At 66.7% G+C, this 56,270-nt stretch carries 57 protein-coding genes (2 of these 57 running past the window's edge); 16 read left to right on the forward strand and 41 right to left on the reverse strand.

What is annotated here, in order from left to right:
- The 7 genes from FBZ90_RS28285 to FBZ90_RS06855 form a co-directional block, all read right to left on the reverse strand.
- Positions 1-252 carry the 5' end (the start) of a MerR family transcriptional regulator gene (locus tag FBZ90_RS28285; protein WP_246130190.1) on the reverse strand. 540 nt of this gene lie to the left of the window's left edge, so 252 of the gene's 792 nt are visible here — the first part of the coding sequence; its start codon is at positions 250-252; its stop codon lies off the left edge, out of view.
- 3 nt (positions 253-255) lie between these two features.
- Positions 256-567, reverse strand: a complete 312-nt coding sequence (locus FBZ90_RS06830) for an integration host factor subunit alpha (protein WP_145730278.1) — start codon at positions 565-567, stop codon at positions 256-258.
- Between the two features lie 245 nt (positions 568-812).
- Positions 813-1,787 carry a beta-ketoacyl-ACP synthase III gene (locus FBZ90_RS06835; protein WP_145730280.1) on the reverse strand — a complete coding sequence of 325 codons (975 nt, stop codon included), beginning with the start codon at positions 1,785-1,787 and terminating at the stop codon, positions 813-815.
- A gap of 29 nt (positions 1,788-1,816) precedes the next feature.
- Positions 1,817-2,887 carry a phosphate acyltransferase PlsX gene (gene plsX, locus FBZ90_RS06840; protein ID WP_145730282.1) on the reverse strand — a complete coding sequence of 357 codons (1,071 nt, stop codon included), beginning with the start codon at positions 2,885-2,887 and terminating at the stop codon, positions 1,817-1,819.
- A gap of 37 nt (positions 2,888-2,924) precedes the next feature.
- Positions 2,925-3,116: a 50S ribosomal protein L32 gene (gene rpmF, locus FBZ90_RS06845; protein WP_145730284.1), complete on the reverse strand. Its 192-nt coding sequence runs from the start codon at positions 3,114-3,116 to the stop codon at positions 2,925-2,927.
- A gap of 238 nt (positions 3,117-3,354) precedes the next feature.
- A complete protein-coding gene (locus FBZ90_RS06850) occupies positions 3,355-4,026 on the reverse strand; it encodes a YceD family protein (protein ID WP_145730286.1) in 672 nt (223 codons plus the stop codon).
- A 66-nt stretch (positions 4,027-4,092) separates the two neighbouring features.
- Positions 4,093-4,728 carry a ubiquinol-cytochrome C chaperone family protein gene (locus FBZ90_RS06855; RefSeq protein ID WP_145730288.1) on the reverse strand — a complete coding sequence of 212 codons (636 nt, stop codon included), beginning with the start codon at positions 4,726-4,728 and terminating at the stop codon, positions 4,093-4,095.
- A 172-nt stretch (positions 4,729-4,900) separates the two neighbouring features.
- Here FBZ90_RS06855 and FBZ90_RS06860 point away from each other — a divergent pair, with 172 nt between their 5' ends.
- Positions 4,901-5,383 (forward strand): outer membrane protein assembly factor BamE, encoded by a 483-nt coding sequence (locus FBZ90_RS06860; protein ID WP_145730290.1) that lies wholly within the window; start codon positions 4,901-4,903, stop codon positions 5,381-5,383.
- A 96-nt stretch (positions 5,384-5,479) separates the two neighbouring features.
- Here the strand turns inward: FBZ90_RS06860 and FBZ90_RS06865 are convergent, their stop codons facing one another.
- The 12 genes from FBZ90_RS06865 to rpiB all read right to left on the reverse strand — a co-directional run bounded on the left by FBZ90_RS06865 (position 5,480) and on the right by rpiB (position 16,719).
- Positions 5,480-7,603: a sodium-translocating pyrophosphatase gene (locus FBZ90_RS06865; RefSeq protein ID WP_145730292.1), complete on the reverse strand. Its 2,124-nt coding sequence runs from the start codon at positions 7,601-7,603 to the stop codon at positions 5,480-5,482.
- Between the two features lie 133 nt (positions 7,604-7,736).
- Positions 7,737-8,216 carry a GNAT family N-acetyltransferase gene (locus FBZ90_RS06870; RefSeq protein ID WP_145730294.1) on the reverse strand — a complete coding sequence of 160 codons (480 nt, stop codon included), beginning with the start codon at positions 8,214-8,216 and terminating at the stop codon, positions 7,737-7,739.
- Positions 8,217-8,235: 19 nt separating this feature from the next.
- Positions 8,236-8,688 (reverse strand): flagellar basal body-associated FliL family protein, encoded by a 453-nt coding sequence (locus FBZ90_RS06875; protein WP_145730296.1) that lies wholly within the window; start codon positions 8,686-8,688, stop codon positions 8,236-8,238.
- A 124-nt stretch (positions 8,689-8,812) separates the two neighbouring features.
- Complete coding sequence (thiL, locus tag FBZ90_RS06880; protein ID WP_145730297.1) at positions 8,813-9,886, reverse strand: thiamine-phosphate kinase; 1,074 nt, start codon at positions 9,884-9,886, stop codon at positions 8,813-8,815.
- A 69-nt stretch (positions 9,887-9,955) separates the two neighbouring features.
- A complete protein-coding gene (gene nusB, locus FBZ90_RS06885) occupies positions 9,956-10,507 on the reverse strand; it encodes a transcription antitermination factor NusB (RefSeq protein ID WP_246130191.1) in 552 nt (183 codons plus the stop codon).
- Between the two features lie 271 nt (positions 10,508-10,778).
- Positions 10,779-11,243, reverse strand: a complete 465-nt coding sequence (ribH, locus tag FBZ90_RS06890) for a 6,7-dimethyl-8-ribityllumazine synthase (protein ID WP_145730302.1) — start codon at positions 11,241-11,243, stop codon at positions 10,779-10,781.
- An 11-nt stretch (positions 11,244-11,254) separates the two neighbouring features.
- Positions 11,255-12,388 carry a 3,4-dihydroxy-2-butanone-4-phosphate synthase gene (gene ribB, locus FBZ90_RS06895; RefSeq protein WP_186455644.1) on the reverse strand — a complete coding sequence of 378 codons (1,134 nt, stop codon included), beginning with the start codon at positions 12,386-12,388 and terminating at the stop codon, positions 11,255-11,257.
- A complete protein-coding gene (locus tag FBZ90_RS06900) occupies positions 12,388-12,999 on the reverse strand; it encodes a riboflavin synthase (protein WP_145730304.1) in 612 nt (203 codons plus the stop codon). The genes ribB and FBZ90_RS06900 overlap by 1 nt, the downstream gene beginning before the upstream one ends.
- A gap of 76 nt (positions 13,000-13,075) precedes the next feature.
- Positions 13,076-14,194 carry a bifunctional diaminohydroxyphosphoribosylaminopyrimidine deaminase/5-amino-6-(5-phosphoribosylamino)uracil reductase RibD gene (gene ribD, locus FBZ90_RS06905; protein WP_246130192.1) on the reverse strand — a complete coding sequence of 373 codons (1,119 nt, stop codon included), beginning with the start codon at positions 14,192-14,194 and terminating at the stop codon, positions 13,076-13,078.
- Positions 14,195-14,406: 212 nt separating this feature from the next.
- A complete protein-coding gene (gene nrdR / locus FBZ90_RS06910) occupies positions 14,407-14,868 on the reverse strand; it encodes a transcriptional regulator NrdR (RefSeq protein ID WP_145730306.1) in 462 nt (153 codons plus the stop codon).
- 60 nt (positions 14,869-14,928) lie between these two features.
- Positions 14,929-16,209, reverse strand: coding sequence for a serine hydroxymethyltransferase (gene glyA / locus FBZ90_RS06915; RefSeq protein ID WP_145730308.1), 1,281 nt, complete (start codon positions 16,207-16,209; stop codon positions 14,929-14,931).
- 75 nt (positions 16,210-16,284) lie between these two features.
- Positions 16,285-16,719, reverse strand: coding sequence for a ribose 5-phosphate isomerase B (gene rpiB, locus FBZ90_RS06920; protein ID WP_145730310.1), 435 nt, complete (start codon positions 16,717-16,719; stop codon positions 16,285-16,287).
- 552 nt (positions 16,720-17,271) lie between these two features.
- Here rpiB and FBZ90_RS06925 point away from each other — a divergent pair.
- On the forward strand, positions 17,272-17,715 hold the full coding sequence (locus FBZ90_RS06925; protein WP_145730312.1) for a Ros/MucR family transcriptional regulator: 444 nt from the start codon (positions 17,272-17,274) through the stop codon (positions 17,713-17,715).
- A gap of 96 nt (positions 17,716-17,811) precedes the next feature.
- Here FBZ90_RS06925 and FBZ90_RS06930 read toward each other — a convergent pair whose 3' ends face one another.
- From FBZ90_RS06930 to FBZ90_RS06940, 3 genes are all read right to left on the reverse strand, one after another.
- Positions 17,812-18,018 carry a DUF6898 family protein gene (locus FBZ90_RS06930; protein WP_145730314.1) on the reverse strand — a complete coding sequence of 69 codons (207 nt, stop codon included), beginning with the start codon at positions 18,016-18,018 and terminating at the stop codon, positions 17,812-17,814.
- Between the two features lie 34 nt (positions 18,019-18,052).
- Positions 18,053-18,526, reverse strand: a complete 474-nt coding sequence (locus FBZ90_RS06935) for a MarR family winged helix-turn-helix transcriptional regulator (RefSeq protein WP_145730316.1) — start codon at positions 18,524-18,526, stop codon at positions 18,053-18,055.
- A 277-nt stretch (positions 18,527-18,803) separates the two neighbouring features.
- Positions 18,804-19,907: an enoyl-CoA hydratase/isomerase family protein gene (locus FBZ90_RS06940; RefSeq protein ID WP_145730318.1), complete on the reverse strand. Its 1,104-nt coding sequence runs from the start codon at positions 19,905-19,907 to the stop codon at positions 18,804-18,806.
- A 310-nt stretch (positions 19,908-20,217) separates the two neighbouring features.
- On the opposite strand from FBZ90_RS06940, the gene hemB reads away from it, so the two are divergent.
- Complete coding sequence (hemB, locus tag FBZ90_RS06945) at positions 20,218-21,240, forward strand: porphobilinogen synthase (RefSeq protein ID WP_145730320.1); 1,023 nt, start codon at positions 20,218-20,220, stop codon at positions 21,238-21,240.
- Positions 21,241-21,300: 60 nt separating this feature from the next.
- Here hemB and FBZ90_RS06950 read toward each other — a convergent pair whose 3' ends face one another.
- From FBZ90_RS06950 to FBZ90_RS06960, 3 genes are all read right to left on the reverse strand, one after another.
- A complete protein-coding gene (locus FBZ90_RS06950) occupies positions 21,301-21,690 on the reverse strand; it encodes a VOC family protein (protein ID WP_145730322.1) in 390 nt (129 codons plus the stop codon).
- 38 nt (positions 21,691-21,728) lie between these two features.
- Positions 21,729-22,679, reverse strand: coding sequence for a YheT family hydrolase (locus FBZ90_RS06955; RefSeq protein WP_145730324.1), 951 nt, complete (start codon positions 22,677-22,679; stop codon positions 21,729-21,731).
- Between the two features lie 79 nt (positions 22,680-22,758).
- On the reverse strand, positions 22,759-23,613 hold the full coding sequence (locus FBZ90_RS06960) for an alpha/beta fold hydrolase (RefSeq protein ID WP_246130193.1): 855 nt from the start codon (positions 23,611-23,613) through the stop codon (positions 22,759-22,761).
- 251 nt (positions 23,614-23,864) lie between these two features.
- On the opposite strand from FBZ90_RS06960, the gene FBZ90_RS06965 reads away from it, so the two are divergent.
- From FBZ90_RS06965 to FBZ90_RS06980, 4 genes are all read left to right on the forward strand, one after another.
- Positions 23,865-25,007 (forward strand): flagellar motor protein MotB, encoded by a 1,143-nt coding sequence (locus FBZ90_RS06965; RefSeq protein ID WP_145730328.1) that lies wholly within the window; start codon positions 23,865-23,867, stop codon positions 25,005-25,007.
- 162 nt (positions 25,008-25,169) lie between these two features.
- Complete coding sequence (locus tag FBZ90_RS06970; protein ID WP_145730330.1) at positions 25,170-25,904, forward strand: arginyltransferase; 735 nt, start codon at positions 25,170-25,172, stop codon at positions 25,902-25,904.
- A gap of 222 nt (positions 25,905-26,126) precedes the next feature.
- On the forward strand, positions 26,127-26,591 hold the full coding sequence (locus FBZ90_RS06975) for a hypothetical protein (protein WP_145730332.1): 465 nt from the start codon (positions 26,127-26,129) through the stop codon (positions 26,589-26,591).
- Between the two features lie 158 nt (positions 26,592-26,749).
- A complete protein-coding gene (locus FBZ90_RS06980) occupies positions 26,750-29,272 on the forward strand; it encodes a glycoside hydrolase family 9 protein (RefSeq protein ID WP_145730334.1) in 2,523 nt (840 codons plus the stop codon).
- 34 nt (positions 29,273-29,306) lie between these two features.
- Here FBZ90_RS06980 and FBZ90_RS06985 read toward each other — a convergent pair whose 3' ends face one another.
- From FBZ90_RS06985 to recO, 3 genes are all read right to left on the reverse strand, one after another.
- Positions 29,307-30,041 (reverse strand): CPBP family intramembrane glutamic endopeptidase, encoded by a 735-nt coding sequence (locus FBZ90_RS06985; RefSeq protein WP_186455645.1) that lies wholly within the window; start codon positions 30,039-30,041, stop codon positions 29,307-29,309.
- A 119-nt stretch (positions 30,042-30,160) separates the two neighbouring features.
- Positions 30,161-32,410 (reverse strand): DNA topoisomerase IV subunit A, encoded by a 2,250-nt coding sequence (gene parC, locus FBZ90_RS06990; RefSeq protein ID WP_145730338.1) that lies wholly within the window; start codon positions 32,408-32,410, stop codon positions 30,161-30,163.
- Positions 32,411-32,473: 63 nt separating this feature from the next.
- Positions 32,474-33,259, reverse strand: a complete 786-nt coding sequence (gene recO / locus FBZ90_RS06995) for a DNA repair protein RecO (protein ID WP_145730339.1) — start codon at positions 33,257-33,259, stop codon at positions 32,474-32,476.
- A gap of 273 nt (positions 33,260-33,532) precedes the next feature.
- On the opposite strand from recO, the gene FBZ90_RS07000 reads away from it, so the two are divergent.
- Positions 33,533-35,698, forward strand: coding sequence for a putative bifunctional diguanylate cyclase/phosphodiesterase (locus tag FBZ90_RS07000; RefSeq protein WP_246130194.1), 2,166 nt, complete (start codon positions 33,533-33,535; stop codon positions 35,696-35,698).
- A gap of 21 nt (positions 35,699-35,719) precedes the next feature.
- Here the strand turns inward: FBZ90_RS07000 and FBZ90_RS07005 are convergent, their stop codons facing one another.
- Positions 35,720-36,184 (reverse strand): DUF1801 domain-containing protein, encoded by a 465-nt coding sequence (locus tag FBZ90_RS07005; RefSeq protein WP_246130195.1) that lies wholly within the window; start codon positions 36,182-36,184, stop codon positions 35,720-35,722.
- Between the two features lie 57 nt (positions 36,185-36,241).
- Here FBZ90_RS07005 and FBZ90_RS07010 point away from each other — a divergent pair, with 57 nt between their 5' ends.
- On the forward strand, positions 36,242-36,808 hold the full coding sequence (locus FBZ90_RS07010) for a DUF3237 domain-containing protein (RefSeq protein ID WP_246130196.1): 567 nt from the start codon (positions 36,242-36,244) through the stop codon (positions 36,806-36,808).
- Here FBZ90_RS07010 and cueR read toward each other — a convergent pair.
- Positions 36,793-37,239: a Cu(I)-responsive transcriptional regulator gene (cueR, locus tag FBZ90_RS07015; protein ID WP_145730346.1), complete on the reverse strand. Its 447-nt coding sequence runs from the start codon at positions 37,237-37,239 to the stop codon at positions 36,793-36,795. The genes FBZ90_RS07010 and cueR overlap by 16 nt on opposite strands.
- A gap of 11 nt (positions 37,240-37,250) precedes the next feature.
- Positions 37,251-39,743, reverse strand: coding sequence for a heavy metal translocating P-type ATPase (locus FBZ90_RS07020; RefSeq protein ID WP_145730348.1), 2,493 nt, complete (start codon positions 39,741-39,743; stop codon positions 37,251-37,253).
- Positions 39,744-40,190: 447 nt separating this feature from the next.
- Between FBZ90_RS07020 and FBZ90_RS07025 the strand changes: the two genes are divergently transcribed.
- A complete protein-coding gene (locus FBZ90_RS07025) occupies positions 40,191-41,846 on the forward strand; it encodes an EAL domain-containing protein (RefSeq protein WP_145730350.1) in 1,656 nt (551 codons plus the stop codon).
- Between the two features lie 38 nt (positions 41,847-41,884).
- Here the strand turns inward: FBZ90_RS07025 and era are convergent, their stop codons facing one another.
- On the reverse strand, positions 41,885-42,772 hold the full coding sequence (gene era / locus FBZ90_RS07030; protein WP_246130203.1) for a GTPase Era: 888 nt from the start codon (positions 42,770-42,772) through the stop codon (positions 41,885-41,887).
- A 459-nt stretch (positions 42,773-43,231) separates the two neighbouring features.
- On the opposite strand from era, the gene FBZ90_RS07035 reads away from it, so the two are divergent.
- The 3 genes from FBZ90_RS07035 (at position 43,232) to FBZ90_RS07045 (ending at position 45,936) form a co-directional block, all read left to right on the forward strand.
- A complete protein-coding gene (locus FBZ90_RS07035; protein WP_145730354.1) occupies positions 43,232-44,278 on the forward strand; it encodes a glycerophosphodiester phosphodiesterase in 1,047 nt (348 codons plus the stop codon).
- Positions 44,279-44,491: 213 nt separating this feature from the next.
- Positions 44,492-45,157, forward strand: coding sequence for a PadR family transcriptional regulator (locus FBZ90_RS07040; protein WP_145730356.1), 666 nt, complete (start codon positions 44,492-44,494; stop codon positions 45,155-45,157).
- A complete protein-coding gene (locus tag FBZ90_RS07045) occupies positions 45,154-45,936 on the forward strand; it encodes a siderophore-interacting protein (RefSeq protein WP_186455646.1) in 783 nt (260 codons plus the stop codon). The genes FBZ90_RS07040 and FBZ90_RS07045 overlap by 4 nt, the downstream gene beginning before the upstream one ends.
- 9 nt (positions 45,937-45,945) lie before the next feature.
- Here FBZ90_RS07045 and FBZ90_RS07050 read toward each other — a convergent pair whose 3' ends face one another.
- The 9 genes from FBZ90_RS07050 to folK all read right to left on the reverse strand — a co-directional run bounded on the left by FBZ90_RS07050 (position 45,946) and on the right by folK (position 54,031).
- Positions 45,946-47,109 (reverse strand): M23 family metallopeptidase, encoded by a 1,164-nt coding sequence (locus FBZ90_RS07050; RefSeq protein WP_145730358.1) that lies wholly within the window; start codon positions 47,107-47,109, stop codon positions 45,946-45,948.
- Positions 47,110-47,178: 69 nt separating this feature from the next.
- Positions 47,179-47,898, reverse strand: a complete 720-nt coding sequence (gene rnc, locus FBZ90_RS07055) for a ribonuclease III (protein ID WP_145730360.1) — start codon at positions 47,896-47,898, stop codon at positions 47,179-47,181.
- Positions 47,899-47,902: 4 nt separating this feature from the next.
- Entirely contained in the window at positions 47,903-48,679 is a 777-nt protein-coding gene (gene lepB / locus FBZ90_RS07060) for a signal peptidase I (RefSeq protein WP_145730362.1), read from the reverse strand.
- 58 nt (positions 48,680-48,737) lie between these two features.
- Entirely contained in the window at positions 48,738-49,205 is a 468-nt protein-coding gene (gene acpS / locus FBZ90_RS07065) for a holo-ACP synthase (RefSeq protein WP_420872585.1), read from the reverse strand.
- Positions 49,205-49,957 carry a pyridoxine 5'-phosphate synthase gene (locus tag FBZ90_RS07070; RefSeq protein WP_145730364.1) on the reverse strand — a complete coding sequence of 251 codons (753 nt, stop codon included), beginning with the start codon at positions 49,955-49,957 and terminating at the stop codon, positions 49,205-49,207. The genes acpS and FBZ90_RS07070 overlap by 1 nt, the downstream gene beginning before the upstream one ends.
- Position 49,958: 1 nt before the next feature.
- Complete coding sequence (locus FBZ90_RS07075; RefSeq protein WP_145730366.1) at positions 49,959-50,516, reverse strand: DUF2062 domain-containing protein; 558 nt, start codon at positions 50,514-50,516, stop codon at positions 49,959-49,961.
- Positions 50,517-50,675: 159 nt separating this feature from the next.
- Positions 50,676-52,853 carry a RelA/SpoT family protein gene (locus FBZ90_RS07080; RefSeq protein ID WP_145730368.1) on the reverse strand — a complete coding sequence of 726 codons (2,178 nt, stop codon included), beginning with the start codon at positions 52,851-52,853 and terminating at the stop codon, positions 50,676-50,678.
- 135 nt (positions 52,854-52,988) lie between these two features.
- Complete coding sequence (gene rpoZ, locus FBZ90_RS07085; RefSeq protein WP_145730370.1) at positions 52,989-53,375, reverse strand: DNA-directed RNA polymerase subunit omega; 387 nt, start codon at positions 53,373-53,375, stop codon at positions 52,989-52,991.
- Between the two features lie 164 nt (positions 53,376-53,539).
- Positions 53,540-54,031, reverse strand: a complete 492-nt coding sequence (folK, locus tag FBZ90_RS07090; RefSeq protein ID WP_186455647.1) for a 2-amino-4-hydroxy-6-hydroxymethyldihydropteridine diphosphokinase — start codon at positions 54,029-54,031, stop codon at positions 53,540-53,542.
- 268 nt (positions 54,032-54,299) lie between these two features.
- On the opposite strand from folK, the gene FBZ90_RS07095 reads away from it, so the two are divergent.
- The 3 genes from FBZ90_RS07095 to FBZ90_RS07105 all read left to right on the forward strand — a co-directional run.
- Positions 54,300-54,884, forward strand: coding sequence for a LabA-like NYN domain-containing protein (locus tag FBZ90_RS07095; protein ID WP_145730372.1), 585 nt, complete (start codon positions 54,300-54,302; stop codon positions 54,882-54,884).
- A 60-nt stretch (positions 54,885-54,944) separates the two neighbouring features.
- Positions 54,945-55,589, forward strand: coding sequence for a uracil-DNA glycosylase (locus FBZ90_RS07100; RefSeq protein WP_145730374.1), 645 nt, complete (start codon positions 54,945-54,947; stop codon positions 55,587-55,589).
- A 430-nt stretch (positions 55,590-56,019) separates the two neighbouring features.
- Positions 56,020-56,270 carry the 5' end (the start) of a hypothetical protein gene (locus tag FBZ90_RS07105; protein ID WP_145730376.1) on the forward strand. Its footprint extends 1,069 nt past the window's final position, so only the first 251 of its 1,320 coding nucleotides appear in the window; it begins with the start codon at positions 56,020-56,022; its stop codon lies off the right edge, out of view.

The following is a 56,270-nucleotide window of genomic DNA, read 5'->3' on the forward strand; positions in this document are numbered from 1 at the left end:
CTGCGGCACGTCCAACTCGGCCGACACCTCGCTGATGGTGCGGAAGGCGGTGGGGGATTTGGCGCCGCTGCGGCCACCACGCTCGGGCGTGCTCCCGGCGGTCACCTCCCCGTGCGTCTCTTCTTCCGGCACGTCCGCCTCATCCGTCCCATCCCCACCCTCAGGCAGGGCATCGGTCACGGCGACAGCGTCGCTGGACTCGGGGCCGCCATCGGCGGGCACCGTGGGCTCAGGCGCGGGCGTGCCGGACATGGCTTATTGCTCGTTGGCCGACAGGACTTCGTTGATGCGATTCTTCAGCACATGGCTGGCCCGGAACACCAGGACGCGGCGGGGCAGAATCGGCACTTCCTCACCCGTCTTGGGGTTGCGGCCGATGCGCTCCCCCTTGGACCGGACGGAGAAGCTGCCAAAGGAAGAAATCTTGACCATTTCCCCGCGCCCCAAGGCGGCGGCGATCTCATCCAACACGCTTTCCACCAAAACGGAGGACTCATTTCGCGACAGCCCCACCTCCTGGTAGATGGCCTCGCTCAAATGAGCGCGCGTGACGGTGTGATCTCCCATGGGTGCCCTCCCTCGACCAGTGGCCCCTTTGCCAACTGCGGGAACGGTAATGCCAGCGGGTAAAGTCGTCAATTCCAAAGGTTTGCCAAAGTCTTGTCAGATTTGGCTAGACCATCCGTCAAGGTGCGGCGGTATTGCGAAGCACCCAAAAATGGTGCGATGCGAAAGCGGCGACGCCATCGCCTCAAATAATGAAGGGGCCCCTGTCCAGAGGCCCCTTCGCATACCAAGGTAGGTCGATTGACTTAGAAGCGCACCAGGGCGGCGCCCCAGGTGAAGCCGCCGCCCATGGCTTCCAGCAAGACCAACTCGCCCTGCTTGATGCGGCCATCGGTCACGGCCTCGCACAATGCCAGCGGGATGGAGGCGGCGGAGGTGTTGCCGTGGTGATCCACGGTCAGCACCACCTGGTTGGCATCCATCTTCAGCTTGCGGGCGGTGTTCTCGATGATGCGGCGGTTGGCCTGATGGGGGACCAGCCAGTCCAGGTCTTCAGGCGCCAGGCCGTTGGCATCCAGCGCCTCGCCCACCACCTCGGCCAAATTGGCCACGGCGTGCTTGAACACCTCCTGCCCCGCCATGCGCACATGGCCCACGGTCTGGGTGGAGGATGGGCCGCCGTCGACATAGAGCAGGTCGTGGTGCCGGCCGTCGGAGTGCAGGTGGGTGGACAGGATGCCGCGATCCCGCGCCGTGCCCTCGCCTTCCTGGGCGCGCAGCACGACGGCGCCGGCGCCGTCGCCGAACAGCACGCAGGTGCCGCGGTCGTTCCAGTCAAGAATGCGGGAGAAGGTTTCGGCGCCGATGACCAACACGGTCCGCGCCTGGCCGGCCCGGATGAAGTTGTCCGCCACCGATAGGGCGTAGATGAAGCCGGAGCAGACGGCCTGCACGTCGAAGGCGGCGCCGCGGGTCATCCCCAATGCCGCCTGCACCTTGGCGGCGGTGGCGGGAAAGGTCTGGTCGGGCGTCGCCGTGGCCAGCACGATCAGGTCGAGATCATCGACCGGGACATTGCCATGGGCCAGCGCCGCCTTGGCGGCGGCCAGCGCCAGGTCGGAGGTCTTCTCCCCCTCCGCCGCGATGTGGCGGCTGCGGATGCCCGTGCGCTGGGTGATCCACTCGTCCGAGGTGTCGACCATCTTGGCCAGATCGTCGTTGGTCAGGACGCGGGCCGGCAAGTAAGAGCCGCAGCCCACGATGACGGAGCGCATTACCATGGGTCAACCAGCCGTGAGGTGATGGACCGTCACTGGGCGACGGCCTGGGGATCGGTACCGGAAGCGGCCGCCGCGGCCTGCAGGCTTTCCTGCAGCAGGGCCAACTCCTTGCGGATTTTCTCGTTGAAGCCATGCTGGACAAGGTCCACCGCCACGCAGATGGCGTTGGCGAAGCCCAGCCCATCGGTGCCGCCGTGGCTTTTCACGCAGACACCCTGAAGCCCTAGGAACATGGCGCCGTTGTAGCGGCGCGGATCGGTGCGCTGGCGCAGCTTGTTGAACGCGCCCCGCGCCAGCAGATAGCCCAGCTTGGCCAGCAAGGACGATTGGAAGGTGCGCCGCAGGAACTCGCCAATCAGCTTGGCGGCGCCCTCGGTGGCCTTCAGCGCGACATTGCCGGTGAAGCCATCGGTCACCACCACGTCCACCGTACCGGCGGAGATGTCGGTTCCCTCCACGAAGCCGTGGAAGTTGCGGGCCAGGGGCGTGGCGCGCAGGGCTGTCGCGGCGGCGCGGATGGACTCGTGGCCCTTCTGCTCTTCCGAACCGACGTTCAGCAAACCGATGGTCGGTTCCAGCAGGCCCAACACCGTCTGGGCGAACACCGTGCCCAGCACGGCGAACTGCACCAGGTTGTCGGCGTCGCATTCGAGGTTGGCACCCAGGTCCAGCATCACGCAGTCGCCCCGCATCGTGGGCAACATGGACGCGATCGCCGGCCTGTCGATGCCAGGCAGCGTCTTCAGCACGAACTTGGCCATGGCCATCAGAGCGCCGGTGTTGCCGGCGGAGACGACACACGCCGCCTCGCCCGCGGCCACGGCATCGATGGCCAGGCGCATGCTGGAGCCGCGACCAGCACGAAGGGCCACGGACGGCTTCGCGTCCATGGCCACAACGTCAGCGGTATGGCGCACCTGGGAAATCGCCTTCAGCGCCGGCCGGGAATCGAGCAGCGCGCTGATGCGCTGCTCGTCACCGACGAACAGGAAGTCGACATTGGGGCAGCGTTCGCGTGCGATATCCGCACCGTCCACCACCATGTCCGGGGCATGATCGCCGCCCATCGCGTCAAGGGCGATTCGCAGGCGTGTGCTCACCGGACAGCGACCTCCTCAAGCACCGGGGCGAACCGGATCAGGCGGCAGCGGCAGCAGTGTCGACGACGACCTCACGGCCGTCGTAGTGGCCGCAAGAGCCACACACGTGGTGCGGGCGGGTCAGCTCACCGCAGTTGCTGCACTCGTGGTGCGCACCGGCGCTGATGGCGTGGTGCGAACGGCGCATGTTGCGGCGAGACTGGGAGGTCTTTTTCTTAGGAACGGCCATGATCGTCTACTCTCTACTCGATTAAGACGACCACTCACGTGCCGTCTTGCTAATCATCGTCAGACCCCATGCTTTAGCGAAATCGCCGTCCTTTTCCCACCCCCAATTTACTGGGGACGGGCTTGCGGAAAACGACACGGGGCCAAACGACAAGGAACCCGGCCCAGCCCTGGACCGGATGAAACAGGGCGCTTTGATTACTTGAAATCCCGACAAAGGGCAAGCGCCAAAGACCAAATTAAGTCTTGGGGCGCAGCTTCGCAAGGGCGGCAAAGGGGTTGGGCTTGGTCTCCCCCCCCTCGTCGGCCGGAGTCGCGGCTTTGGTGGCCGGCGACTCCGGCCCTTCCATGTCCTGCGGCCCCGCGTCCGCCCCCTCCATATCCGGGGGCGGTTCATTGGGCGCGTCGGGAAACTCGCCCTCGCCCTCCCAATCCTCGACATGCACGAACCGCTCGGCGTCCGCCTTGCGTGGGTAAGGCTCCAGGGCCAGGGAAAGATGCTGGGCCACCAGCTCACCGATGTCGATGCGTCCGTTCTCGATGGGCTCGGGCGGGTCGGCCTCGTCATCCAGCCCCAGGTTCTCCAGGTCCTCCTCGTCCTTGGGCACCAGGTGGGCCGGGGCGAACAGGGCCTGGAAGCTGTCGCGCACGCTGGCGGCCAAGGGCTCCAACGTCACCACGCAGCTCTGCACCACCTCGGCCTCCAGCTCGCCGGTGACGCGCACCATCTGACCACCCCGGATGCGGCGCAGGCGCACGAGCGCCGTCAGGCTATCCAGCGACACCAGATCCAGGCGCTTGGCCAGGGCGGCGCGTTCCGCCGGTGTGGCGGTGATCTTCTCCACGCTTTCGCGGGCGGAGACCTTGTCGGCGATGACGGGGCGGGAAAACTCGGGGGTCATGTCGGCCATGACGGCAACTCCACACGCTCAATGGCAATAGGGGTAAGGGGCGATAAGAATTAGCAAACGCGAGGCTTACAGGACCGGCGGGGCGGCGAAGACCGGCCCCCGCGCCAGGATGTCGGCCAGAGGCATGGCGCCCAGCCGGTCGGCGGAGGACCGGACGTAAGCCGCGACGGCGGCCACTTCCGGCCCATCGGGCAGGGTGGAGCCGAAAAGGTTGCGGTCCAGCGCGGCCTCCAGCGCCGGCGCCGCCTCTTTCAGGCCCGACTCGTAGGCGTCGGCGCGGCCATAGAAATGCGTGCCCAGGTCCTTCACCTTCTTGCCCACGACCATTTCGCTGGCGCCCAACTCCCTCAGGCTGAAGTCCAGGTCGGTGAACATATGGTCGAACAGGGCCTGGTTCAGGGCCGCGAAATCCGGCCCCTCGGCCGCCAGCCGGCGCATCACCAGCCAGGCATGCAGGGTCACCACCTCGAACCGCCCCTCCACGGTATCGGGAACGCCGCGCCCCTCGCCCGCCGACGCGGTGTAAAAGGTGGGGTGGCGCGCCTGCTCGACGATACCGGCGTACAGGCGCAGAACCGCGGCTTGGTGGCGGTTACGGCCGAACAGGGACTTCAGCAAGGCAATCACGGCGCGGTACCCGGCTTTCGTTGACAGGACAAAGCGGCTGGTGCGATTGTCACCGGCCAGATGGGGGGTGGTCATCCACCGGTCAAGCGTGACGCGGGACGTCGCGCCGGATGGGGATGACAGGAAACCCGGGCCGGTTGGTGCTCCGCGCCGGATTATCGCATCCCCCTGCGACGGACGGGCGATGCCTCAATCGTGGAATGGGGCCGACCCGCGATCAACGCTCTTGGGATTAACGTCTTAGACCATGCCGAACAAGACCCTTAAGTTGCTGTCCCCCGCTGGCCTGCTTGGCCTGGGCCTTGTCGGGATCGGGCTGACGGCCTGCACGCCCACCATCAACAACCGCGGCAACCTGGTGGAAAATCGCCGCTTGGCCGATGTCCACCCCGGGACCAGCACCAAGGAAGACGTGCAGAAGGCCCTGGGCTCGCCCAGTACCACCAGCACGGTCGATGCCAACGTCTGGTACTACATCGGCGCCATCACCGAGAACGAAGCCTTCTTCGATCCCGATATCGTTCAGCAGCGGGTGCTGCAGGTCAGCTTCAACGACCAGGGCGTCGTCAACTCCATTGGCGACATCGACCTGAACCAGCAGCAGGACATCAGCCCCGAGGATCGGGAAACCCCGACGGCGGGCCATGAGGTCACCTTCCTTGAGCAGTTGATGGGTAACCTCAACCGCGAGAAGAAGAAGGACGACAAGAAGAAGAAGGGCGGCGGCTGAGCATCCACCTCCACGACGGAATCAAAACCCCGGCGCGACATCGTCCCGCCGGGGTTTTTATTTGCGCGAGTCGCCCGAAGCTGTGCCGTGGGTAACTCAGCCGTGGGCCAGGATGGCCAGCAGCAGCAAGGCCACGATGTTCGTGATCTTGATCATGGGGTTCACGGCCGGGCCCGCCGTGTCCTTGTAGGGGTCGCCCACCGTGTCGCCGGTCACGGCCGCCTTGTGCGCGTCCGACCCCTTGCCACCGTGGTGCCCCTCCTCGATGTACTTCTTGGCGTTGTCCCAGGCGCCGCCGCCCGAGGTCATGGAGATGGCGACGAACAGGCCGGTGACGATGACGCCCAGCAACATGGCGCCCACGGCCGAGAACGCCGCCCCCTTGCCGGCGATGGCGTTGATGATGAAATACAGGGCCACCGGCGCCAGCACCGGCAGCAGCGAGGGGATGATCATCTCCTTGATGGCGGCCCGGGTCAGCAGGTCGACGGCCCGGCCGTAATCCGGCTTCGACGTGCCGGCCATGATGCCGGTGTTCTCCCGGAACTGCCGCCGCACCTCCTCCACCACGGAACCGGCGGCACGGCCCACCGCCGTCATGCCCATGGCACCGAACAGGAAGGGCAGCAGCCCCCCCAGGATCAGGCCCACCACGACGAAGGGGTTGTCCAGGCCGAAGTCCAGCTTGCCCGACAGATCCGCGAAGTAGGGATAGTCGTCGGGCTTGCTCATGAAATAGTGCAGGTCCTCGTTATAGGCGGCGAACAGCACCAGGGCGCCCAGGCCGGCCGAGCCGATGGCGTACCCCTTGGTCACCGCCTTGGTGGTGTTGCCAACGGCGTCCAGCGCGTCGGTGGTGACCCGCACGTCGCCGGGCAGGTCCGCCATTTCCGCGATGCCGCCGCCGTTGTCGGTGACGGGGCCATAGGCGTCCAGGGCCACGATCATGCCGGCCAGCGCCAGCATGCTGGTGACGGCGATGGCGATGCCCATCAGGCCCGCCATCAGATGGGTCACCAGGATGGCGGCGCAGATGACGATGGCCGGCAGGGCCGTCGACTCCATGGAAATGGCCAGGCCCTGGATGACGTTGGTGCCGTGGCCGGTGGTGGAGCTTTGCGCCACCGACTTCACCGGACGGTAGTTCGTGCCGGTATAGTACTCGGTGATCCAGACAATCAACGCTGTGACCAGCAGGCCGACAACGGCGCAGCAATAGAGGGTCTGGCCGGTGAAGTCCTTGCCGTTGACGGAGAAGGCGGTGGCCAGATGGTCGGGCAGCACCCAGTAGGTGACGGCCCAGATGCCGACCAGAGACAGGACGCCGGTGGCGATCAGCCCCTTGTACAGCGCGCCCATGATGTTGCCGCTGGCCCCCAATCGCACGAAATAGGTGCCGATGATGGAGGTGATGATGCAGACCCCGCCGATGGCCAGCGGATACAGCATCAAGGGCGCCAGCAGGTCCGTGCCGGCGAAGAAGATGGAGGCCAGCACCATGGTCGCCACCGTGGTGACGGCATAGGTCTCGAACAGGTCGGCGGCCATGCCGGCGCAATCGCCCACGTTGTCGCCGACATTGTCGGCGATCACGGCGGGATTGCGCGGATCATCCTCGGGAATGCCGGCCTCGACCTTGCCCACTAGGTCGGCGCCGACATCCGCCCCCTTGGTGAAGATGCCGCCGCCCAGGCGCGCGAAGATGGAGATGAGGGATGCGCCGAAGCCCAGCGCCACCAGGGCGTCGACCAGGGGCCGCCCGGCGATCCCCAGTTGGGAAAGCAGTCCGAAATAGCCCGACACGCCCAGCAGGGCCAAGCCGGCGACCAGCATGCCGGTGACCGCACCCGAGCGGAAGGCGATGGACAGGCCCGCCGCCAGGCCGTGGCGCGACGCCTCCGCCGTCCGCACGTTGGCGCGTACCGAGACATTCATGCCAATGTAGCCGGCCGCCCCCGAGAGCACCGCCCCCACGACGAAGCCCAAGGCGACGTACCATTTCAGGGTGACGTACAGCAGGATGGCGAGAACCACGCCCACCACGGCGATGGTGCGGTACTGGCGGTTCAGGTAAGCCCCCGCCCCCACCTGGATGGCGGCGGCGATTTCCAGCATGCGGGCGTTGCCCGGGCTGGATGCGAGAACGGATCTGGCGGTGAAAAGACCATAGAGCACGGCCAAGGCGCCGCACCCCCATACGAAGGGAAGCACTCCTGTCATGGCGTTTCCTTTTCCCAGACTGGTTTCCCAGAACGGCGGCCGCCCCAATTCTGGACGTTGGGTGTCAGTCGCCGCTTAGCCTTGAAAAAGTGACATGGAAACAGGGCCTAAGCAATCGTTCGTAGGAAACGCCCTAAAGAGACAGGAAGTAAAACCGCGTATCCACCGCCATGCGGGGAAAGGTTGGGGGTAACTCATCAGGGGTAATCTGGGAAAAACCGCTTTTCTCATAAAAGCGATGGGCGGCCAAGAACTTAGCTGTCGTGCCCAAATACAGGGAGGTGAGGCCCACCTCCTTGGCATGGGCCAGCAAAACCGCCAACAGCCGCACCGCCGCCCGATGGGGGACGCCACGGTGGCTGGGGGCCACGAACATCTTGCGAAGGGCGCCGGCGCCGCCGCCGATGTCCTTCAGGGCGATGCTGCCGACGATGGCATCCCCTTCCACCGCCACCCAGAACTGGCCGGCGCCCATCAGGTAAAAGCCTGGAATGTCGCGCAGATCCGGCTGGTCCTCATAGCTTATGGGGATGCCGAACTCCCCCTGCTGGATGGGGACGATCAGCGCCGCGATGTCCGACTCGTCGCCAGCGCGGTAGGGGCGGATATCCATGCGCAGCCCCTTTCAACCGTCAGTAGGCGGGATGCTGGTTCACGGCCTGGATCAGCACGTCGTCCACCACGCCCTCGCCCATCACCTTGGTGGTCGCGTCGATCAGCCAGCGGCGCACCTGCACCACGTCGATGACCTGGCCGGCCTTGATCTGCTGCTGCCCCAGCTTGCCGTACAGGGCCTCGATATAGGCGTTCTGCAGGCGATAGCGCTGCTCCTTCACCTTTTCCTTGGCCTCGTCGGTCGGCACCTGGATTTGCACCTGCAGCAACAGGTTCTGTTCGATCTGCTTCTCGCCCATGACCGGCAGGACGAACGGGCCGATATCCACGAACTGCGGCGGTCCCACAGGCTTCTTCTTCTCCTCCTCGACCTTGGGCTGCGCTTCCTTGTGCACAAGGAAGATATAGCCGCCCACGCCGGCGCCGATCAGCGCCAGCAGAGCCACCAACAGGAAAAGAATTTTCTTCATCGACAGGACATCCAGTGGGAAGACCGTGGGGCGGCTGCCCGTCCCCGCGCCATCCTAACGCCTGGACGTTAAAAAACCGTGCCGTGCCAATGGCAAGGCAGCCCCGCTCCACCATAGACCAGGATCAGAAGTGCTGCCAGCCGGCGACGCGGGGAGTGATGTCCCGGCCCATGACATCCACCAGCCGGGCGGGGCCCGTGCCATCCGTCCACCCGCCCCCGGCGGGCAGCGGACGCAGGGTCCCGATCTCGGTGACGGTCATCTTGGCCTTGGCCGCCGCCGCCATGATGGGCGCGCGGGCGGCGGGCGGCGCGGTGAACACCACCTCGTAATCCTCGCCGCCGGTGACCAGGTCGGCGATGGTGCAGGCATGGGCGGCCAGCATGCGCCGCGCCGGCGGCGACAGGGGAACACGCTCCGCCTCGATCATGGCCACCAGGCCGCTTTCGCGCACGATATGCCCCAGGTCGGCCAGCAGGCCGTCCGACACGTCGGCCGACGCCGTGGCGCCGGCGCGCAGCACCGGGCCCAATCCCAGGCGCGGCCGGGGACGATAGAAGCGATCAAGCAGGAACTGGCGATCCTCCTCCGGCACCGGCCCCTTGCGCTGACGCGCCAGGGCCAGCCCCAGGGTGGAATCCCCGATGGTGCCCGTGACGAACACCAGATCGCCCGGTCCCGCCCCCCGGCGGCGCACGGCCGTGCCGGCGTCGATCAGGCCCAGGGCGCTGATGGCCAGGGTGATGGGACCGTCGGTGACGGTGCTGTCCCCGCCCAGCAGATGGATGCCGAATTCGGCCTGGTCCGCCGCCAGGCCGCTGGCGAATCCGGCCAGCCACGCCTCCGGCAGGGTGCGGGGCAGGCTGGTGACCAGGCTATAGGCCAGGGGCTCCGCCCCCTTGGCCGCCAGGTCGGACAGGTTGGTGCGCAACAGCTTGCCCGCCACCAGCACCGGCGCGTCGTCGGGAAAGAAATGGACGCCGGCCACCATGGCATCCGTCGTCACCACCAGTTCCTTGCCAGGCGGCACGGTGACGTAGGCGGCATCGTCACGCAGCCCCTGCGCGCCAGGAAACCCTTGGGCCAGGGGGCGGAAATAGCGGGCGATGCGATCGAATTCGCCCAGCGGCGCGGCAGTCTCCGGCGGCACGGCCGGTGCCGCCGTCGGGGTGCCGGGATCAGAACCTGGATCCACCATCCGCGGGATCGCCCCTTCAAAAACGCCCGGTTTCAAACGCCCCTCGGGGGGAGAGCCAGCCGGAACCGATCAGGCCGGGGCGTTGCCGCCCGCGCGGGCGGCCATCTCATCCGGCCGGACGATGCGGGCGACCCGATCCAGAACGCCATTGATCATGCCGGGTTCCCGGCCGGCGAAGAAGCCGTGGGCCACGTCGATGTAGTCGTTGATGACGATACGGGCGGCGGTGTCGCCACCGGACAGCAGCTCCCACGCGCCGGCGCGCAGGATGGCGCGCAGCAGAAGCTCCAGCCGGTCCAGGTGCTGGCGGTCCAGCGCCTGGGCCAGCACCGGGTCGATTTCATGCTGACGCGAGGTGGCGCCGCGCACGATGGCCGCGAACAATTCTCCATCGGCCGAGACGTACCGGTCGCCGTCCAACTCCTGCCCCAGGCGGTAGTTGGCGTATTCGGTGATGATCACCTCGGGCGAGCTTTCGGTCAGCTCGATCTGGTACAGCGCCTGGACGGCGTTCAGGCGGGCGGCGCTGCGCCGCGCCTTGGCCGAACCGGCGCGCTTGGGCACGGGGGGCTTCACTTCCGGCGTGGGCGCGGGGGGGGTGACCTTTTTACGGGGAGCCATGATGTCGGAAACGCTTTTCGCCAGGAAGGAAGGGGGAATGGAAAGTAGGGAAAGATGCGGCAGCCGGGCCCGCCGGCCAACCGAAAAATCATCCGGCATAGCCGGCCTGCCCGCAAAGCGGTCGCCAAGATGCGACAGACGCCACCGCCAAGCCGCGCCTATTTAGGCTGGGACCGCGGCGGCCGGAGCTTTTCGGGCAGCGCAGCGGACTGGAAAGCGAGAATGAGCAAGGCCACGGGCGAGGCCGCCCGCCGCCTGAGGGCGTCGCGCATCAGCGCGTATTCAATCTGAACTGGCGCTTCAGCTCGATCATGTCCAGGCAGGCGCGCGCCGCCTCCCCACCCCGGTTTTTCTGCGTCACCGACGCGCGGGCCCAGGCCTGTTCCCGATTCTCCACGGTCAGCACGCCATAGCCCAAGGCCAGGGTGTGGCGCAGCACCAGGTCGTTCAGGCCCCGGGCGCATTCGGCCGCCACGGTGTCGTAGTGCGTGGTCTCGCCCCGGATGAGGCAGCCCAGCGCCACATAGCCGTCGAAGCGGCGGCGGCCGGAATAGAAGTCCATGGACTTCACCGCGTACTGCAGCGCCGCTGGCAGTTCGAAGGCGCCGGGCACCTGGAAGTGCTCGTAGGTCGCCCCCGCCTTGGTGATCTCGGCCGCGGCCCCGCGCACCAGCTCCTCGCCGATGTCCTCATGGAACCGGGCCTCGACGATCATCAGGTGGGGGGATTCGGCCAAAGACCGGCTCCTCAGAGGGCGGGGGGACGCGGCGGAATGGCGCGCTGGCTGAGGATGGTCAAGCCATACCCATCCACGCCCACCAGGGTCTTGGGATTGTTGGTCAGCAGGTGCAGTTCCTTGACCCCCAGGTCCAGCAGGATCTGCGCGCCCACGCCATAGTCGCGCAGCTGGCCGCCGTCGGGCGTGCCGGCGCCATCCAGCGCCCGCAGCCGATCCACCAGCGAGAAGGGCTGCGCGTCGCGGATGACGACGATGACGCCCCGCCCCTCGCGCGCCACGGTGCTCATGGCGATGTCCAGGTCACCGGCTCCCTGGCGCCGCACGTCGCCCAGCAGGTCGTGCACCACCTCCAGCGCGTGCATGCGGGCCAGCACCGGCCGGCCGTCGTTCACGTCACCCATGACCAGGGCCAGATGCTCCGCCCCGGTGATCCGGTTCTTGTAGACATGGACGGTGAAGTGGCCGCCATGGCGGCTTTCGATGGCGGTGGTGTAGACACGCTCCACCAACGTCTCGGTGCGGCGGCGATAGGCGATCAGGTCGGCGATGGTGCCGATCTTCAGGCCATGCTCGGCGGCGAAGGGCAGCAGGTCCGGCAGGCGGGCCATGGTGCCATCGTCCTTCATGATCTCGCAGATCACGCCGGCCGGCAGCTTGCCCGCCAGGCGGGCGATGTCCACCGCGGCCTCGGTATGGCCGGCGCGAACCAGCACGCCACCGTCGCGCGCCACCAGCGGGAAGATATGGCCGGGAGAGGCGATATCCTGCGGACCGCTGTTGGGGTCGATGGCGACGGCGATGGTGCGGGCGCGGTCGGGGGCGGAAATGCCGGTGGTGACCCCTTCCCGCGCCTCGATCGACACGGTAAACGCGGTCTGGTGGCGGGAGGCGTTGTCCCGCGACATCAGCGGCAGGTTCAGGCGGTTGATCTGGGCCTGATCCATGGACAGGCAGATCAGGCCGCGGCCGTGCCGGGCCATGAAGTTCACCGCCGCCGCGTCGCAGCACTCCGCCGGGATGACCAGATCACCCTCGTTCTCGCGGTCCTCGTCATCCACCAGGATGAACATGCGGCCGGCGCGGGCCTCCTCGATCAATTCCTCGGGGCTGGACAGGGCCACGGAAACCGGCGTGTTGCTCATTATTTCGTTTCCACCAGACGGGCGACGTAACGCGCCAGCATGTCGACTTCCAAGTTCACCACCCCGCCGGCCTTCAGATGCTGGAAGGTCGTCTTTTCCTGGGTATGGGGGATGATGTTGATACCGAAACGCGTGCCCTCGACAGAGTTCACGGTCAGCGAGACGCCATCCAGGGCGACGGAGCCCTTGGCGGCGATGAAGCGCGCCAGATGCGGCGGCGCGTCGAACCACCAGCGCTGGCTGTCCCCATCCGGCTGAACGTCGGCGATGTCGATGACACCGTCGACATGGCCATAGACCAGGTGACCGCCCAGTTCATCACCCAGGCGCAGGGACCGCTCCAGGTTCACGGGCGTGCCGGCCTGCCAGGTGCCGGTGGTGGTCTTGGAATGGGTCTCGGCGGAGACGTCCACCTTGAACCAGCCCCGGCCGCCGCCCTGGTCGCCCCCTTGGCCCGTCTCCACCACCGTCAGGCAGACGCCGTTGCAGGCGATGGAGGCACCGATGGCGATCGTCTCCAGGTCGAACCCGGTGGCGATGGTGAAACGGGTATCGCCACGCCGTTCAACAGCGGTGACCTGCCCGACATCCGTGATGAGTCCAGTAAACATGGCGACAAACTAGGCCCGGCCGCCGCGGCTGGCGAGTGGAAAATGCGGACGTTTCCCGCGCGTGACCGCAGGCCGGTCACTCGATGCGGCGATAGCTCTCCGCCTTGTCATCGCCGGCGGCGCGCACATCCACGCAGGCGAAGCGCGGCGCGCCATCCAACCGTTCCAGGCCGAAGCCCTGCGCCGCCGCAAGGCCGTCGCCGCCGATGACCTTGGCCGCGCGATACCATTCCAACCGGTCGACCAGATCCTCCTTGAACAGAGACGCCGCCAGCTGCGCGCCCCCCTCCACCAGCACCCGGGTCAGGCCGCGCCCGCCCAGCGCCGCCAGCACGGCGCGCAAGGGCATGACGCCGCCGGCATCCGGTTCGATCTCGATGACCTCGACGCCGCAGTCCTGATAGGCGCGGCGGCGGTGGGCATCGCCCCCGGCCAGGGTCGCCACCCAGACCGGCACGCGCCGGGCGTCGCGCACCAGCCGGCTGGTCAGCGGCAGGCGCAGGCGGCTGTCGACCACGATGCGGACGGGGGAGCGGTCCTCCAGCCCGGGCAAGCGGCAGGTCAGTTCCGGATCGTCGGCCAAGGCGGTGCCGATGCCCACCATGATGGCGTCATGGGTGGCGCGCAGGCCATGGCCCCAGGAGCGTGCGACAGGGCCGGTGATCCATTGACTTTCGTGCGCCTTGGTGGCGATGCGCCCGTCCAGCGTGGTGGCCAGCTTCAGCGTCACCATGGGGCGCCCCTCGGTCACGCGCCGCAGGAAACCCTCCGTCACCAGCCCAGCCTCCTCCTCCAGCAAGCCCAGGTCCACGGCGATTCCCGCGGCGCGCAGGCGCGCGATTCCCCGGCCGGAGACGCGGGGGTCGGGGTCGCCGATGGCGACGACCACCCGGGCTACACCAGCGGCCACCAGGGCGTCGGCGCAGGGCGGCGTCTTGCCGACATGGCTGCAGGGTTCCAGGGTGACATAAGCCGTGGCGCCCTCGGCGGCGCCGGCGGCCTGGGCCAAGGCCACCGTCTCGGCGTGCGGCCGGCCACCGGGTTGGGTCCAGCCCCGGCCGACGACACAGCCGTCGCGGACGATGACGCAGCCCACGGCGGGGTTGGGCCAGCAGCGCCCCAGTCCACGCGATGCCAGGGACAGGGCGGCGCGCATGTGCGCGACATCGTCGGCGGTGAAATGGGCATGGGTCATGCGGCCTCTCCTCAAGTGCTCAGGATGGGCCGTCAGGCGGGGCCCGTTCAAGCCCCGCCTGATGTCTGTTACATCCGCCCTCAGGCGCCGGGCGCCGCCATCCGGCGGCTTGGCTGATCCTCGATTTTCGGTCCGCTCACGCTACCCGAAAATCTGCGGCGGACGCCGTCGCGTCCTACGGCGACACAAGACGATGCTCGCACCGGCCGCCGTCAGGCCTCAGGATCGGTCTTAAGGTGGCCGACGAACTCATTGAAATCGGCCACTTCACGGAAGTCCTTATAGACCGAGGCATAGCGGATGTAGGCGATCTGGTCCAACTGGGCCAGCGTGTCCATCACCATGCTGCCGATCTGCTTCGACGGGATTTCCGTCTCGCCGGACGACTCAAGCTGACGAACGATGGAATTGACCACCCGGTCGATGCGGTCGGCGTCCACCGGACGCTTGCGCAAAGCAACCCGCATCGACCGCAAGACCTTCTCGCGGTCGAAGGGTTCGCGCTGCCCGGTCGCCTTCACCACGGTCAGCTCGCGCAGCTGCACACGCTCGAACGTCGTGAACCGCGCGCCGCAGGAGGGGCAGAAGCGGCGGCGGCGGATGGCGGAGTTATCCTCGGTAGGCCGGGAATCCTTCACCTGGGTATCGTCGTTACCACAAAACGGGCAGCGCATTACTCCTGTTCCCCCTCCTTATGAGGCCGTTCAACCGGCCTTGTTTCGGTCAATCGGGTGTCAGTAAATTGGGAAGCGCCGGCAAAGCGCCTGAACCTTTTCCCGCACCCGCGTCTCGGCGGCGGAGTTGTCGCCGTTGGACTGGGCCAGCGCGTCCAGCACCTCGATGATCATCTCGCCGACCTGGCGGAACTCCTCGGTGCCGAAGCCGCGCGTGGTCGCGGCCGGGGTGCCCAGGCGGACGCCGGAGGTCACCATCGGCTTTTCCGGGTCGAAGGGCACGCCGTTCTTGTTGCAGGTCATGCCGGCATGTTCCAGGCTGACCTCGGCGTCGCGGCCGGTCAGCTTCTTGGGACGCAGGTCGACCAGGACGATGTGGCTGTCGGTGCCGCCGGACACGATGTCCAGGCCGCCCTTGATCAGCACGTCGGCCAGCACCTGGGCGTTGGCCTTCACCTGGGCGGCGTATTCCTTGAACTCCGGCTTCAGCGCCTCACCGAAGGCCACGGCCTTGGCGGCGATGACGTGCATCAGCGGGCCGCCCTGCAGGCCCGGGAACACGGCCGAATTGATCTTCTTGCCCAGGTCCAGGTCGTTGGACAGGATCATGCCGCCACGCGGACCGCGCAGGGTCTTGTGCGTGGTGGTGGTGACGATGTGGGCATGCGGCAGCGGGCTGGGATAGACACCGGCGGCGACCAGACCCGCATAGTGGGCCATGTCCACCATCAGATAGGCGCCGATCTCGTCCGCGATGGCGCGGAAGCGGGCGAAGTCGATCTCACGCGGGTAGGCGGAGGCGCCGGCGATGATCAGCTTGGGCTTGTGCTCGCGGGCCTTGGCCTCTATCGCGTCGTAGTCGATGCGGTGGTCATCAGGACGCACGCCATAGCTGACGACGTTGAACCACTTGCCCGACTGGTTGGCGGCGGAGCCGTGGGTCAGATGGCCGCCATGGGTCAGGTCCATGCCCATGAAGGTGTCGCCCGGCTTCAGCAGGGCCAGGAACACCGCCTGATTGGCCTGGGCGCCGGAATGCGGCTGGACGTTGGCATAGGCGCAGCCGAACAGGGCCTTGGCGCGGTCGATGGCCAGTTGTTCGGCCACGTCGACATACTCGCAACCGCCGTAGTAACGCTTGGACGGATAGCCTTCGGCGTACTTGTTGGTCAGGACGGAGCCCTGGGCCTCCAGCACGGCGCGGGAGACGATGTTCTCCGACGCGATCAGCTCGATCTGGTCCTGCTGGCGATGCAGCTCCTCACCGAGGACGCGGGCGAGATCGGGATCGGCCGCCGCGAGCGTATCGCTGAAAAAGCCGGCGCTTTGAGTAAAAGCCATTGTGACAACCCTCTATGATGCGGGATCCGCGTCGTCTGGACCCGCGCCGGGGCGCCGGTCCCGGAAAAAGCGCCTTCAGCCCAGCATGGCAACGCGCCGGGCGTGACGTCCCCCTTCATACGGCGTGGACAGGAAAGCCAAGGTGCAATCGCGCGCCACTTCCGCCCCGACGATGCGGGCCCCCAGCACCAGGACATTGGCGTCGTTGTGCTGGCGGCACAGGCGGGCGGTGGTGATGTCGTGGCACAGCGCCGCCCGCACGTGGCGGTGCCTGTTGGCGGCGATGCTGATGCCGATGCCGGTGCCGCAGATCAGCACACCGGCCTCGGCCCGGCCATCGGCCAGGGCGGCGGCGACGGCATCGGCGAAATTGGGATAGTCGACGCTGGCGGGACCGTTGGTGCCCAGGTCCAGGACGGCCACGCCCTGCTCTTCCAGCAGCGTTTTCAGGGCGGCCTTCAACTCGGTGCCAGCGTGATCGGAAGCGATGGCGAACGTCTTGGCGGTCATGGGGCCCAACCCGTTTTTTGCGAACACGCGACCAGGGGCGCGCCCGCACGGCCCGCCCCTTCGGCGCCATCCCCCTGGACTCGATGGCCCGCGACAGGCGGCGCCACAAGAAGTGGGGGCTAAAAATCGTGTGGACACTACCAGATGCGCCCTGCCGGCACCAGTTCCGGGATCCGCTGGCGGCGCAGCCAGGATATGCCCGCCACGCCGACCTGCAACCGAGCCGCGACCACAGGTGAGCCTTGAATGACCGGCTGCCGAGCTTCGCTGTTGGCAACGTGCAGTAGAGCCACTTTGGCCCGCAATAGCCCGCCAATGCAGCAACTCAACCGTGAAGCCCACAATCCGTCTAAAATTGTCGACATGTGACGCGCATCACAATCAAGGGCACGGGTGCCAACTATCCCCTTCCAAGACAACACGACCCAACACTTGGCGAAGGCTAGAAAGACCAGCCCCACATCGACAGGATAACTCGAATTAACATTGACATGACATTATGACTGTGCGAGGGGTACACGCACTTCGTTCCAATGTGTCAAGGCAGTTGAAATGATTGAACAACAGGACGGCGATCTGCGCGCGTCTCAACTTCTCCGGATGACGTCGGAAATCGTTTCTGCCTATGTTGGCAAAAATGCCCTTCCGGCCCAGCAGATCCCCGAGATCATCAGCACGGTCTATAGCTCGCTCGCCGGCCTCGACACGCCGCAAGTCGAAGCCCAGCCCGAGCCGCAGCGTCCCGCCGTGCCCGTCCGCAAGTCGGTCACCCCGGAATACATCGTTTGCTTGGAAGATGGTAAGAAGCTGAAGATGCTGAAGCGGCATCTGCGCTCCACCTACAACATGACCCCCGACGAATACCGCGCCAAGTGGGGTCTGCCGGCCGACTATCCGATGGTGGCCCCGAACTATGCCGCCCAGCGGTCGGAGTTCGCGAAGAAGATCGGTCTGGGCAAGGCTCCGTCCGATCAGCCCCGCCGTCGCGCCTCCTAAGGTCCGGGTTCCGCGGCCCAGCCATCTTTGGCTGGGTCCGATGGATCAATATAAAAGCCGCCGTGCCCAAAGGGCCGGCGGCTTTTATATTGGGGATCAGGCGAGGATGCCGCGTGGTTTGCTGCGTCTTTTGGCCAGGACATACTTCAGCTTGGCGATGGCAACCCGCGCCAGCTGCGCGCGAGGCAAACTGGCAGGGCCTTGAATCGACACCTCGACGCCCGTCTGGGCGTCGATGGCCGTGGCCTTCACGATCTGGCCGATCCGGTGGTATTCGACATAGACCTCGCCGTCCCCGGCCATCACCCGCCATCCACCTGATGGTAAACGCCGCCCCTTAGGCAGCCGAACTGGCCGGATAGTTGGTGTAGTCGAGGGCGGAAGTCCAGAAGCGCTCAAGCTTGCGCATCAGGTCATTGGCCTTGGTCAATTCATCGGCGGAGAGCCCAGCCTCCCCCAAAGCGCCGACCTGGCGTTCGAACAGGGTGTTGATCTTGTCCCGCAAGGCGATGCCCTTGCCGGAAAGACGCACGCGCACGGAACGGCGATCATGGGCCGAACGCTCCTGCGTCAGATACCCATTCTCATGCATCTTCTTGACGTTATAAGAGACATTCGACCCGAGGTAGTAGCCACGGGCGGTCAGCTCACCCACCGTCAGCTCATCTTCGCCGATATTATACAGAATCAGGCTCTGGACATTGTTGATGTCCTGCACGCCCTGCCGGTCCAGCTCGACCTTGAGCACTTCCAGAAAGTGCCGATGCAGCCTTTCGATCAACAGGATGCTGTCGTAATAAGGTTGCTTCAAAGCCCTCTCCTTCACACGGAACCGGCGACATAAAGTGTTCGACGGCAAATAAATCAACGGGAATCATTGCGCACACGTAGATTCCATTGCACGCGCAAGACTTTAACGCATCACCAGCGGGCAATCGACCCGATAATGTAAGAAAATCTCAGAATCTGTCACCACGACCGGGGAAGACCTACCCCGAACGGATAGTTTACTCAACCATTTGTCGAGATATTTCTTATGTATGGATACATTGAGGTGTCGCCTCCCCCACCTATCGGTTAGGTGTACGTCATTCGGTAAAGGTAAGATCCCCGGACGCGGGCACCTGGAAGTGGCGTTCCACCTCAGACTCGGAAACATGGTTAAGAGTGGCCGGCCGCCATTTCGGTTGCCGATCCTTGTCCACCAGCTGGGCCCGGATGCCCTCGTAAAAATCATGGCCGGCCATCACGGCCTGCGTCATGCGGTATTCCATGACCAGCACGTCCTCGATCTCCATCGCCACACCCCGGCGCAATTGCGCCAGCGTCACCTTCAGGCTGGTGGGGGACATCTGCGACAAGGTCTTCACCGTCGCCGAGGCCCAGGCGGCATCGAATCCCTGCGTCTCATCGCAAAGGCAGGCCAGGATCTCCTCCACGGTGCCCGCGTTGAAGCTACGGTCGATGGACGGCGTGTGCGCCGCCAGCGGCGCCTCGCCGGGAAAGGCGGCATGGCGGGCGAGGATCGCGTCCACCGTGCCCCCGGGATGGTCGCCATAGCTGGCGGCGGCCAGTTCCTCCACCAGCGTCTCCACCTGGGCGGAGGGCACATGGTGTGTGGCGATGCCGGTATAGGCGGCGTCGGCGGCCCCCAGCCGGGCGCCCGTCAGCGCCAGATAGGTGCCCAGTTCGCCGGGCATCCGGGACAGGAAGTAGCCGCCGCCCACGTCGGGGAACAGGCCGATTCCCGTCTCCGGCATGGCCAGCAGGGTCTTCTCCGTCGTGACCCGGTGGCTGCCATGCACCGACAGCCCCACGCCACCGCCCATGGTGATGCCGTCCAGCACGGCGACGTAGGGCTTGGGATAGCGCTTGATGCGCCGGTTCAGCCGGTATTCCTCGCCGAAGAAGTCGCGGGCGACGGCGCCGTCCCCCTCGCCGCGCTGCAGGGCCTTGCCGCTGTCCCAGACAGCACGGACGTCGCCGCCGGCGCAAAAGGCGCGATCGCCCGCCCCCTGGATGACCACCGCCTTCACGGCCGGGTCCGTGGCCCAGGCGGCCAGCTGCGGATCGATGACGCGGATCATGTCCAGGGTCAGGGCGTTCAGCGCCTTGGGCCGGTTCAGCAGCACATGGCCGATGGCGCCCCGCACCGTGCAGATGACATGAGGCTGGTCCACGGTCTCGTTCATTCCCTCATCCCCTGACAGTCTTATAAGGCGGGCGTTCATGTGCCCGCATGGGATCACCCCTGCGGGCGTCGGCTGATTGGCGGCGATCATAGGGAGGTGCGCCGGCCAACGCCAGTCCGACGGGCGCATCTTTCCTGGCAGGGCAGTCCCTACCGGCAGGGCAGCCCTTCCTAGCAGGTCAGCGTTGACCGGGGCGGGCGCGCGGCACCGTTCCCGGCCTTGAGAGCTGGGAGGCCGGGGCGTAGCATTCCCGGCACCGGATCCATATTCCACGTCATTCCCAAACGTCCCAAGGACTTGGAGCCCTTCCATGGTTGATCATGCCTCCCTGCCCCGCCGTTTCGGCGGCGATCCTCGCCAGCGGCCACGCCGCAACCGCGTCGACGCCTGGACGCGCCGGCTGGTGGCGGAAACCCGGTTGTCGGTCGACGACCTGATTTGGCCGGTCTTCGTGGTCGAGGGTGAGAATTGCCGTGAGCCCGTGGCTTCCATGCCCGGGGTGGAGCGGCTCAGCATCGACCTGCTGCTGCCGGCAGTGGCCGAGGCGCGCGACCTGGGTGTCCCCTGCGTGGCGCTGTTCCCCTGTCTGCCGGCGGATCAGAAAGATCCCATGGGCAGCGAGGCGACCAACCCCGACAACCTGATGTGCCGCGCCCTGCGCGCCATCAAGCGCGAAGTGCCGGATATCGGCACCCTGGGCGACGTGGCGTTGGACCCCTACACCAGCCATGGCCATGACGGCATCGTCACCGACGGCCGCATCCTGAACGATGAGACCGTGGCCGTGCTGGTGCAGCAGTCGCTGGTGCAGGCGGCGGCGGGCTGCGACATCATCGCCCCGTCCGACATGATGGACGGCCGCGTCGGCGCCATCCGCGACGCCCTGGACGAGAGCGGGCACGAGTTGACCCGCATCTGCGCCTATGCGGCCAAGTACGCCTCCGCCTTCTATGGCCCCTTCCGCGACGCGGTGAAGACCGGCGGCCTGCTGAAGGGCGACAAGCGCACCTATCAGATGGACTCGGCCAACACCAACGAGGCCCTGCGCGAGGTGCAGTTGGACCTGGAGGAAGGCGCCGACATGGTGATGGTGAAGCCCGGCCTGCCCTACCTGGATATCGTGCACCGGGTGAAGGCGGAATTCGGCGTGCCCACCTTCGCCTATCAGGTCAGTGGTGAGTTCGCCATGATGAAGGCGGCCGCCCAGAACGGCTGGATGGATTACGAGAAGTCGCTGCTGGAAACGCTGCTGGCCTTCCGGCGTGCGGGCGCCGACGCCATCCTGACCTATGGCGCCGTCGACGCCGCCCGCCTGCTGCGGGCCGGGCACTGACAAGAGAAGGGCGCGGTCGGAACATCGCCGCTCCGCGCCCGTCCCTTATTACGCCAGCCCTCAGGCGGGATCGTGGCAGACAGCCTCGATGTTATGGCCGTCCGGGTCCAGGATGAAGGCCCCATAATAATTGGGATGATAGTGGGGACGCAGGCCCGGAGCGCCGTTGTCCCGACCGCCCGCGGCCAGGGCCGCGGCGTGGAAGGCGTCGACCGTCTTGCGGTCTTCCGCGGCGAAGCAGATGTGCAGGGCGCCGCCCTGCAACCGGCGCCCGGTGCCAATCCAGAAGTAGGGCTTGCCCTCGCTGCCATAGCCGGCGTGAGCGCCGGCGCCGGTCATCTCCTCGGTGATGTTCATCAGTCGGCTGATGCCCAAGGGGGCCAGGGCGTGATCGTAAAAGGCGGTGGAGGTCGCGAAATCGGCGACGGAAATGCCAATGTGGTCCAGCACGGGAATGACCCTCCCCAATGTTTATTATGGCGCCCCTATCATGCCAGCGTTTCCAGAAAACGCACCAGGCATCGATCGAGCCATCCACCACCTAAAATAGCGCCCCCATTCTCCTGCGCCGCATGGAATCCGACGTGCCCCCCTTTGGTCACGATCAGGGGCAGCAGTGCCGGATGCGCCGCCCAGTCGAAGTCCAGATAGGGCTCCGGCGCGATCCACGGATCGTCCAGCGCATGGATCACCAGGGTGGGGCGGGTGATGGCGGACATGAAGCGCCGGGCGCTGTTGACGCGGTAATACTCCTCCGCGTCCCGCCAGCCGTTGGCCGGCGCCACGTAATCGTTGTCGAACGCATAGATGGTGCGGGCGCGGCGCACGGCCGCCTGGCGGCCAGCCTCCGCACTTCCGGGCTCGGCCGGCGTGGCCAGCGTCTCCGCCTTCATCTGACGCAACAGCCACAGGTGGTAGGGGCGGTTGCGCGGCCTCAGGAACCGACGGGAGGTGGCGGACAGGTCGATGGGGGCGGACACCGCCACGGCGGCGCGCACCACGGGCGGCAGCGCCTCCCCTTCCCCCATCAGCTTCAGCACCATGTTCCCGGCCAGGGAATAGCCCACCACCACGACACCGGCCGCCGCCACGTCCGGCAGGTCCCGCGCCAGATGGGCCAGGACGGCGCGAACGTCGGCGGTGCGGCCGGCGTGATAGCGCTGGCGGGTGCGACCAACGAAGGGACCCGCGCCGCGCAGGTTCAGGCGCAGAACGGCGTGGCCATGGGACAGCGCCGCGCCGGCGGCGGCGCGGATATAGGGGCTGTCCTCCGACCCCGCCAATCCATGGATCAGCAGTACCAGAGGGCGATCCGTCGCCGGGTCGGGCGGGCGGTGCAGCGTTCCGGCCAGGCTGTCGCCACTGCCATCATCCATGGGAAAGGCCAACGCCTGCCCCGCCGGCAAGGGATGCCAGGGGCGGCGCAGGGTGTTGCGCAACGTCTGGAGATCCGGCCCCCACCAGGGCGGGCGGGGCCGGAATGGCGGGTAGCCGGGGAGTAACGGCGGGAGAGGCACCTTAGCGCAGGAAATCGCGCACGGCCGCCCGTTGCGCCGGGTCCATCAGCGCCGGGGCATGGCCGGCGTCCGCCACCTCGTACAGCGTGGCCTTGGGCCCGCGCTCGGTCATCGCCTGGGCGATCTCCGCCGTCAGCAGGTCGGATTGCAGGCCGCGAATCGCCAGAACGGGGCAGCGGATCATGCCCCACACCGGCCACAGGTCGACATCGGTGATGGGCTGCGTCTGGAAAGCGCGGGCGATGCCGGTGTCGTAGGCCAAGCCCAGGGTACCGTCAGCCCGCATCCAATAGCCATGGTCGGCCAGATGCCGCCACTGGGCGTCCGTCAAATCGCCGAAGGGGGCATAGACCAGGCTGAGATAGCGCTGCACCTCCTCCACCGAGTGGAAGGTCGGGCTGGTGCCGACATAGGTGGCAATGCGCTCCAGCGCCGCCTTGGGCACCAGGGGCCCGACATCGTTCACCACCAGGCGGGTGATGGGGCTGTCGCCCTGCGCCGCCAGGATCATGCCGATCAGGCCGCCCATTGAGGTGCCGACCCAGTCCAGCGACTCCACGTCCAGGCGGGCGATCAGCGCGGCCATGTCGGCGAGGTACTGGGGGTAACCATAGAGATCCGGGTTGGCCAGCGTGCCGCTCTTGCCCCGGCCGACGACATCCGGGCAAATCACCCGAGCCCCCAGGCTGTCGGCCAGGTCCGCCGCCAGCACGTCGAAGTCACGGCCATTGCGGGTCAGGCCATGGCAGCAGACGATGGTGCGGGTGGCACCCGGCTGCCCGTCCGGCAGCCATTGCGTGTAGGCCAGGCGGTGGAAGCCCAGGGCGGAGAGACCCCGAAGGGTATGTTCGGTCATGGTCGCCATGGTTAAAGCGATACCATGGGGCCTAGTGCCAGGAAAGCCCACCCTTGGGGAAAGCCTACCCTTGGCCCGCCCCGGCGTCGTGACCATATGGCGGCCGCGACCATTTGTTCCGCATGCGGCGCCCGTCCTGGCGGGCCGGCGGTGCCGGTCATTGTCGGGAGCGGCCATTTAGGATCTGTCGCGCCGGCCCCGGCCCCGGTTAGACTGCGGGTCCATGTGTTTGGGCATAAGGGGATAGCGGCTTGGCCAGCGCGGGGGGCGACGAGAAGGCGCCCATCATCATCAAGAAGGTGAACAAGGGCGGCGACGGGCACCACGGCGGCGCCTGGAAGGTGGCCTATGCCGACTTCGTCACCGCCATGATGGCCTTCTTCCTGCTGCTGTGGCTGCTGAGCGTGACCACGGCGGAGCAGAAGCTGGGCTTGGCCGACTATTTCAGCCCCGCGACCCCCTCCAAGCAGGAGAGCGGCGCCGGAGGCGTGCTGGGCGGCAAGACCATCACGGTCAACGGCGCCGCCATGAACAACAGTTCCCCCACCTCCGTGGCGGTACCCTTGCCCTCCCGCCCCCAGGCGGCCAACGCCTTCCAGTCGGTCGAGGATGCGACGGACGAGGCCCAGGGCAAGCCCGACGGCAAGGACGACAAGACCAGCGGCACCACCGACAACAATGGCGGGCGCAGCGACGGCAGCAAGTCGGGCGACGGCCGGCTGGACATGGACCAGAACGGCGACGGCAAGGTCGATGAACAGGAGCTTAAGCAGGCCCTGGCGCAGCACGAGGACCAGCAGTTCAAGGAAATCGAGAAGGAGGTCCGCCAGGCCATCCAGCAGGTGCCGGAGCTGAAGGATCTGCAGCAGAACGTCATCATGCAGCGCACGCCGGAGGGGGAGCGGCTGAACCTGGTGGACCAGGACGGTTATTCCATGTTCCCGTCGGGCAGCGCCAAGATGAACGCCCAAACGGCGCAGCTGCTGTCCCTGGTGGCCCAGGCCGTGGCCAAGCTGCCCAACAAAGTGTCCATCACCGGACACACCGACAACACCCCGTTCGCCAACGGTTCCGGCTCCTATGGCAACTGGGAACTGTCATCCGACCGCGCCAACGCCACCCGCCGCGCGCTCGCCGCCGCTGGCGTTTCGGAGGATCGCATCGCCTCCGTGGTGGGGCTGTCCGACCGTGACCCGCTGTTCCCGGATGATCCCAAGTCGCCCCGCAACCGGCGCATCAGCATCACCGTGCTGCGCGAGCATCCGCTGAGCGATATCGCCACCAAGCCGGGCGCCGCGAAGACGCCGGACGGCATGCCGACCACCCCCGCCGGCACCCCGGTACAGCCCCCGCCCCCCTCGATAAGCAGCCGTCCCGGCGGCGGCGGGCGGTGAGGTGAACCAGCGAAAGAGCGTTTACCCCGAAAGGGAATGCCTCTGGCATGGCCCTACATCTCCCGGTAAAGTTTATCGGTAGGCGTCATCAGGTATTGTTGTCCAGTTGGCCTGCAGCTGTTCCCGTTTTCCCGTGGCACCAGTCGTCCAAGAAAGGCGCGGATGTCGGTCATCCCACCCCATTCCCGGCCGTTGCAGCAGTTCTACCGCTCCGGTCCCATGCCCTGCCCCTACCTCCCGGGGCGTATGGAGCGCAAGCTGTTCACCCGCCTGGTGGGACAGCAGGCCAGCGGCGTGAACTCCGCCCTGTCACGCGCCGGCTTCCGCCGCAGCCACGACATCGTCTACCGCCCCGTCTGTGCCGGGTGCGCCGCCTGCGTCCCGGTGCGTATTCCCGTGGCGGGCTTCAGCCCTAACCGGACCATGCGCCGCATCCTGCGCGCCAACGCCGACCTGGTGCCGGGGGTCCAGCCCGCCAGCGCCACGGCGGAACAGTTCCAGGTCTTCGCCAGCTATCAGGCGGCCCGCCACAGCGATAGCGACATGAGCCGCATGGGCATGACCGATTACGCCGCCATGATCGAGGAGGGCCAGGTGGACAGCCGCCTGTACACCCTGCGCGATGCCGGCGGGGCTCTGATGGGCGCCATCCTGACGGACCGGCTGGATGACGGCTTTTCCGCCGTCTACAGCTTCTACAATCCCGACCTGCCGGATCGCAGCCTGGGCACCCGGCTGATCCTGTCACTGGTGGAGCAAGCGCGGCAGGAGGGATTGCCCCACGTCTATCTCGGCTATTGGATCGAGGGCAGCCGCAAGATGGACTATAAGCGCCGCTTCCAGCCGCTGGAGGCTTTGGGCCGTGACGGTTGGGTCCCCTTGGGGCCGGCTACCTGAGTAGTTTCTGCCGTCCGCCCCAGCCTCCCCCCATCGAAACCCCGTTGCAAAACGCAAATGCGGCCTTTCATTTGGCAAGGACGCCCACCGCCGGCGGCGAGTCGCGCGCGCGAAACGGCGTTAAATTAACGGCATATTTATTGCTGAGTTGCGAAGTGCTTCGAAACGTCCGTCATGGCGGCGGACGTACTGGCTTCACTTGGAAAGGGATGCATTCGTTCCATGCGTGCGGTCAGCGGTTTCATCCGCCCTGCGTTCCTGGCTGTGGTTCTGGCGTTGCTGGCGATGAAGCCGGCGATGGCGCTGAACATCGCCGTGAAGGGGGTTGTGGAATCCAACTGCTTCGTTTCCGTGTCGGTGGGTGACGCCACCCTGTCCGCCGATGGCGGTGGCAACGTCATGCTGGGCGACCTGGGAGAGCACTGCAACGAGTCCTCCGGCTATACGGTGGTGCTGTCGTCCAACAACGGCGGCGCCCTGGTCGATGCCAACGGCAACAAGATCCCGTACACGATTTCCTATGACCAAGTGGATAGCCGCCCCTTGAGCGAGCCGCAGGTCATCAACCGCCTGGACCCGCAGACGGAGATGCGGACCGGCAGCATCCTGCTGACGTTGCCCCGGCAGGTCGTCCACCGCGGTGGATTTTACAGCGATACCCTGACCATCACGGTGCGCGCCCGCTGACCCGCCAGCGCCAACCTCCCCCGCTCGTCCCCTGTTCCCCGTCCTCTTCCGGTTAACAGACGTGTCAGACAGGCTTGTGTCCAGCCCCGCTTTGCCCCACAGTATGGCAAAATGATACCGTTAACATAAAAATGTTAGCGCTAACGGGAGGGACAACCATGCGGGCCATCTGGTTTGCCGCCGCCTTGGCTATTCAGCCTTGGCTCACCCAATCCTGCCTTGCCGCGGCCCCGCCGACCGCGTCACCTGGGCTGACCGTCAGCCCCGATGAGACGTTGGAGATGCAGGGCCTCAGCGTCATCGTTGACCAGATGCATTTCCATCCGGTGTTCCGCGATGAGAAGAACGCCGGCATCCAGATCATCCTGCATGGGGAGCGCATCGCCACCGATGGCGCGGTGCGCCTGAACCCCACGCCGGAACAGTGGGACCCCGTTCCCGCCTTCGTGAAGCGCGAGCGCGGCCCCGGGCCCGACCAGTTGACGGTGTACAGCAGCTTCCCAGAGCAGGGCTTCAGCTATCGCCTGGTCATCACGCCGGAGGGCACGGGCTTCCGCGTCGCGGTGAACCTGGACCAGCCGCTGCCGGCCGCGTACGTCGGCAAGGCGGCCTTCAGCCTGGATTTCCTTCCCACCAGCTATTTCGGCAAGACCTACGCGCTGGCAAGCGGCAACGGGGGTGACGCGACGGGCCTGTTCCCGCGCAACCCCAGCGGTCCCATGGCCAAGGATGGCTCGGGCGATCCGCTGCCCCTGGCGTCGGGCGGCTCCTCCCTCGTGCTGTCGCCGGAGGATCCGGTGACGCGCGTGGCCATCACCTCCGACACCGCACCACTGTCGCTTTATGACGCCCGCAACCGCGCGCAGAACGGCTGGTTCGTGGTGCGGGCCCTGATCCCGGCGGGCAAGACCACGGACGCCATCGTCTGGCACGTCCATCCCAACGTCATCAAGAACTGGGTGCGCGATCCCGTCGTCGCCTTCAACCAGGCCGGTTACACGCCGGACCGCGCCAAGGTCGCGACCGTGGAACTGGACCCGCATATGAAGGCGCCCAAGGACATCCAGCTGGTACGCCTGGGCGCCGATGGCAGCCGGACCGTGGCGCTGAAGGGGACCCTCAAGCCCTGGGGCCGGTGGCTGCGCTATGACTACGCCACCTTCGATTTCTCGGGCGTGCGGACGCCCGGAATCTACGCCATCTCCTACGCCGGGCACCTGTTCAACCCGTTCCGCATCGCGCCCGACGCCTATGACCGCATCTGGCAGCCCTCGCTTGACACCTATCTGGCGGAGCAGATGGACCATATGGCGGTGAAGGAGCAGTACCGTACCTGGCAGGGCCTGTCGCACATGGACGATGCCCGCCAGGCGGCGCCCAACATCACCCATTTCGACGGCTACAAGATGGGGCCGCACCTCGACTCGCCCTTCAAGCCGGGCGAGCATATCCCCGGCCTGAACGTGGGCGGCTGGCAGGACGCCGGCGACTACGACATCCAGACGTCCGACAACGCCTGGGTGGTGCGTGACCTGGTATGGGGGCGTGAGCTGTTCGGCCTGGAGTGGGATGAGGACACGATCGACGAGGCCGCGCACCAGGTGGAGATCCGCAAGCCTGACGGCGTGCCCGACGTGCTGCAACAGATCCGCCACGGCACCCTGCAATTGCTGGCCCAGTACAAGGTGTTCGGCCATGCCATCGTCGGCATCATCGACCCCACCTTGAAACAGTACACGCACCTGGGCGACGCCGGTTCCCAGACCGACCGGCTGATCTATGACCCCAAGCTGGGCCCCAACGAGAGCAACGGCGTCTATTCAGGCGTACCCGACGACCGCTGGGCCTTCACCTCCGACGTGCCGGCGGACGATTACCACCTGGCCGGCGCCCTGGCCGGCGCGGCGCGCGTGCTGGGCGGTATCGACCCCGATCTGGCCGCCCAGGCCCTGGCCGCGGCCAAGGTGCTGTGGGCCAACCAGCAGGACCCGGCCGACCGCATGGACCGGCCGGAACGGGGCGATTGGAACACCGCCGACATCCTCGACATGGCCGCCTTTTCCGCGACGGTGGACCTGGTGATCACGACCAAGGGCGCCGATCCGCTGTACACCACCAAGCTCAAATCCCTGCTGCCTGCCATCAAGCGCCACTTCGCCTGGCTGGGTGGTGCCGCCACGCTGGCCCTGCCCTACATGGACGCCGACTATCGCGCCCAGTTGACCCAGGCGGTGATCGAGGCCAAGGCCACCATAGATGCGGAGGCCGCCAAGACACCCTTCGGTGTGCCCGTGGCCATGGGCACCTGGGCCGGCAGCAGCCAGGTGGCCGGGTTCGGCACCACCATGTACCTGCTGCACAAGGCCTTCCCCGGCATCATCGGCACCCAATACACCCTGGACGCCCTGGACTATGTCCTGGGCCGCCATCCGGCGACAAACCTGTCCCTGGTGTCGACGGTGGGCACCGAGTCCAAAATGATCGCCTACACCCACAACCGGGCGGATTATTCCACCGTGCCCGGCGCCATGGTGCCCGGCGTCCTGGTCATCAAGCCGGATTTTCCGGAGCAGAAGGTGGCGTGGCCCTTCCTGTGGTTCGAGAACGAATCCACGGTGGCCACCACCACCGCCTATATCCTGGCGGCCAACGCCGGGATCATGGTGACCAGGGGGCAGTGACAGCCCGGCCCCCGGGGGATTTCCTCGGGGGCCATCACCGCGTCAACCAAGCCGCGATCATGGGGCGCAGCAACAGCGCATAAAGATCGATAGCTATGTGCAGCAATATGGGGACCAGCAACCCGCCGCTGGCGAGATAAAGAATGGATAGCAAGGCGCCGGTCACCATGGTGCCCAATACACCTATCCAGCCCTGGTAGAGGTGCATCACCCCGAACACCACGCCCGCCAGAATGAAGCCGATTTTGGCATCGCCCGTGACGAGGGTGATCAGCAAGGGCAAAAACAGGCGGAAGGCCAGTTCCTCCGTCAGGCCGGCATTGAGCGATAGCAGTCCGGCCCACCACCGCTCCGCGCCATTACGGGGCAGCAGGGCTTGGATATCCCCTGCTACGCCAGGGGCCACGGGAACCGTCGCGGAACCCCGGCCTTGCTGCAGGGCATGGATCACGGTTGGAATAAGGGTGCCGGCCAGCATGGCGGCCCCAAGCCCCATCAGGAACTCGGTATGGGCCAAGACCTCGCGTACCGGCTCGAAAAACTCATCATCCGCAAGTCCGGCGACTTCCGGCGGCAAGGTCCATAGCTGGGCCAACCGTCCCAGCGAGGCCATCGACACCACGGTTCCACCCCCGAACAGCAGGGCGCTCAGCACCACCCACTTGCGATAAAAGGCCTGCCGCGCACGGGTGTCCTCAAGCGCCTTGAAGGCCGCGTAGTCCGCTTGGTCACGGTAAACCCAATACGCCAGCGCCCCCAGGAACAGCACCAGAAAAACCAATGGCATCATAACTCCCCCGTCTCCCCAAAAGATGCCGGGCAGTAAAAAAGCCGGGATGATGATCCATCCCGGCTTCTTTACGACGATACCTAAATTCCCCGCGCCGCTCAGAAGCGGTTGTTGCGGGGGAAGCCGTTGGGCGGCAGCTTGCCTTGGGTGCCGCGCGCGCCGCGCCAGGGTGACAGGTCGGTCTCCACCCGGGTGCGGTCGCCGGCCCCGCCCATCTTCCACGACAGGCCCTTGGCGCCGTCGAACACGCAGATGTCGGACAGGCTGGCGTCCTTGTACTTCTGCAGGGCCACGCCCTTGCCGCGCACCATGACGGGCAATTCCTCCAGGGCGAAGACCAGCAGTTTGCGGTTGTTGCCGATGACGGCGATGGTGTCGCCCTCCACCGGAACGCAGGCCAGCGCCGTGGCGCCATCGCCCACGTTCAGCACCTGCTTGCCGGCGCGGGTCTGCGCCACCACCTCGTCCGCGTCCACCTGGAAGCCGCGGCCGTCGCTGGACGCCACCAGCAGACGCTTGCCCGCACGGTAGGGCAGCACGGTGATGATGTCGGCGTCGCCCAGATCCACCATCAGGCGCACAGGCTCGCCAAAGCCGCGACCGCGCGGCAGGCGGTCCACGCCGATGGTGTGGAATTTGCCGGTGCTGGAGAACACCAGCAGCTTGTCCGTCGTCTCGGCATGCAGGACGAAGCGCTCGGCATCGCCCTCCTTGTACTTGGCCTCCGCCGTCTCGGCCGGCGGCAGGTGGCCCTTCACGGCGCGGATCCAGCCCTTCTCCGACAGGAAGACGGTGACCGACTCCCGCTCGATCATGGCCTCCACCGGCACCACCACGTCGGTGGGGGCGTCGCCCACGGCGGTGCGGCGGGCGCCCAGCTCGGTCGCCTGGCCGAAGCGCTTCTTGGTGGCGGCTACCTCGGCGGCGATGGCCGACCAGCGCTTGCCGTCGTCGTCCAGCAGGGACAGCAGTTCCGTCCGCTCGGCCGTCAGGCTGTCATGCTCCTTGCGGATCTCTATCTCTTCCAGCTTGCGCAAGCTGCGCAGGCGCATGTTCAGGATGGCTTCCGCCTGCACGTCGGTCAGGCCAAAGGCGCGCATCAGCTCGGCCTTGGGCTCATCCTCCTCGCGGATGATGCGGATGACCTCGTCCAGGTTCAGGTAGGCGATGAGGTAACCGCCCAGCACCTCCAGCCTGTGGTCAATCTTGGCCAGGCGGTGGCGGGACCGGCGCACCAGAACCACGTTGCGGTGGTCCAGATAGGCGCGCAGCACCTCGTGCAGGGTCATGACGCGCGGCACCTGATCGGCGTCCAGCACGTTCATGTTCAGCGGAATCTTCACTTCCAGATCGGTGTTGCGGAACAGCTGTTCCATCAGCACCGCCGGGTCGACGTTGCGGCTCTTGGGCACCAGCACCAGCCGCACATCCTCCGCCGACTCGTCGCGCACATCCTCCAGCAGGGGCAGCTTACGCTCCATGAGGAGTTCGGCGATCTTCTCCACCAGGCGCGACTTCTGCACCTGGTAGGGGATCTGGGTGACGATGATCTGCCAGGTGCCCTGGGCCAGCTTCTCGCTTTCCCACTTGGCGCGCAGGCGGAAGCCGCCGCGGCCGGTGCGGTAGGCCTCGCGCACGGCATCGCGGCTTTCCACCAGCACGCCGCCGGTGGGGAAGTCGGGGCCCGGCATCAGGGTGACCAGCTCATCCACCGTCACCGGCCGGCGGCGGTCTTCCGGCACCAGCAGTTCCCGGTCGATGATCAGGCTGAGCGCGTCGCAGATCTCACCGGCGTTGTGCGGCGGGATGCTGGTGGCCATGCCCACGGCGATGCCGGCCGAGCCGTTGGCCAGCAGGTTGGGGAAGGCCGACGGCAGCACCATCGGCTCCTCGCCGTCGCCGTCGTAGGTGGCGCGGAAATCGACCGCGTCCTCATCGATGCCGTCCAACAGGGCCTTGGCCACCTCGGTCAGGCGGGCCTCGGTGTATCGCATGGCGGCGGCGTTATCGCCGTCGATGTTGCCGAAATTGCCCTGGCCCTGGACCAGGGGATAACGGGCGGCGAAGTCCTGGGCCAGACGTACGAGCGCGTCATAGACCGAAGCGTCGCCATGGGGGTGGAACTTGCCGATGACGTCGCCCACCACGCGGGCCGATTTCTTGGGCGGAGTGGTGGGCTCCAGCTTAAGCTGGCTCATGGCGAACAGCAGGCGGCGGTGCACCGGCTTCAGCCCGTCGCGCACATCGGGCAGCGACCGCGACACGATGGTCGACAGGGCATAGGACAGGTAACGCTCGCCCAGCGCATCGGCCAGGGGCTTGTCGAGGATCTCGGTGGCATCGGTCATGATGGGCGGACACTACCAGATATGGTGGACCGATTGCCAGCCGTGGTGCAGCCGGTGGGAAACTTAGGGTTCCCTTGATTCCGCCCCCTCAACACGGGGTGCGGGAAGACCGTTCGCTCGCAAGTAACGCTCCACCAGGCGCTGGCGGGCCGGGGGCACCTCGGCATGCCGTTGGGCGAAGACATGCCGTTCCAGGAAATGGCCGGTCAGGCGCAGGCCGGCCGCCACGTCCTCTTCGCCGCCGCCCTGGAAGCCAAGCCCGATGAGGAAGCCCGGCAAGGGCAGCAGCTTGTCGCGATAGGGTTCCCCCGCCGACAGGGAAACCGCGCGGCCGGTGCGGGGGCTGACATAGGCCAACTGGTCGTTCGGGGTGCCCACGGGCTGGCCGGTGCTGGCGCACTGCGTCAGATCCAGGCCGAAGCCCACCTCCTCCAGCAGGCCGACCTCCCACCGCACGTAGATGGCGGGCCAAATGTCGAGGTCCAGCGCCTGGAACAGCGCCAGCGTGGCATCGTACAGGCCCGGATGGGCCTCCCGTTCCGCCAGGACGGCATCCATCAGGGCGGCGGCGGCGACAATGGCCGCCAGGCGCAGGGGGTCGTCCAGGTACAGCCCGGCGGGGGAGCGCACGGGCTCTACCGTCCAGGTGCCCAGTTGGTCAGCCGTGCGGGCGCGCCAGCGGACGGCGACCTGGGCGCCCGGTTCCAGCACACCGCGGTACCGCTGGGACTGGCCGCCATGCAGGACGCCAGCGTGCCGTCCATGCTCACGCGTCAACGCCACCACCAGCGCGGCGGTGTCGCCGAACGGGCGGGATGAAAGCACGATGGCGTCGTCAGTCCATTCCATGCAGGCGTTTTAGCAGATCGCGCCCCTCCGGGCATATGCCAATGCTCCCATGGCCCGCATCAGACCACAGGTGTCGCCGCAGCGCTTTTTAGTATACCCTCTATTGATAACCCTTGAACCGAGCGCCCGCGTGCACAGCCCATCTATTGGAAATCGTTGGACCATGAAGGTGGGTTCACTACGCGGTTGGGTCGTGGTGCGCGGCGCCACGCCGGTGATGACATGAGTGCGGGTAAGCCCGCCCCGGTCAAAGGCGCGCCGGCGCCAAGCCCGGTGTCGACGCCCCCTGCGCTGGACCATGACGAACGGCTGACGCTGGAGCGCTATCGCCTGGCGGCGGCAGCCAGCAATGAGGGCCTGTACGACTGGGATCTGCGCACCGACCGGGTCTATTACGCCGAGTCCTGGAAGGCGCTGCTGGGCTATGCCGAGCATGAGATCGGCACCTCCCCCGACGAATGGCTGAGCCGGGTTGACCCGGATGACCTGATCTGGCTGCAGGCCACCTTGGACGCCCAAGCCAGCGCCGGGGGCAAGCCCTTCCAGATCGAATATCGCATGACCCACCGCAACGGCCATGTGCTGTGGATGATGTGTCGCGGCATCGTCGTGCTGGATGACGAGGGGGAGCCCATCCGCATCGTCGGCGCCCACCGCGACATCACCGACCGCAAGAACGCCGAGGAGCAACTGCGCCTGAGCGAGGAGCGCTATGCCCTCGCCGCCCAGGGCGCCAACGACGGCCTGTGGGACTGGCATGTGGCGTCGGACGAGCTTTACTGTTCCTCCCGCTGGACGGCCATGCTGGGCATCGGTGGCGGCGCGCGGACCAGCAGCATGGAGGATTGGTACGCCCAGATCGACGGGGAGGACCGCCCCCGCCTGCGCGCGGCGATGGAAACCCATATCGCCGGCGGCAGCGCCCACCTGGAGGAGGAGGTGCGCACCCGCCACGCCGGTGGCGGTGAACTGTGGGTGCTGATCCGGGGCGTGGCCATCCGGGATGAAAGTGGCGAGGCCATCCGCATGGCCGGCTCCATGACCGACATTACGGCGCGCAAGCGGGCGGAGCAGCAACTGCTGTTCGACGCCTTCCATGACGGCCTGACCCGCCTGCCCAACCGCATGCTGCTGCTGGACCGCATCGGCCAGGCGCTGGGGCGCCGCCGCCGGCCGGAGGAGGCGCAGTTCGCGGTCATGATCTTCGACATCGACCATTTCAAGACGGTGAACGACAGCCTGGGCCCGTTGGTGGGGGACGAGGTGCTGTGCGCCGTGGGCCAGCGCCTGGACGACGCCCGCCGGGCCGGTGACACGGTGGCGCGCCTGTCGGCCGACGAATACGGCGTGCTGATGGATGGCGTGCTGGACGTGAAGGCGGCGGTGGACGCGGCGGAGCGCCTGGCCGCCGCCGTGGCCAAGCCGCTGGCCCTGCCCAACGGGGATGAGGTGGTGATGAGCGTGACCGCCGGCATCGCCCTGTCGGGGTCGGGCTACGCCTCGGCCGCCGACATGCTGCGGGACGCCGGCCTGGCCATGTTCAGGGCCAAGACCAGCGCCCGCGGCCGGGTGGAGATGTTCGATGACACCCTGCGCGAACGGGCCCTGACCCGCCTGCGCCTGGAATCGGACCTGCGCCACGCCGTGGAGGATCACGAGTTCCGCCTGTTCTACCAGCCCATCGTGCGGTTGCGCGACGGCACCATCGCGGGGTTCGAGGCGCTGATGCGCTGGTTTCATCCCCAGCGCGGCCTGATCCCGCCCAGCGACTTCGTCCATCTGGCGGAGGAGACGGGCCTGATCCTGAAGATGGGGCGCTGGGCCCTGGCCGAGGGCACCCGCCAACTGGCGGAATGGCAAGGCCGCTTCAGTCCCGACCTGTTCATGAGCGTCAACGTGTCCGGCCGCCAGTTGATGGAGGACGACCTGGTGGCGGCGGTGACGGAGACGCTGGCGGCCCATCGCATCACCCCGGGCACGCTGAAGCTGGAAATCACGGAAAGCCTGCTGCTGGACGACCCCGGCCGCTGCCTGGGCATCATGGAGGCGCTGAAGAGCAAGGGCGTGAAGCTGTCGCTCGACGACTTCGGCACCGGCTTCTCCTCGCTCAGCTACCTGCACCGCTATCCCATCGGCACGCTCAAGATCGACCGCAGCTTCGTGCGCGCCGCCGGCGAAAGCGACCGCCGCAGCGCCATCGCCCGCATCATCACCCTGCTGGCCCAGGCCCTGGACCTCGAGGTGATCGCCGAGGGCATCGAAAAGGAATCCGAAGCCGAGTTCCTGCGCGGCCTGCACTGCCAGTACGGCCAGGGCTATCACTTCGCCCCGCCCCTGCCCAAGGAGGCGGTGGAAGACATGATGGACGGCCGGCGGCGGGAACGGGAGGCATTGGCCGGGGTGTCGGCCCTGAAGGGATTGCCCCCCAAGGGGCGATGAGATTACCCCGGGCGTGCGTCCCTAATGTTGCAGCCGCCGCCGGATGTCCTGGTAGGCGGCGGCGATCAGCGCCCTGAGCGCCACCGCGTCATGGTCCTGGCCCCAGCGCAGCTTCACATGGCGCATGCGCTTTCCCGTCCCCTGCAGCAGGCCGGTGGGATCGTCCAGATCGGCGCCGTGGAAGAAGCCCACGCTGGCATGCGCTGTGTAAGCGCCGACATAGGCGAAGGCCGCATCGCCCACGCAGGCCGTGGGCTGGCGATCATGGATCAGGTCACGCACGTCCGGGCCGCAGCCGCGCAAGGCCTCGAACCAGGGTTGGATCATCAGACGCAGGGGATCGCCCTGGGCAAACCAGGCGTCGACCTCGGGATCGCGCCGCGCGGCGCCTGGTAATCGGAAGAGGACGTCCATGGGCGTGAGTGTGCGCAGGCCGGCCGGAAATGTCGAGGCGATGGCACTATCGGCCACCATGGGCAAGGGCATTGCCTGCAAACCATACTTGTTGATAATTATTAACGTAAATAAGTAAGGGAGATGGGGATGGAAAAGGTGGGCACGATGGACCGGCGAACGCTGTTGCAGGTGGCGGCGACAGCCGGGGTCGCCCAGACCACCATGGCGGAATCCGCCAATGCTGCGTCCCCGGCGGCGCCCCCCACCCCGCTCAGCACCGTGCCCCTACAGTTGCCTGCCACCGAGTTCACCTATGAGGCCGTGGTCGAGCTGGACCCGATTGTACCCTTGGGCAAATCGCCGCTGGGGGAGCGCCGCATCATCCCCATTACCGGCGGGGTGTTCCAGGGGCCGCGCATCCGGGGAACCGTGCTGGCTGGTGGTGCCGACCGGCAGTTGAGCCGGCCCGACGGCGTGCTGCTGCTGAACGCCCTCTATGAACTGAAGACCGACGACGGCGCCATCATCACCGTGAACAACCGGGCGGTCATCGACGCGCCGCCGGGCAAGGCGCCCTACGCCTACTCCGTCCTGGACTTCACCGCGCCCGAGGGGCCCCACGCCTGGCTGAACCGCGGCATCTTCGTCGGCACCGTCCACGGTCTGCCGCCGGAGCGGCACGCCGTGCTCATCCGGGTTTACAAGGTGGTGTGAGCGGCGTGGGGCGCCGGCCCGACCAGATCGTCCCCGCCCAGATCTTCGCCACCCAAATCCTCCAGGATGGGGCAGTCCGGCCGGTCGTCCCCGGCGCAGCAATGGGCCAGATGGCGCAGGGTATCGGCCATGGCCTGCATTTCGCGGATGCGGCTGTCCAAATCGTCCAGGTGGCGCTGGGCGATGGACTTGACCTCGCGGCTGGACCGGTCGCGGTCGCGCCACAGCGACAGCAACTGGCCGATTTCCGCCATGTCGAATCCCAGGCCCCGGGCGCGCCTGACAAAGCGCAGCTCGTTCACTTCCCGGGCCTCATATTCGCGGTAGTTGCCTTCCGACCGGCCGGACGGGCGGACCAGGCCAACCTCATCGTAATAGCGGATCATCTTGACGCTGACGCCCGAGGCCTTAGCGGCTTGGCCGATGTTCATGATCCCCTCCCTCAGGACGGACGGAAACGCCGCAGGCGCAGGGCGTTGGTCAGGACGCTGACGCTGGACAGCGCCATGGCGCCGGCCGCCACCATGGGCGACAGCAGCCAGCCGGTCAGCGGATAGAACAGCCCGGCAGCCAGGGGAATCAGCACCACGTTGTAGCCGAAGGCCCAGGCCAGGTTCTGGCGGATGTTGCCCAGCACGGCGCGGCTGAGGCCGATGGCCGTGGCCACGCCCCGCAGGTCCCCTCGCACCAGCACCACGTCCGCCGCCTCGATGGCGATGTCGGTGCCGGCGCCCATGGCCAAGCCGACGTCGGCGGTGGCCAAGGCCGGGGCGTCGTTTACGCCGTCGCCGGCGAAGGCGATGTGGCCGTGCCGTTGTTGCAGGTCCTTGACCGTGGTCACCTTGCCCTCCGGCAGTACCTCCGCCGCCACCTCGTCGATGCCCAGCGTCCGGGCCACGGCCTCCGCGGTGCGCCGGTTGTCGCCCGTCACCATGATGACCTTGAGGCCAGCGTGGTGCAGCGTCCGCACGGCGTCCGCCGCCTCCGGCTTCACCGGGTCGGCCACCGCCAGGATGGCGGCGAGCGTGCCATCAACGGCGGCGTAAAGCGGGCTGCGGCCGTCGGCGGCCAGCTTTGCCGCCGCATCGGCCAGGGGGGCGACGCCCACGCCCAGGCGGGTCATGTAGCGATCGGCGCCCACGGCCACGATATGGCCCTCCACCCGGGCTTGCGCGCCGAACCCCGCCTCCGCCTGGAAGCCGTCCACCCCGGGCGGCACCAGGCCACGCGCCCGCGCCGCCGCTACGACAGCCTGGGCGATGGGATGTTCGGACCGCGCCTCCACCGCCGCCACCAGGCGCAACACCTCATGCTCGTCGAAGCCCTCCTCGACCATCAGGTCCGTCAAGGTCGGCTGCCCCAGGGTCAGGGTCCCGGTCTTGTCGAAGGCCACGGCGCGCACGTCGCGCAAGCCCTGCAGGGCATCCCCCTGGCGGAACAGGATGCCCAGTTCCGCCGCCTTGCCGGTGCCCACCATGATGGAGGTGGGGGTGGCCAGCCCCATGGCGCAGGGGCAGGCGATGATCAGCACCGCCACGGCGTTGACCAGGGCGTAGCTGAGCTGGGGCTGCGGCCCGAGGAAATACCAGCCAGCGAAGGTCAGCAAGGCGGCCGCCATGACCGCCGGCACGAACCAGGCCGTCACCCGGTCCACCGCCGCCTGGATGGGCAGCTTGGCGCCCTGGGCCGTTTCCACCATGCGCACGATCTGGGACAGCAACGTGGCCGCCCCCACCTTCTCCGCCCGGAACCGGAAGGAGCCCGTCTTGTTGACCGTGCCGCCGACGACGGCGGCGCCAGGCCCTTTTTCCACCGGCAGCGGCTCGCCGGTGATCATGCTTTCGTCCACGAAAGAGGACCCGTCCAGCACCGCGCCATCCACCGGCACGCGGTCACCGGGGCGCACCAGCACCACGTCCCCCACCGCCACCTGGGCGATGGGCACCTCGACCGTCTGGCCGTCGCGCTCCACCCGCGCCGTCTTGGCCTGCAAGGTCAGCAGGCGCTTGATGGCCTCGGATGTACGGCCCTTGGCCCTGGCCTCGAACAGGCGGCCCACCAGGATCAGTGTCACGATGACGGCCGCCGCCTCGAAATAGACGTTGTCGGTACCGCGGGGCAGCAGGTCGGGGGCGACCAGGGGCGCCACCGTGGCCACGGCGGAATAGAGGAAGGCCGCGCCCGCCCCCAGCACCACCAGGGAATTCATGTCCGGCGTGGCCCGTACGAGGTTGGGCACACCCTTGGCGAAGAAGCGCCCCCCCGGCACGGCCAATACGAAGGCTGCCAGCACCAGGCTGACCCAGCGCCAGGGCTGCTCCCCCACCGTCACCGCCAGCCAGTGGTGGACGTCCGGTATGGCATGGCGCGCCATCTCCACCGCGAACAGGGGCAGGGTCGCTACGGCGGCCATGGCCACGGCCCGGCGCAAGGCCCTTATCTCCGCCGCGCGGGCCGCCGTCTCCCGGTCCGCCTGGCGGGTCGTGTCCTCCTGGTCCACCAGGCGGGCGTCATAGCCGATCCGGGTCACGGCCGCCGTCGCTGCGGCGCTGTCGGCGCCGTCGATCAGCGTCACGGCAGCCCGCTCCGTCGCCAGGTTCACGGTGGCGACGACGACGCCGGGCGCCGAGCGCAGCGCCTTTTCCACCCGCGCCACGCAGCCGGCGCACGTCATGCCACCGATGGCGAGATCCACGGTATGGGTGCCGGTGTCGTAACCGGCCTTGGCGATCGCCTCGACCACATCGGGCAGTTTTCCCCCTTCGGCCAACGCCACATGGGCGCGGCCGGTGGCCAGGTTCACGGCGGCGGCGGCCACGCCCGGAACGGCGGAGATGGCCTTCTCCACACGGCGGACGCAGCCGGCGCAGGTCATGCCGCCGATGGCGATATCGACGGCGCGGGGGGATGGGACGGTGGAGGCCGCATGGGACATTTCTGTCTCCTCAAAACGCGATGCCCGGTAGTGATAGACCCTCCTATCATGGGAGGGTCAAGGGGTCACATCACACCCTTGAAGGCGTCGCACGCTTCCGTTAACCATAATTTCAGCAAGGCGCCCCAGAAAACGGGCAATTATCTAAAATGTTCTATAAAATTTTCTGAAATAATACTCAGCCCTCAGGCAGTGCAGGGGATGTTGATTCAGGCGAACTATTCCGCCACAGCGCAGCCATTGATGGGCACCACCAACTTTCGACTATATTTTTGCGGAAATTTCCGTATAAAATATACCAAGGGATAGGTTTTGGTCGGCGGCATGAGCTGCGACCTCATGGCTCACATCCCGGCATTGTCCTCCGAAAGCTTATAAGACCCGGTCAGCGGCCGATGGGGATCGGCGACCAAGTCCTGCGCCGGCGCTCAACGTAAGGTACGATGAATGAAACGCACCAAGCGTTACCTTGGTTTCGCCTTCGCCAACGCTGACCTTCTGCTTGAGGTGGATGCGCAGGGAATCATTCATTTCGCGACGGGCGCGTGCCTGGCGCTGATGGGCGTGGCGGATACCGATCTGTTGGAACAACCCTTGTTCGGGTATCTGGTTCCGGCGGACCAGGCGCTGGTGCGGCGCATCCTGGTGACCTTGGGGGAGAATGACCGTGCGCCGCCGCGGCTGATCCGCTTGCGCCACCGCGATGGCGGCGCCCTGCCCTGCACCATGGCCGCCTACCGCATGCAGGACTCCCCCCTGCTGAACATCACCCTGAGCCAGATCGGCAGTCATGAGCCGCCCCTGGCCCCACCGGCCGCGGGCGATGTCGATCCTCAAACGCAGCTGCTCGCCCCCAGCGCCTTCACCAAGGCGGCCATGAGCACCCTCGCATCGGTGGATGGCGGGGCTCTGGCGTCCTTGACGCTGGTGCAGATGAACAACCTGCGGGAAATACGCGCCCATCTGACGCAGGACCAGGACCGTCAGCTGATGGTCGAGATTGGCGCCGTGCTGCGGCAGTACGGTGGACCGGAGGCCGTCGCCGGGCGACTGGCGGAGGACCGTTTCGGCGTCATGACGCCGACCGACCTGGCCGACCTCATCACCCGCGACATCGCCCAGCTGGCCCAGGACCTGGGCCTGGACCAGCCTCTGGAGGTCGACGCCCATACCATGGATGCCAAGGAGCAGGCGCTGAGCCAGGCCGACCGGGGCCGGCTCATGCTGTACGCGCTCCGCCGCTTCGCGGAGGATGGCATCAAGGGTATGGAGGCGCTGAGTTCATCATCCTCCCTGGTGGCCGAGTTCGCCCGCGACGCCATGGGCCGGCTGGCCAGGCTGCGCGGCACCCTGCGGGACAGCCGCCTGGCCCTGTCCTTCGAGCCCATCCATGACCTGGACAGCGGCCGGGTGCATCACTTCGAGGTGCTGTGCCGCATCAATGGGGAACGGCCGGGCCCCTGCATCACCTTCGCCGAGGAGGTGGGCATCATCAACGACCTGGACATGGCGGTCTGCACCATGGCGATGCGGGAGTTGGAGGCGGCATCGCCCGACATCTCGCTGGCGGTGAACCTGTCGGCGGCGTCGGTCTCATCCGACCTGTTCATGCAGGCGCTGCTGGCCCAGTTGTCGATGCGCCCGAAATTGGCCGGCCGCCTTCTGTTCGAAATCACGGAAACCGGTCGCCTGGACGATCTGCCGCGCGCCCGCACCGTCCTGAACGGCCTGCGACAACGCGGTTTTCCGGTCTGCCTGGACGATTTCGGCGCCGGCATGGCCTCCTTCACCTACGTGCGCGCGCTGGAGTTCGACTATCTGAAGCTCGACGGCTCCTTCGTCAGCCGCATGTGTGAAAGCCAGCGCGAGGAATCCATCGTCGTCAGCATGCTGGCGCTGTGCCGGGGCCTGAAGGTGGCCGCCATCGCGGAGCATGTGGAAACCGCCGAACAGGTGCTGCGCCTGCGCACCCTGGGCTGCGCCATGGGCCAGGGCTGGTTCTTTTCCAAGGGCATGCCCCGCCCCAAGCGCCGCGACATGGACCTGACGTCCCTTAGCCGCCCCTCGCGCTGGACGCCAACGGTGCATGACTACACCCGATAACCCCCGGGAATTTCCGGGGGGCACCGAGCCGCATCCTTTTACGCGTTGAAGTCCAGGCCCCACTGGCTGTAGCTGTCCGGCTTCTCCGCCCAATCCTCGCGCACCTTCACGAACAGCATGACGTGCACGCGGCGGTCCAGGATTTCCTCCAACTCTACACGGGCGGCGGCGCCGATGGATTTGATCTTGCTGCCGCCCTTGCCCAGCACGATGGCCTTTTGGTTGGGACGTTGGACGTAGACGATCTGGGAGATCTTGACGGAGCCGTCCTCGAACTCCTCCCACGCCTCGGTCTCCACCGCTACGGCGTAGGGCAGTTCCTGGTGCAGTTGCAGGAACAGTTTCTCCCGCGTGATTTCCGCTGCCAGCAGGCGCTGCGGCATGTCGGACAGCTGGTCCTCTGGATACAGCCAGGGGCTTTCCGGCAAGCGGGCGGCCAGCTTGTCCAGGAAGTCCGTCAGGCCGTCGCCGGTCAGGGCGGAGATCATGAAGATGTCGGTGAACACGCCCGTCTCGTTGAAGCGGGCCGCCAGTTCCAGCAGCCGCTCATACGGGATCAGGTCGATCTTGTTCAGGATCAGGATGGCCTTGCGCTTGCTCTCCTTCAGGCGCTCGACGATGCCGTTGGTGTCGTCATCCACACGGCGCGAGGCGTCGACCAGCACGGCCACCAAATCCGCATCCTCCGCCCCACTCCAAGCGGCGGCGACCATGGCGCGCTCCAGCCGCTTCTTGGGCGTGAAGATGCCGGGCAGGTCGACGAACAGGATCTGGGCGCGGCCGTGCATGCCGATGCCCAGCACGCGGGACCGGGTGGTCTGCACCTTGGGGCTGACGATGGACACCTTGCTGCCCACCGCCGCGTTCAGCAGCGTGGACTTGCCGGCGTTGGGGGCGCCCACCAGGGCGACGAAACCGCAGCGCATGGGGGCCAGGGGCGCGCCCTCCTCCCCCTCGTCGTCTTCGTCGTCCTCGAAATCGTCCTCGTCCTCAAATTCGTCACCGTCGACCCCGTCGGCCTGGTGGTCCCCTTCGCCCGCGTGCTGATCCTCATGCGCGGCGCCGGCCACGCTGTCCTCATCGGGGGGAAGGCCTTCCTGGCCGTGTTCGACGTCGCTCATTACTCTCAAATCCTCAAAAAGAACGGTGGGCCCGAACGCCCTTGCGCCCGCCCACCGCGACAGGCCCGTTTCATGACACAGGCGGCCCTCGGGCGCCAGCGGCGGCGCGGCATCCAAGGATTGCGCGAACGCGCGCCCACACGGCAGCGCCTTGGAGATTTAACGCCTTGGAAATTTAACAGGGGCTTAGCCTGGGTGCACGGTATAGCTCGATCCCACCGGTTCCGGCCGGTTGATGGTACAGTTTATCAGGAGCCCGCTTCCATGTCCCTGCCGCACCGTCCGGCCCTGCGCCGCTTGGCCCTTCGCGCCCTGCTGGCCACGGCCATCGCCCTGCCCGCCCTGGCCCTTCCGGCCCTGGCCGATGCCCGCGACCTGGATATCGAGGCGCACCGCGGCGGCCGCGCCCTGTGGCCGGAAAACACGCTGCAATCCTTCGCCCACGCCCTGTCGCTGGGCGTGACCACCTTGGAGATGGATATGAACATCACCAAGGACGGCGCCGTCATCATCTCGCACGAACGGCACCTGAACCCGGACCTGGCCAAGGGGCCGGACGGTGCCTACGTCACCGCCCCCACCCCGTCCTTCTTCAGCCTGACGCTGGACCAGATCAAGAAGTACGACGTGGGCCAACTGCGCCCCGGCAGCGCCTACGGCAGCCACTTCCCCGACCAGCGCCCCATTCCCGGCACGCCCATCCCCACCCTGAAGGAGGTCATCGACCTGGTGAAGCGGTCGGGCAACAAGACCGTGAAGATGAACATCGAGACCAAGATCGACCCCACCCATCCCGAGGACAGCCCGTCGCCGGAGGTCTTCGTGGACACGGTGCTGGCCGTGCTCAAGGCCGAGAAGTTCGAGGACCGGGTGATGATCCAGTCCTTCGACTGGCGCACCCTGCAACTGGTGCAGCAAAAGGCCCCCGCCATCCCCACCGTCTACCTGACGGAGCAGGACCCGCGGGAACCGTCGGTCAGCCTGACCGCCAAGCTGCCCTGGACCGCCGGCTTCGACCCCATCGACCATGGCGGCAGCGTGCCCAAGGCGGTGAAGGCCGCCGGCGGCAAGGTCTGGTCGCCGCTCTACACCGACATCGACGCCGCCCTGGTTCAGGAGGCGCACAGCCTGGGCCTGACCGTCATCCCCTGGACGGTGAACAAGCCGGAAGACATGGCCAAGCTGATCGATATGGGCGTGGACGGCATCATCTCCGACCAGCCGGTGCTGCTGCGCGAGGCGGCCGCCGCCAAGGGCATCGCCCTGCCCAAGTCCTTCCCGGTCGAGGCCGTGCCGGGCAAGAAGCATTAAGGTTCCCTCAAACGGCGGGCGCGGGCATCCGCCCGCTTGCCTTGTCCTCGATTTCCAGTCCGCTGCCGCTCCCCAGAAATCTCCGTGGCCTGCGGTCGCCGGCCTGGACCACTCAGAGACCGCGACGAAGCGCTCCGGCCGGGCTTTCCCGCCGGGGCGTTTTCTTTTCCGGCTCCTCTTGTCGGCCACCTATCGTTCGCTATATCGTACGATATGTTTTCCGATCATACGACATCCCATCCCCCTTACCTGGCCATGGGCGGGCGCGGCGGGTGGCATCATTGGAAGCACGGTGGCGGCTTCGGCGGAGGCGGTGGCTTCTGGGGCGGCGGGGGCGGTGTGCCCGGGGGGCGCAAGCTGTCATCCGCCGATCTGGAACTGCTGCTCCTGGCACTGCTGGAGCGCAAGCCGGCCCACGGCTATGAGCTGATCCGCGCGGTGGAAGAGCACTCCGGCGGCTTCTACACCCCCAGCCCCGGCGTCATCTACCCGGCCCTGACCTTCCTGGCGGAAATCGGCCGCGCCACGGCGGAGCCGGATGGCAACCGCAAGCTCTACCGCATCACCGACAGCGGCCGGACCCACTTGGAGGGGCATCGCGGCACCGCCATCGGCATCCTGGAGGCATTGCGCCGCATCGGCATGCGCATGGAGCAAGTGCGCGAGGCGTTCGCCGGTGTCACCGACGCCGATCCCGAGGCCTCCGAAGAATTGCACCGGGCCCGCCACGCCCTGAAGTCGGCCCTCTATGGCAAGCGCGGCTGCGACGCCGCGGAAGCCCGGCGACTGGCGGCCATCCTGCGGCGCGCGGCGGCGGAAATCCTGGGCGACGATCCCCCCCCACCCGGCACCAAAGACGACAAGACGGAACCACGATGACCGACACAGCGACAGTCCCCGACACAGGACACCAGATCGGCCGCCATCAAATCGGCCGCATGCGCTTCGACACCCGTCGGCGCACATTGACCGTGACCAGCGTGGCGCACCTGACGCCCAGGATGCTGCGCGTCACCTTGACATCGCCCGACTTGGCGGATTTCGACAGCCGGGGCGCCGACGACCACATCAAGCTGTTCTTCACCGGCGCGGATGGCGAAACCGTGATGCGTGACTACACCCCCCGCGCTTTCAGCCGGGCGGACCGCACCCTGACCCTGGACTTCGCCCTGCATGACGCCGGTCCGGCCACGGCCTGGGCCACGGCGGCCAAAGTGGGTGACACGCTGGAGATCGGTGGCCCGCGCGGCTCCATGATCGTGCCGGATGATTTCGACTGGTACCTGCTGATCGCCGATGAAACCGGGCTGCCCGCCATCGGCCGGCGGCTGGAGGACCTGCGCGCGGGCGTGCCCGTCTACACCGTCGTCGCCATCGACACCGACGCCGAACGGCAGACCATCGAGACCAAGGCGCACTGGACCGCCCATTGGGTCACCCGCGACCGCGATGGCGCGGACGACGCGGCCAGCCTGCGCCGCGTGGTGGAGGACATCCGGTTGCCGCCCGGCGACGGCTATGTCTGGATCGCGGCCGAGGCCACCGTGGCCAAGAGCCTGCGCGCCTTCGTCCAGGAGGAACTCAAGCATCCGGCGGCCTGGATGCGGGCGTCCGGCTATTGGCTGCGCGGCGAGGCCGGCGCGCACGAGAACTTGTGAGGGTGACCTTCAGAAGCCGATGACCGCGTTTTCCGCCGGTAACTGGCCATGGCGCGGCTGGGGTGCCTGGCTTGGCGTCCAGGCACCGCCCGCGTCGGCGGCGGCCGTATCGGCCACCACACCCAGCAGGGCAAAGGCGTCGAAGACGAACGGCAGGCCGTCGGCCGCCGCGATATGCCCGCGATCCCCCATCTGGAAATGCAGGTGGGGGGCGTCGGATTGACCGGAATTGCCCAGCCGGCCCAGCACCTGCCCCTGGTGCACGGCTTGCCCCGGCCGCACCGGGATGCTGCCGGGGATAAGGTGGGCATAGGCGGCGTACGCGCCCGCCTTCAAGCGTAGGATCACCTGGTTGCCGGCAATCGTGTCCAGCGTGACCTTCTGCGCCGGTGGCTGGCCGGGCACATTGTCCGGAAGCCCGTCGCGCACGCTCTCGACAACCCCATCGGCCACGGCCAACACCGCCTGGCCATAGCCGGGCCAGGACTCGTTGCGCGCCTGGTCTCCGCTGAACTCCCGCCCGTCCCCGGTCAGCTTCATGAAATCGATGGCGTAGCGCTCCGGCACGCGCGCCTGGCCATCCACCACCATGAGGGTGGTCCGGTGGATGGAGGTGGCGGAGAGGCCGTTGAAGGCCACCCACCCCGTGCCGGCGACGGGGGCCGAGACGACGAGCGGTTGGCTCCCATCCACCGGGACGGCGACCGCTGTGTTCAGCGTTGTGTCCGGCAGGCCGGGCTTGAACGGGGCGATGGTGAGCGCGAGTTGGAGGTCCGCCACCTGCGTATCGCCGCCGAGAGGTAGGTCGAACAGGGCGGTGGCGAAGGTGTTGCCCTGTATGAGCGTCACCGGGGGCTGCCCTTCCCCCGCCGGCCGGCCGGGCCGCGACAGGAGGTCCGCCAGGGCCGTGCCCTCGATCCGCGCCAGGGCGGCTGGCTGGGCCGCCGTGCCCAGGCGCACGGCCGACAGCGTCAAGGGCACCGGGGAAAAATTGCTGATCAGCGCCTCGAACACCAGATGGCGCCCGTTCGTGGCCGGTACCACGCTGGCCGGCCGCAAGATCCGAATGTCCAGGGGGGTGATGGAATGGACATCCGGCTGCGCCCTGGCGCCGAAGGCGGCGGCCAGCAGGCCGCTTAACACAAGAACCTGAGCGAAACGGCGGCGGGCCATGGCGACTCCTGACGGGTTGAACAACCGCAGGATGCCGCACGAAGCCCCGCCGTCAATGGCCCGTTGGCCTTAGCCCAGCCGCTTCAGCATCTCCAGCGCCGCGGCCTTTTCCGCCGCGCGCTTGGACGGGCCGCTGGCGGCCTCGCTGCCCTTGCCCTGCACCGCCACGCGCACGGTGAAGACCGGCTCATGGTCCAGGCCGGTTCGGGACACCTGCTCGTAGACCGGCAACGGCAGCCCCCGGGCCAGGGCCCATTCCTGCAGGGCGGTCTTGGGCTCCACCGGCGGCAGTTCGGCGGCGTCGATGCGGCCCGCCCAATGCGTGCGGATGAAGGCGGCGGCCACGTCCAGGCCACCGTCCAGGTACAGGGCGCCGATCACCGCTTCGCAGGCGTCCGCCAGGATGGCCGGCTTGGCGCGGCCGCCGGCGTCGGATTCACCGGGGGCCAGGCGCAGGTAAAGGCCCAGGTTCAGGCTCTCCGCCACGCCGGCCAGGGCCTCGGCCCGCACCAGGGCGGTGTGGCGCTTGGCCAGGCCGCCCTCGTTCTCCTCGGGAAAACGCTCCAGCAGCCACTGGGCGATGACCAGGCCCAGCACACGGTCGCCCAGAAACTCCAGCCGCTCGTAATGGCCGGTGGCGGCGCGGGGGCCGCGGCCGATGCCGGCCACGCTGGGATGGGTCACCGCCTCCAGCAGGTGGCTGGCCTCGGTGAAGGTGTGCCCCAGGGCCTCGGCCAGGGTCGCGATGTCGGCGCCGCCGGTGTCCAGCGGGCCAGCGGAGGCGGCCATGGCGTCAATGCGCCTTGTTGAAGATCTGGCCGAAGCGGATGGACGTCGGCCACTTCCAGAACTCCCAGAAGTGCACACCCTCCTCCAGCGAGAAGAACTTGAACTGCGCCTTGCCCACCACGTTCTCCAAGGGGACGTAGCCGACGACGTTCAGGACACGGCTGTCCTGGCTGTTGTCGCGGTTGTCGCCCATGCAGAAGATGTGGCCCTCGGGCACGGTGTAGACCGGCGTGTTGTCCAGCCCGCCATCGTCGCCCATGATCTCGATGATGGTGTGCTTGACGCCGTTGGGCAGGGTTTCGATGTAGCGCGGCACGGCGCTCTGGCGGCCGAACGGCGTCTCCATGGTGTAGTCCTCGATCCGCTCGCGCTTCACCGGCTCGCCATTGATGTGCAGGATGCCGTCGATCATCTGGATGCGGTCACCGGGCAGGCCGATGACGCGCTTGATATAGTCCTGGCTGGTGTCGGTCGGCAGGCGGAAGACCACCACGTCGCCACGTTCCGGTACGCTGCCGAAGATGCGGCCGTGGAACAGCGGCGGGGCCAGCGGCAGGGAGAAGCGGCTGTAGCCGTAGCTGAACTTCGACACGAAGACGTAATCGCCGATGAGCAGCGTCGGGATCATGGAGCCCGAGGGGATGTTGAACGGCTCGAACGCCACGGTCCGCACGCCGAGCGCGATGATCAGGGCGTAGATGACGGTCCGCACCACGTCGCCCCAGCTTTCCGCCTGGGGCTGGGGGGCCGCGCGGCTGACGCGATCATTCTGCTGGCTCATGGAACGAAACAACCTCGTAAGAGTGGGTGGCACCGATCTAGCGGGCCCACCGGGATTTTCAAGCGATACCGTTGGCGACGCCACCGGCCGGAACCGGGGTCGCCGTGATGATGACGAAGGCCTCCGCCAGGGGCGGCTCATCCGTCAGCGTCAAAAAAATTTGCGCCACCATGCCCGGTGGCGTCATCGCCCGCAACCTCTCCAGGGCCCCACCCGTGAGACATAGTGTCGGCTGGCCGCTGGGCAGGTTGATGACGCCCATGTCCTTATGGAACACGCCCTCGCGGAAACCGGTGCCCAACGCCTTGGAACAGGCCTCTTTGGCGGCGAAGCGCTTGGCATAGCTGGCGGCGCGGCCATTGGATTTGGCACGGCGTTCCGATTTCGCCTGTTCGACATCGGTGAACACCCGCTCGACGAAGCGCTGGCCGAAACGGGCCAGCGTCTTCTCGATACGGGTGATGTCGATCAGGTCGTTGCCGATGCCCAGGATCAGGGCCCCAGGCTGGAAAGCGGCGCCCATCATCAGGTGGCCCGCGCCCCGTCCATCAGGGCGCGCATCTGGCGGATGGCGGCCTCCAGCCCCACGAACACGGCCTCGCCCACCAGGAAATGGCCGATGTTCAACTCGCGCACCTGCGGCAGGGCCGCCACCGGCACGACATTGTCGAAGCGCAGCCCGTGGCCGGCATGGCATTCCAGCCCGATCGCGGCGGCATGGGCCGCCGCCTCGGCCAGGCGCGCCAGTTCGCTCTCGACGGTGGCGGCGTCCTCGGCATCGGCATAGCGGCCGGTATGCAGTTCCACCACCGGCGCGCCGATACGGTGGGCGGCGTCCAACTGCGCCCGCTCCGGCGCGATGAACAGCGACACCCGCACGCCGGCGTCGTTCAGCCGGCCGATGATGGGCGCAAGATGGTCGAAACCGCCAACCACGTCCAGGCCGCCCTCGGTCGTGCGCTCCTGCCGGCGTTCCGGGACCAAACAGGCGGCATGGGGACGGTGGCGCAGGGCGATGGCCAGCATCTCCTCCGTCGCCGCCATCTCCAGGTTCAGGGGTAGCGAAATCTCCGACATCAGGCGGTCGATGTCGCTGTCCCGGATGTGGCGCCGGTCCTCGCGCAGATGGGCGGTGATGCCGTCGGCGCCGGCGTCGGCGGCCAGGTGGGCGGCGCGCAGCACGTCGGGATGGGCACCGCCCCGCGCATTGCGGATGGTGGCGACGTGGTCGATGTTGACGCCCAGGCGCAAGCGCTGGCTCTGGGGTTCAGACGTCATATCAGTCTCCGGCCGGCCGAGGCTCATGGCCCAGGACCGGATGTTGGTGGCTGGCGGCGATACGATGATGCTTGTAGCGCGCGATCAAGGGCCGCAGCACCAGAAAAACCAGGGGCCAGGTCAGGGCGGCGGACAGGAAGCCGCCCACCGTCATGGGGGCCACGACCTGCCAGGCGCTATGGCGCAACACGTGCCAGGACAGCTCCATGGGCCCGTGGCCGGGGTGCATGTGCAGCACGAAGCATCCCAGGCGGTAGGTGGCCAGCCAAATGAAGGGCCACGTCACCGGGTTGCCGAACAAGGTGCCCAGCAGCGAAGCGGCGATGGACCCGCGCAACAGCCAGGCCAGCGCGATGGACAGGGGGAAATGGACGCCCATGAATGGCGTCATCGCCATGGCCACACCGCTGGCGAAACCGGCGGAGATACCATAGGGCGTCCCCGGCACGCGACCGACGCGGTGCATCCAATAGCGTCCGGCGCGGCGCCAGCCCATCTCCGGCCAGAAGGTTTCCTTCACGGCTTCAGCGAACGGCCTTTTTTCACGTCGGCGGAACATAAGCCTGCTGCCTCTGGGATAAGGTAGTCGCGGCCCGACACGGACCCCGGACAAACTTGCACTGTTTTAGACCTGGGCACGGCGCCACGCCAGCGCCGTATGCCTTTCGTCTAAGCCGTTCCGCCCAAGTCGGCAACGGCGCCTCCCCAAACCCGCGCGTCAGCGACCCCGCGCCCGATCGACGGAATTGATGACCGGCGTGGCCCGCAACGCGGCGATGATATTGGTCAGATGCTTCACGTCATGCACGTCGATATCGATCAACATCTCGAAAAAGTCGGTCGTGCGGTGGGTGATCTTGAGGTTGGTGATATTGCCGGCGTTCTTGCCGATGACCGTGGACACGGTGCCCAGGCTGCCCGGCTCATTGGCCACCACCACCGTGATGCGGCCGACCTTCTCGTCGGCGCCATCCATCTCGTTGTCCCACGAGACATCGATCCACCGCTCCGGACTGTCGTGGAAACTTTCCAGCGTCTCGCAATCGATGGTGTGGATGGTGACGCCCTTGCCGGTGGTGACGATGCCGACGATGCGGTCCCCCGGCAGGGGGTGGCAGCAGCGGGCATAATGCACCGCCATGCCCGGGATCAGGCCCTTGATGGGCAGCGGGCTGTCCTTGCCCTTGGGCTTGGTGGTCTTGCCGCGTGTCAGCTGGACGACCTTCTCGTCCGGCGTGATCTGCTGCACCGCCTTGTGCCCGGGGAAGACGGCGTTGAACACGTCGCGAGCGCCGGCCAGGCCGGCACCGATGGCGGCAATCAGGTCGTCGACCGCCTGGTACTGGAAGATCTTGAGGACGCCATCCAGCGCCTTGTCGGAATAGTCGTAGCCTTCCTGCCGGAAGATCTTCTGCACCATCGCCCGGCCCAACTCGATATGCTGGGCACGCTGCTGGGTGCGGATGTAACGGCGGATGCGGGCGCGGGCCTTGCCGGTGACAACGAAGTTTTCCCAGTCCGGCGACGGCGTCTGCGCCTTGCTGGTGACAACCTCAACCTGGTCGCCGTTCTGCAATTGGCTGCGCAGCGGCTGGATACGGCCATTGATCTTGGCGCCGACGCAGGTGTCGCCGATCTGGCTATGCACGGCGTAGGCGAAGTCCACCGGCGTGGCGCCGCGCGGCAGGGCGATCAGGTCGCCCTTGGGCGTGAAGCAGAACACCTGGTCCTGGAACAGCTCCAGCTTGGTGTGCTCCAGGAACTCTTCCGGCCGGACCGCATGCTCCAGGATGTCCAGCAATTCCCGCAGCCAGCGGTATTGCCGGCCCTCGGTCTTGGGCTGGCTGCCGTCCTGCTTGTAGGCCCAGTGGGCGGCCACGCCCAACTCCGACACCTCATGCATCTCGGTGGTGCGGATCTGCACCTCGATGCGCTGGCGCTCCGGGCCGATGACGGTGGTGTGCAGCGAGCGATAGCCGTTCGGCTTGGGCGTGGAGACGTAGTCCTTGAAGCGCCCAGGCACCACCGGATAATGGGCGTGGATGACGCCCAGGGCCTGGTAGCACTGCTCGATGGACTCGACGGTGACGCGGAAGGCCATGACGTCGGACAACTGCTCGAACGTCACGTTCTTGCGCTGCATCTTGCGCCAGATGGAATAGGGCGCCTTGCGCCGGCCCGACACGGTGGCCTTGGGCAGGCCGCCCTCGTGCAGGGTATCCACCAGCTCATGGATGATGCGATCGACGCGGCCGGCGCCCTGCTCTTCCAGGTCTTGCAGGCGCTTGGTGATGCTGTCGTAGGCGTCCGGGTTCAATTCCTTGAACGCCAGTTCCTCCAGCTGGTCCTTCCAGCGCTGGATGCCGATGCGTTCGGCCAGCGGCGCGTAGATTTCCAGCGTTTCGCGGGCGATGCGCTTGCGCTTCTCCGGCTTCGACAGATAGTGCAGCGTCTGCATGTTGTGCAGACGATCGGCCAGCTTCACCAGCAGGACGCGGATGTCTTCCGACATCGCCAGCACCAGCTTGCGGAAGTTCTCCGCCTGCTTGGACTGGTCGCTTTCCAGATTCTGCAGCTCGATGCGCGACAGCTTGGTCACGCCATCCACCAGACGCGCGATCTCCGGCCCGAACAGGCGCTGCACCTCGTCCAAGGTGGTCAGCGTGTCCTCGACCGTATCGTGCAGCAGCGCCGTGATGATGGACGCACTGTCCAGCTTGAGCTGGGTCAGCAGCCCCGCCACCTCCAGGGGGTGGGAGAAATAGGGGTCGCCGGAAGCGCGCTTCTGCGACCCGTGTGCCTTCATGGAGAAGACATAGGCACGGTTGAGCCTATCCTCGTCCGCATTCGGATCGTAGGAGCGGACACGCTCAACCAATTCATATTGACGCATCATGGGCGCCCCGCCCGGCCCCAGGCCTGGTCGGCACAAACGGACACAAGCGCCAGCCCGTGTCCGTTCAGGGCGTTATCCATGGGAAAACAGGGTAAGGGGACGGGACGCCTAGCCACGACCTGCCCCATCACCGGCTCAGAGGCCCTCGTCGTCGCCGAGGTCGTCACCCTGCGCCACATCCTCGGCGGCATCGCCTTCACCGCCCAAATCGTCATCCTCGCCGGCGGCGCCCTGCACGGCCCAGGCCTGCTCACCGGCCATCAGCTCGATGATCTCTTCCTCAGGCTCATCCTGCTCCTGGACGCGCTGATGCCCCTTGATCAGGGAATTCTTCAGGCTGTCCAGCACCACCGTCTCGTCCGCGATCTCGCGCAGGGCGACGACCGGGTTCTTGTCGTTGTCGCGATCAACCGACAGCGGCGCGCCGGCCGCAACGTCCCGCGCCCGCTGGGCCGCCATCATCACCAGCTCGAACCGGTTCGGAACCTTCAGGACGCAATCTTCAACGGTAACGCGGGCCATGCCTTGCTCACTCCAACAACGAAACGGGTGCCGGAAAAACCGACACCAGACACCATCCCATAGTTATACGGGCCCGGTTTCCCGGTTGCAAGGAAGCCGACAAGCACCAGATCGCATTCCTGCTTTACCGCGCCCGTCATGGTCGCCCCCGTCGGGCGACACCCTCACGCCTCGATGCGCTCGGCGACCTGACCGGGCGGCAGGGCCGCCGCCAGGGCCGCCACATCCAGCCCCAGGAGAGGATGGCGCCAGCATGGCGCCACGTCCCGCAGCGGCAGCAGGACGAAGGCGCGCTGATGCATGCGGGGATGGGGCAATTGCGGCCCCTGTTCCCGGACCTGCCCATGATAGGCCAGGAGGTCCAGGTCCAGCCCCCGCGCCTCGTTCACCTGGCGGCGGATCCGGCCGAAGCCAGCTTCAACCTTGTGCAGCAGCGCCAGCAGGGCCGGCGCATCCAGATCCGTCTCCACCCGCAGGACGCCATTGACGTACCACGGCTGATCCGACGCGGGCACGGGCGCACTCCGGTACCAGGGCGACACCGCAGCGACCACCAGCCCCTCCCCCTCGAGCGCGCGCACCGCGGCCGCCACCACGTCCGCGGGGCCACCGATCCCAGGAACGGACAGGTTAGAGCCCACGCCCAACAAGATCATTTCGCATCCTCACAACAACCAAGCGCCCCCTGCTGGGCAGGGGCCGTACAACTATACCGTTGGGCGAGATATTACGTCGCCGACATAGGGTAACATCCCCAAAAGACAGAGCCTCACTTTAAAAACAGGGGCCGCGACCATATCTCCCTTGAATGTGTTAACCTATTCACCCTATGTAGGCTCTTGCCAGAGCGTGTCAAAGCCGGCACGCTACCAACCATTGCGTTTGATGCATTACTGCGCCATTTAATATTAAAAGGAATTAAAGATGCTTCATTACCCCGAAGAGCGCCTCGCCCTTTTCATCGATGGCGCCAATTTGTTCGCGGCCGCCCGCGCGCTGAATTTCGATATAGACTACAAGCGTTTATTGAATTTCTGCGGTAGAAAGGGGCGCCTGATCCGCGCTTTCTACTATACCGCCTTGGTTGAAGACCAGGAATACTCTCCAATTCGGCCGCTGGTCGACTGGCTGGACTATAACGGCTACACCATGGTCACAAAGCCGACCAAGGAATACACTGACGCATCGGGCCGGCGTAAGATCAAGGGTAACATGGACATCGAGTTGGCCATCGATGTCATGGAAATGGCGCAGCATCTGGACCACATCATGTTGTTCTCCGGCGATGGGGACTTCCGTCGCTTGGTGGAGGCGGTGCAGCGCAAGGGCGTCCGCGTCTCGGTCATCAGCACCGTGCGCTCGACCCCGCCCATGATCGCCGATGAATTGCGCCGCCAGGCCGACAACTTCATCGAATTGATGGATTTGGCGCCCGAGATCGCCCGAGCCCATGCCCCCCGCCCGCCGGTGGAGCATGCGCAACTTATCGACACCACGCCGGTGGAGTGATATCCGGCGCCCACACGATAGACTGTCCCGCAAGACACATTGTAATGGGCGCCGCATCCTATGACTGAAATCCTGACGCCTCCAGGGCGCGACTGTCCCCTATGCCCCCGGCTGGTGGACTATCGCCTGCGCAACCGTGCCGCCTTTCCCGACAAGCATAACGGTCCGGTGCCGTCGTTCGGCGGGCCGGACTCGCGCTTGCTGGTGGTAGGCCTGGCGCCGGGTTTGCGGGGCGCCAACTTCACCGGCCGCCCCTTCACCGGCGATTATGCCGGCGATCTGCTGTACGCCACCCTGCTGAAATTCGGTTTCGCCACCGGGCAATACCTGGAGCGACCGGACGACGGCCTGACCCTGATCGACGCGCGCATCACCAACGCCGTCCGCTGCGTGCCACCGGAAAACAAGCCCACGCCGGAAGAATCGCACACCTGCCGTCCCTTTCTGGTGGCGGAACTGGCGGCGATGACCAAGCTCAAGGCGGTGGTGGCCTTGGGCTCCGTCTCCCACACCAGCGTCATCCGCACCTTCGGCCTGCGGCAGGCAGCCCATCCTTTCGGGCACGGCGCCCGGCACGATCTGGGCGGCGGGGTGACGCTGTTCGACAGCTATCACTGCTCCCGCTACAACACCAATACAGGGCGCCTGACCGACGCCATGTTCGAGGATGTGTTCCGGGCGGTGCGCCAGCATCTGGGTGCGTAAAGAAAAGGCTGGGGTGTTTGCCCGGCCTTTTCCTTTACCATGCCCTCGACGACGGGTTCGTCTTCCTCGGGCACCGGATCATCCATACCCAAGAAGAAAGCCAAGCCCCTCACCCGTCGTTTGGTCGAGGCCCGAAGCCATGGCCGAACTGACGACCAACCCAGAAACAACCCCAGCCGTCACATTCTCACCAAAAGCCGCCTGACCAACGGCCACCTCAAACGCGCGCCGCTTTTACACCAGCTTGACGGACGCTATCTGATGCGCCGGGCATGTCCGACATGTCGGACCGAGCGTGGGCACACCGGCGACGTCATATAACATATTGAAATATTTACATATTATTTTGGCATGCCCTTTGCGTTGGCTACCGTGGAGCGTCCCCCGTTCCGCGACGGACATCTACGGCCTCAACCATGGGAGATAACCAATGCTCAACGACAATCTCTTCGGGCAATCGTACGACCAGATCAAGAAGGCAGTCTACGCCAACCAAAGCGCCAACTTCCAGATCCTCGGCACGCCGGTCGCCTACAACTTCTCAACGCCGGGGCCGAACCAGATGGATCCGGGTCTGTACCAGTTCGTGAGCGTCATGCCCGTCTGGTCCGCGCTCGGCACCTTTGGCCAGAACGGGACGACCCTCTTCTCGGCCTACCGCCAGCTGCTCAGCAACGTCAC

Origin of the sequence: Nitrospirillum pindoramense, assembly GCF_007827955.1 — a bacterium.
Taxonomy (GTDB): domain Bacteria; phylum Pseudomonadota; class Alphaproteobacteria; order Azospirillales; family Azospirillaceae; genus Nitrospirillum; species Nitrospirillum amazonense_B.

Coding starts and splice junctions, on each gene's coding strand:
- FBZ90_RS06930 (WP_145730314.1), bottom strand. CDS start 18,018: ATGGCCGGGGACGGCGAGGTCTATGTCGAATACCACCGGATCGGCCAG.
- FBZ90_RS06975 (WP_145730332.1), top strand. CDS start 26,127: ATGCGTGCGGTCAGCGGTTTCATCCGCCCTGCGTTCCTGGCTGTGGTT.
- rpmF (WP_145730284.1), bottom strand. CDS start 3,116: ATGGCCGTTCCTAAGAAAAAGACCTCCCAGTCTCGCCGCAACATGCGC.
- ribB (WP_186455644.1), bottom strand. CDS start 12,388: ATGAGCAACACGCCGGTTTCCGTGGCCCTGTCCAGCCCCGAGGAATTG.
- FBZ90_RS07035 (WP_145730354.1), top strand. CDS start 43,232: ATGTCCCTGCCGCACCGTCCGGCCCTGCGCCGCTTGGCCCTTCGCGCC.
- FBZ90_RS06850 (WP_145730286.1), bottom strand. CDS start 4,026: ATGGCCGACATGACCCCCGAGTTTTCCCGCCCCGTCATCGCCGACAAG.
- FBZ90_RS07100 (WP_145730374.1), top strand. CDS start 54,945: ATGACTGAAATCCTGACGCCTCCAGGGCGCGACTGTCCCCTATGCCCC.
- FBZ90_RS06855 (WP_145730288.1), bottom strand. CDS start 4,728: ATGACCACCCCCCATCTGGCCGGTGACAATCGCACCAGCCGCTTTGTC.
- FBZ90_RS07050 (WP_145730358.1), bottom strand. CDS start 47,109: ATGGCCCGCCGCCGTTTCGCTCAGGTTCTTGTGTTAAGCGGCCTGCTG.
- FBZ90_RS06865 (WP_145730292.1), bottom strand. CDS start 7,603: ATGACAGGAGTGCTTCCCTTCGTATGGGGGTGCGGCGCCTTGGCCGTG.
- FBZ90_RS07080 (WP_145730368.1), bottom strand. CDS start 52,853: ATGATGCGTCAATATGAATTGGTTGAGCGTGTCCGCTCCTACGATCCG.
- FBZ90_RS06900 (WP_145730304.1), bottom strand. CDS start 12,999: ATGTTTACTGGACTCATCACGGATGTCGGGCAGGTCACCGCTGTTGAA.
- FBZ90_RS06960 (WP_246130193.1), bottom strand. CDS start 23,613: ATGACCGAACATACCCTTCGGGGTCTCTCCGCCCTGGGCTTCCACCGC.
- FBZ90_RS07025 (WP_145730350.1), top strand. CDS start 40,191: ATGAAACGCACCAAGCGTTACCTTGGTTTCGCCTTCGCCAACGCTGAC.
- rpiB (WP_145730310.1), bottom strand. CDS start 16,719: ATGACCGCCAAGACGTTCGCCATCGCTTCCGATCACGCTGGCACCGAG.
- FBZ90_RS06940 (WP_145730318.1), bottom strand. CDS start 19,907: ATGAACGAGACCGTGGACCAGCCTCATGTCATCTGCACGGTGCGGGGC.
- FBZ90_RS06980 (WP_145730334.1), top strand. CDS start 26,750: ATGCGGGCCATCTGGTTTGCCGCCGCCTTGGCTATTCAGCCTTGGCTC.
- era (WP_246130203.1), bottom strand. CDS start 42,772: ATGCGCTGCGGTTTCGTCGCCCTGGTGGGCGCCCCCAACGCCGGCAAG.
- FBZ90_RS07020 (WP_145730348.1), bottom strand. CDS start 39,743: ATGTCCCATGCGGCCTCCACCGTCCCATCCCCCCGCGCCGTCGATATC.
- thiL (WP_145730297.1), bottom strand. CDS start 9,886: ATGGTGGATCCAGGTTCTGATCCCGGCACCCCGACGGCGGCACCGGCC.
- FBZ90_RS06875 (WP_145730296.1), bottom strand. CDS start 8,688: ATGAAGAAAATTCTTTTCCTGTTGGTGGCTCTGCTGGCGCTGATCGGC.
- hemB (WP_145730320.1), top strand. CDS start 20,218: ATGGTTGATCATGCCTCCCTGCCCCGCCGTTTCGGCGGCGATCCTCGC.
- recO (WP_145730339.1), bottom strand. CDS start 33,259: ATGGAATGGACTGACGACGCCATCGTGCTTTCATCCCGCCCGTTCGGC.
- FBZ90_RS06870 (WP_145730294.1), bottom strand. CDS start 8,216: ATGGATATCCGCCCCTACCGCGCTGGCGACGAGTCGGACATCGCGGCG.
- acpS (WP_420872585.1), bottom strand. CDS start 49,205: ATGATGGGCGCCGCTTTCCAGCCTGGGGCCCTGATCCTGGGCATCGGC.
- FBZ90_RS07075 (WP_145730366.1), bottom strand. CDS start 50,516: ATGTTCCGCCGACGTGAAAAAAGGCCGTTCGCTGAAGCCGTGAAGGAA.
- cueR (WP_145730346.1), bottom strand. CDS start 37,239: ATGAACATCGGCCAAGCCGCTAAGGCCTCGGGCGTCAGCGTCAAGATG.
- FBZ90_RS07005 (WP_246130195.1), bottom strand. CDS start 36,184: ATGCCCTTGCCCATGGTGGCCGATAGTGCCATCGCCTCGACATTTCCG.
- FBZ90_RS06925 (WP_145730312.1), top strand. CDS start 17,272: ATGATTGAACAACAGGACGGCGATCTGCGCGCGTCTCAACTTCTCCGG.
- rnc (WP_145730360.1), bottom strand. CDS start 47,898: ATGGCCGCCTCCGCTGGCCCGCTGGACACCGGCGGCGCCGACATCGCG.
- FBZ90_RS06835 (WP_145730280.1), bottom strand. CDS start 1,787: ATGGTAATGCGCTCCGTCATCGTGGGCTGCGGCTCTTACTTGCCGGCC.
- nusB (WP_246130191.1), bottom strand. CDS start 10,507: ATGGCTCCCCGTAAAAAGGTCACCCCCCCCGCGCCCACGCCGGAAGTG.
- FBZ90_RS07010 (WP_246130196.1), top strand. CDS start 36,242: ATGGAAAAGGTGGGCACGATGGACCGGCGAACGCTGTTGCAGGTGGCG.
- nrdR (WP_145730306.1), bottom strand. CDS start 14,868: ATGCGCTGCCCGTTTTGTGGTAACGACGATACCCAGGTGAAGGATTCC.
- rpoZ (WP_145730370.1), bottom strand. CDS start 53,375: ATGGCCCGCGTTACCGTTGAAGATTGCGTCCTGAAGGTTCCGAACCGG.
- parC (WP_145730338.1), bottom strand. CDS start 32,410: ATGACCGATGCCACCGAGATCCTCGACAAGCCCCTGGCCGATGCGCTG.
- FBZ90_RS06830 (WP_145730278.1), bottom strand. CDS start 567: ATGGGAGATCACACCGTCACGCGCGCTCATTTGAGCGAGGCCATCTAC.
- ribD (WP_246130192.1), bottom strand. CDS start 14,194: ATGACCCATGCCCATTTCACCGCCGACGATGTCGCGCACATGCGCGCC.
- folK (WP_186455647.1), bottom strand. CDS start 54,031: ATGATCTTGTTGGGCGTGGGCTCTAACCTGTCCGTTCCTGGGATCGGT.
- FBZ90_RS06970 (WP_145730330.1), top strand. CDS start 25,170: ATGTCGGTCATCCCACCCCATTCCCGGCCGTTGCAGCAGTTCTACCGC.
- FBZ90_RS07070 (WP_145730364.1), bottom strand. CDS start 49,957: ATGACGTCTGAACCCCAGAGCCAGCGCTTGCGCCTGGGCGTCAACATC.
- FBZ90_RS06860 (WP_145730290.1), top strand. CDS start 4,901: ATGCCGAACAAGACCCTTAAGTTGCTGTCCCCCGCTGGCCTGCTTGGC.
- FBZ90_RS07095 (WP_145730372.1), top strand. CDS start 54,300: ATGCTTCATTACCCCGAAGAGCGCCTCGCCCTTTTCATCGATGGCGCC.
- FBZ90_RS07045 (WP_186455646.1), top strand. CDS start 45,154: ATGACCGACACAGCGACAGTCCCCGACACAGGACACCAGATCGGCCGC.
- lepB (WP_145730362.1), bottom strand. CDS start 48,679: ATGAGCCAGCAGAATGATCGCGTCAGCCGCGCGGCCCCCCAGCCCCAG.
- glyA (WP_145730308.1), bottom strand. CDS start 16,209: ATGGCTTTTACTCAAAGCGCCGGCTTTTTCAGCGATACGCTCGCGGCG.
- FBZ90_RS07040 (WP_145730356.1), top strand. CDS start 44,492: ATGTTTTCCGATCATACGACATCCCATCCCCCTTACCTGGCCATGGGC.